This window comes from Myroides odoratimimus (genome assembly GCF_030326305.1).
Classification (GTDB): domain Bacteria; phylum Bacteroidota; class Bacteroidia; order Flavobacteriales; family Flavobacteriaceae; genus Flavobacterium; species Flavobacterium odoratimimum_A.
This window is the reverse complement of sequence record NZ_JACAKB010000014.1, coordinates 1-57,671: the sequence shown is the minus strand read 5'-3', so window position 1 is coordinate 57,671 and position 57,671 is coordinate 1. Positions and strand designations below refer to the sequence as shown.

Annotated in this window: 46 protein-coding genes and 1 other RNA gene (1 of these 47 running past the window's edge); 27 read left to right on the top strand and 20 right to left on the bottom strand. The window is 34.1% G+C overall.

Annotated features, from left to right (window positions below):
* The 3 genes in view from panB to HX049_RS11285 are tightly spaced (at most 53 nt apart) and all read right to left on the bottom strand, a layout consistent with a single transcriptional unit that may run on beyond the window.
* Positions 1-798: the 5' portion of a 3-methyl-2-oxobutanoate hydroxymethyltransferase gene (gene panB / locus HX049_RS11295; protein WP_016649692.1), read on the bottom strand. The gene continues 21 nt to the left of window position 1, outside the view; the window shows 798 of its 819 coding nt (coding positions 1-798); its start codon is at positions 796-798; its stop codon lies beyond the left edge, outside the window.
* A 53-nt stretch (positions 799-851) separates the two neighbouring features.
* Positions 852-2,030, bottom strand: coding sequence for an SH3 domain-containing protein (locus HX049_RS11290; RefSeq protein WP_286415879.1), 1,179 nt, complete (start codon positions 2,028-2,030; stop codon positions 852-854).
* 4 nt (positions 2,031-2,034) lie between these two features.
* Positions 2,035-3,459 (bottom strand): L-serine ammonia-lyase, encoded by a 1,425-nt coding sequence (locus HX049_RS11285; RefSeq protein WP_286415877.1) that lies wholly within the window; start codon positions 3,457-3,459, stop codon positions 2,035-2,037.
* A gap of 380 nt (positions 3,460-3,839) precedes the next feature.
* On the opposite strand from HX049_RS11285, the gene dnaK reads away from it, so the two are divergent.
* Entirely contained in the window at positions 3,840-5,735 is a 1,896-nt protein-coding gene (dnaK, locus tag HX049_RS11280) for a molecular chaperone DnaK (RefSeq protein ID WP_286415876.1), read from the top strand.
* A gap of 112 nt (positions 5,736-5,847) precedes the next feature.
* Here the strand turns inward: dnaK and HX049_RS11275 are convergent, their stop codons facing one another.
* Both HX049_RS11275 and HX049_RS11270 read right to left on the bottom strand, forming a co-directional pair.
* A complete protein-coding gene (locus HX049_RS11275) occupies positions 5,848-6,336 on the bottom strand; it encodes a GNAT family N-acetyltransferase (RefSeq protein WP_286415875.1) in 489 nt (162 codons plus the stop codon).
* A 2-nt stretch (positions 6,337-6,338) separates the two neighbouring features.
* A complete protein-coding gene (locus tag HX049_RS11270) occupies positions 6,339-6,713 on the bottom strand; it encodes a hypothetical protein (protein ID WP_286415874.1) in 375 nt (124 codons plus the stop codon).
* Between the two features lie 81 nt (positions 6,714-6,794).
* On the opposite strand from HX049_RS11270, the gene HX049_RS11265 reads away from it, so the two are divergent.
* The 3 genes from HX049_RS11265 (at position 6,795) to pdxY (ending at position 9,734) form a co-directional block, all read left to right on the top strand.
* A complete protein-coding gene (locus tag HX049_RS11265; protein ID WP_286415873.1) occupies positions 6,795-7,367 on the top strand; it encodes a Crp/Fnr family transcriptional regulator in 573 nt (190 codons plus the stop codon).
* A gap of 90 nt (positions 7,368-7,457) precedes the next feature.
* Complete coding sequence (locus tag HX049_RS11260; RefSeq protein WP_286415872.1) at positions 7,458-8,525, top strand: SDR family oxidoreductase; 1,068 nt, start codon at positions 7,458-7,460, stop codon at positions 8,523-8,525.
* A 351-nt stretch (positions 8,526-8,876) separates the two neighbouring features.
* Entirely contained in the window at positions 8,877-9,734 is an 858-nt protein-coding gene (gene pdxY, locus HX049_RS11255; RefSeq protein WP_286415870.1) for a pyridoxal kinase, read from the top strand.
* Positions 9,735-9,798: 64 nt separating this feature from the next.
* Here pdxY and HX049_RS11250 read toward each other — a convergent pair whose 3' ends face one another.
* Positions 9,799-10,722: a GNAT family N-acetyltransferase gene (locus tag HX049_RS11250; RefSeq protein WP_286415868.1), complete on the bottom strand. Its 924-nt coding sequence runs from the start codon at positions 10,720-10,722 to the stop codon at positions 9,799-9,801.
* A 121-nt stretch (positions 10,723-10,843) separates the two neighbouring features.
* Between HX049_RS11250 and HX049_RS11245 the strand changes: the two genes are divergently transcribed.
* From HX049_RS11245 to HX049_RS11230, 4 genes are all read left to right on the top strand, one after another.
* Entirely contained in the window at positions 10,844-11,665 is an 822-nt protein-coding gene (locus HX049_RS11245; RefSeq protein ID WP_286415867.1) for a helix-turn-helix domain-containing protein, read from the top strand.
* A 660-nt stretch (positions 11,666-12,325) separates the two neighbouring features.
* On the top strand, positions 12,326-12,823 hold the full coding sequence (locus tag HX049_RS11240) for a DNA-deoxyinosine glycosylase (protein ID WP_286415866.1): 498 nt from the start codon (positions 12,326-12,328) through the stop codon (positions 12,821-12,823).
* Positions 12,820-13,494, top strand: a complete 675-nt coding sequence (locus HX049_RS11235) for a DUF2461 domain-containing protein (protein WP_286415865.1) — start codon at positions 12,820-12,822, stop codon at positions 13,492-13,494. The genes HX049_RS11240 and HX049_RS11235 overlap by 4 nt, the downstream gene beginning before the upstream one ends.
* A 78-nt stretch (positions 13,495-13,572) precedes the next feature.
* Positions 13,573-14,562 carry a DUF6985 domain-containing protein gene (locus tag HX049_RS11230; protein ID WP_286415864.1) on the top strand — a complete coding sequence of 330 codons (990 nt, stop codon included), beginning with the start codon at positions 13,573-13,575 and terminating at the stop codon, positions 14,560-14,562.
* Positions 14,563-14,650: 88 nt separating this feature from the next.
* On the opposite strand, the gene HX049_RS11225 is transcribed toward HX049_RS11230, so the two are convergent.
* Positions 14,651-15,748, bottom strand: a complete 1,098-nt coding sequence (locus tag HX049_RS11225; protein ID WP_286415863.1) for a glutaminyl-peptide cyclotransferase — start codon at positions 15,746-15,748, stop codon at positions 14,651-14,653.
* An 88-nt stretch (positions 15,749-15,836) separates the two neighbouring features.
* On the opposite strand from HX049_RS11225, the gene ffs reads away from it, so the two are divergent.
* The 7 genes from ffs to HX049_RS11190 all read left to right on the top strand — a co-directional run bounded on the left by ffs (position 15,837) and on the right by HX049_RS11190 (position 30,538).
* An RNA gene (gene ffs, locus HX049_RS11220) (signal recognition particle sRNA small type) lies at positions 15,837-15,935 on the top strand.
* 122 nt (positions 15,936-16,057) lie between these two features.
* Entirely contained in the window at positions 16,058-21,121 is a 5,064-nt protein-coding gene (locus HX049_RS11215; RefSeq protein ID WP_286415862.1) for a translocation/assembly module TamB domain-containing protein, read from the top strand.
* Positions 21,102-23,411: a BamA/TamA family outer membrane protein gene (locus tag HX049_RS11210; RefSeq protein WP_286415861.1), complete on the top strand. Its 2,310-nt coding sequence runs from the start codon at positions 21,102-21,104 to the stop codon at positions 23,409-23,411. The genes HX049_RS11215 and HX049_RS11210 overlap by 20 nt, the downstream gene beginning before the upstream one ends.
* Positions 23,412-23,823: 412 nt before the next feature.
* A complete protein-coding gene (locus HX049_RS11205; protein ID WP_286415860.1) occupies positions 23,824-25,233 on the top strand; it encodes a sigma-54-dependent transcriptional regulator in 1,410 nt (469 codons plus the stop codon).
* A gap of 142 nt (positions 25,234-25,375) precedes the next feature.
* Entirely contained in the window at positions 25,376-25,708 is a 333-nt protein-coding gene (locus HX049_RS11200; protein ID WP_286415859.1) for a hypothetical protein, read from the top strand.
* Positions 25,709-25,889: 181 nt separating this feature from the next.
* Positions 25,890-27,545 (top strand): fatty acid--CoA ligase, encoded by a 1,656-nt coding sequence (locus HX049_RS11195; RefSeq protein ID WP_286415858.1) that lies wholly within the window; start codon positions 25,890-25,892, stop codon positions 27,543-27,545.
* A gap of 59 nt (positions 27,546-27,604) precedes the next feature.
* Positions 27,605-30,538, top strand: coding sequence for a S9 family peptidase (locus tag HX049_RS11190; RefSeq protein ID WP_286415857.1), 2,934 nt, complete (start codon positions 27,605-27,607; stop codon positions 30,536-30,538).
* A 158-nt stretch (positions 30,539-30,696) separates the two neighbouring features.
* Here HX049_RS11190 and HX049_RS11185 read toward each other — a convergent pair whose 3' ends face one another.
* Positions 30,697-32,106 (bottom strand): glycosyltransferase, encoded by a 1,410-nt coding sequence (locus tag HX049_RS11185; RefSeq protein ID WP_286415856.1) that lies wholly within the window; start codon positions 32,104-32,106, stop codon positions 30,697-30,699.
* A gap of 395 nt (positions 32,107-32,501) precedes the next feature.
* Here HX049_RS11185 and HX049_RS11180 point away from each other — a divergent pair, with 395 nt between their 5' ends.
* On the top strand, positions 32,502-34,706 hold the full coding sequence (locus HX049_RS11180) for a S9 family peptidase (RefSeq protein ID WP_286415855.1): 2,205 nt from the start codon (positions 32,502-32,504) through the stop codon (positions 34,704-34,706).
* A gap of 44 nt (positions 34,707-34,750) precedes the next feature.
* Here HX049_RS11180 and HX049_RS11175 read toward each other — a convergent pair whose 3' ends face one another.
* Positions 34,751-36,121, bottom strand: coding sequence for a Gfo/Idh/MocA family protein (locus tag HX049_RS11175; RefSeq protein ID WP_286415854.1), 1,371 nt, complete (start codon positions 36,119-36,121; stop codon positions 34,751-34,753).
* Between the two features lie 190 nt (positions 36,122-36,311).
* On the opposite strand from HX049_RS11175, the gene HX049_RS11170 reads away from it, so the two are divergent.
* A complete protein-coding gene (locus HX049_RS11170; protein WP_286415853.1) occupies positions 36,312-36,857 on the top strand; it encodes a GNAT family N-acetyltransferase in 546 nt (181 codons plus the stop codon).
* A 230-nt stretch (positions 36,858-37,087) separates the two neighbouring features.
* On the opposite strand, the gene HX049_RS11165 is transcribed toward HX049_RS11170, so the two are convergent.
* Both HX049_RS11165 and HX049_RS11160 read right to left on the bottom strand, forming a co-directional pair.
* The gene (locus HX049_RS11165) at positions 37,088-37,321 is read right to left on the bottom strand and encodes a hypothetical protein (protein WP_286415852.1); all 234 of its coding nucleotides are present in this window, start codon (positions 37,319-37,321) and stop codon (positions 37,088-37,090) included.
* Between the two features lie 3 nt (positions 37,322-37,324).
* The gene (locus HX049_RS11160) at positions 37,325-38,473 is read right to left on the bottom strand and encodes a THUMP domain-containing class I SAM-dependent RNA methyltransferase (RefSeq protein WP_286415919.1); all 1,149 of its coding nucleotides are present in this window, start codon (positions 38,471-38,473) and stop codon (positions 37,325-37,327) included.
* 225 nt (positions 38,474-38,698) lie between these two features.
* Here HX049_RS11160 and HX049_RS11155 point away from each other — a divergent pair, with 225 nt between their 5' ends.
* Positions 38,699-39,430 carry a class I SAM-dependent methyltransferase gene (locus HX049_RS11155; protein WP_286415851.1) on the top strand — a complete coding sequence of 244 codons (732 nt, stop codon included), beginning with the start codon at positions 38,699-38,701 and terminating at the stop codon, positions 39,428-39,430.
* A 4-nt stretch (positions 39,431-39,434) separates the two neighbouring features.
* Positions 39,435-40,163, top strand: a complete 729-nt coding sequence (locus HX049_RS11150) for a ZIP family metal transporter (RefSeq protein WP_286415850.1) — start codon at positions 39,435-39,437, stop codon at positions 40,161-40,163.
* Between the two features lie 80 nt (positions 40,164-40,243).
* On the opposite strand, the gene HX049_RS11145 is transcribed toward HX049_RS11150, so the two are convergent.
* From HX049_RS11145 to HX049_RS11125, 5 genes are all read right to left on the bottom strand, one after another.
* Positions 40,244-40,750 (bottom strand): GNAT family N-acetyltransferase, encoded by a 507-nt coding sequence (locus HX049_RS11145; protein ID WP_286415849.1) that lies wholly within the window; start codon positions 40,748-40,750, stop codon positions 40,244-40,246.
* A 1-nt stretch (position 40,751) separates the two neighbouring features.
* A complete protein-coding gene (locus HX049_RS11140; protein WP_286415848.1) occupies positions 40,752-41,045 on the bottom strand; it encodes a DUF1778 domain-containing protein in 294 nt (97 codons plus the stop codon).
* A gap of 216 nt (positions 41,046-41,261) precedes the next feature.
* Entirely contained in the window at positions 41,262-41,903 is a 642-nt protein-coding gene (locus HX049_RS11135) for a hypothetical protein (protein WP_286415847.1), read from the bottom strand.
* A 67-nt stretch (positions 41,904-41,970) separates the two neighbouring features.
* Positions 41,971-43,224 (bottom strand): hypothetical protein, encoded by a 1,254-nt coding sequence (locus tag HX049_RS11130; protein WP_286415846.1) that lies wholly within the window; start codon positions 43,222-43,224, stop codon positions 41,971-41,973.
* A gap of 77 nt (positions 43,225-43,301) precedes the next feature.
* Positions 43,302-44,033, bottom strand: coding sequence for a hypothetical protein (locus tag HX049_RS11125; RefSeq protein ID WP_286415845.1), 732 nt, complete (start codon positions 44,031-44,033; stop codon positions 43,302-43,304).
* A 347-nt stretch (positions 44,034-44,380) separates the two neighbouring features.
* On the opposite strand from HX049_RS11125, the gene HX049_RS11120 reads away from it, so the two are divergent.
* The 3 genes from HX049_RS11120 to HX049_RS11110 all read left to right on the top strand — a co-directional run bounded on the left by HX049_RS11120 (position 44,381) and on the right by HX049_RS11110 (position 45,997).
* Positions 44,381-44,974 carry a TetR/AcrR family transcriptional regulator gene (locus HX049_RS11120; RefSeq protein WP_286415844.1) on the top strand — a complete coding sequence of 198 codons (594 nt, stop codon included), beginning with the start codon at positions 44,381-44,383 and terminating at the stop codon, positions 44,972-44,974.
* The gene (locus tag HX049_RS11115; protein ID WP_286415843.1) at positions 44,975-45,484 is read left to right on the top strand and encodes an HPP family protein; all 510 of its coding nucleotides are present in this window, start codon (positions 44,975-44,977) and stop codon (positions 45,482-45,484) included.
* Positions 45,485-45,562: 78 nt separating this feature from the next.
* Entirely contained in the window at positions 45,563-45,997 is a 435-nt protein-coding gene (locus HX049_RS11110; protein ID WP_286415842.1) for a hypothetical protein, read from the top strand.
* Positions 45,998-46,074: 77 nt separating this feature from the next.
* Here HX049_RS11110 and HX049_RS11105 read toward each other — a convergent pair whose 3' ends face one another.
* Positions 46,075-46,797 (bottom strand): DUF6348 family protein, encoded by a 723-nt coding sequence (locus HX049_RS11105; RefSeq protein WP_286415841.1) that lies wholly within the window; start codon positions 46,795-46,797, stop codon positions 46,075-46,077.
* A 140-nt stretch (positions 46,798-46,937) separates the two neighbouring features.
* Between HX049_RS11105 and ggt the strand changes: the two genes are divergently transcribed.
* Positions 46,938-48,614: a gamma-glutamyltransferase gene (ggt, locus tag HX049_RS11100; protein WP_286415840.1), complete on the top strand. Its 1,677-nt coding sequence runs from the start codon at positions 46,938-46,940 to the stop codon at positions 48,612-48,614.
* 247 nt (positions 48,615-48,861) lie between these two features.
* Positions 48,862-50,391, top strand: coding sequence for a WG repeat-containing protein (locus HX049_RS11095; RefSeq protein ID WP_286415839.1), 1,530 nt, complete (start codon positions 48,862-48,864; stop codon positions 50,389-50,391).
* A 70-nt stretch (positions 50,392-50,461) separates the two neighbouring features.
* Here the strand turns inward: HX049_RS11095 and HX049_RS11090 are convergent, their stop codons facing one another.
* Positions 50,462-51,589: an FUSC family protein gene (locus HX049_RS11090; RefSeq protein WP_286415838.1), complete on the bottom strand. Its 1,128-nt coding sequence runs from the start codon at positions 51,587-51,589 to the stop codon at positions 50,462-50,464.
* 271 nt (positions 51,590-51,860) lie between these two features.
* Between HX049_RS11090 and HX049_RS11085 the strand changes: the two genes are divergently transcribed.
* Positions 51,861-51,995 carry a hypothetical protein gene (locus tag HX049_RS11085; RefSeq protein WP_286415837.1) on the top strand — a complete coding sequence of 45 codons (135 nt, stop codon included), beginning with the start codon at positions 51,861-51,863 and terminating at the stop codon, positions 51,993-51,995.
* Positions 51,996-52,009: 14 nt separating this feature from the next.
* Positions 52,010-52,225 (top strand): hypothetical protein, encoded by a 216-nt coding sequence (locus tag HX049_RS11080; RefSeq protein ID WP_286415836.1) that lies wholly within the window; start codon positions 52,010-52,012, stop codon positions 52,223-52,225.
* Positions 52,226-52,272: 47 nt separating this feature from the next.
* Here HX049_RS11080 and HX049_RS11075 read toward each other — a convergent pair whose 3' ends face one another.
* Both HX049_RS11075 and HX049_RS11070 read right to left on the bottom strand, forming a co-directional pair.
* The gene (locus HX049_RS11075) at positions 52,273-52,800 is read right to left on the bottom strand and encodes an NADPH-dependent FMN reductase (RefSeq protein ID WP_286415835.1); all 528 of its coding nucleotides are present in this window, start codon (positions 52,798-52,800) and stop codon (positions 52,273-52,275) included.
* A gap of 182 nt (positions 52,801-52,982) precedes the next feature.
* A complete protein-coding gene (locus HX049_RS11070; RefSeq protein WP_286415834.1) occupies positions 52,983-55,109 on the bottom strand; it encodes a M3 family metallopeptidase in 2,127 nt (708 codons plus the stop codon).
* 333 nt (positions 55,110-55,442) lie between these two features.
* Here HX049_RS11070 and HX049_RS11065 point away from each other — a divergent pair, with 333 nt between their 5' ends.
* Positions 55,443-57,434, top strand: coding sequence for a S8 family serine peptidase (locus tag HX049_RS11065; protein WP_286415833.1), 1,992 nt, complete (start codon positions 55,443-55,445; stop codon positions 57,432-57,434).
* Positions 57,435-57,671: the final 237 nt, after the last annotated feature.

Below are 57,671 nucleotides of genomic sequence, written 5' to 3'. Positions count from 1 at the left end.
AGGGAAATCAACAGACTTAACATCGTCAACGTATTGAGATACTGCATTTTTCATATCTTCAAAAATATTCATATAACGACGTAAGAATTTAGGACTAAACTCGTGAGTTAAACCTATCATATCATGTACTACTAATACTTGTCCATCCACACCATTACCAGCACCGATACCGATAACCGGGATAGAGATACTCTCAGCAACTTTCTTTGCTAAAGCAGCAGGTATTTTCTCTAGTACAAGAGCGAAACATCCTATTTCTTCTAGCATTTTAGCGTCTTTGATAAGTTGATTAGCTTCTTCTTCTTCTTTAGCTCTTACTGTATAAGTTCCGAATTTGTAGATAGACTGAGGAGTAAGACCTAAGTGTCCCATAACAGGGATACCTGCGTCTAAGATGCGTTTGATACCATCTTTAATCTCTTCTCCACCTTCCATTTTTACTGCATGAGCTCCGCTTTCTTTCATGATACGGATAGCTGAACGCAATGCTTCTTTTGGATCAGATTGGTAAGAACCAAAAGGTAAATCCACAACAATTAGCGCTCTGTCAGCTCCACGTACTACAGACTGTGCGTGATAGATCATCTGGTCTAATGTAATCGGTAGGGTAGTCTCATGACCAGCCATTACATTACTAGCAGAATCTCCTACAAGCATTACGTCAACTCCACCTGCTTCTAATACTTTAGCCATAGAGTAGTCATAACATGTTAACATTGATATTTTCTCTCCGTTGGCTTTCATATCTATTAGCGACTTAGTTGTCACTTTTTTATAGTCTTTTTTTGCTACAGACATTTTTCTTGTTTTTTTGGGTTATTGTAAATTTTATTAAAGAATAAAAAAAGGAATTAGCAGAAATAAATCAATTCCACTTTACTCAATTTACCTTCTTTAAATGTGAATCTATATGCAGAATCTCCAGCAGGGATCTGATAAGCTTTTTCGGTATTTAAAATGGTATTGATTAAGCCTTTTCCTGTTTTTAAAAACTCTGTTTCTGTTGTATTCTCGTTTAGAATGTTATTGTTGATTTTAAATCCAGCACCATTGCCCATCTCGACAATTCTCAGGGTATATGTTTTGTTTACATCATGTCCAATACACTCTGCTGTGTTGAATATAATATTACTCTCGTAATTGTCTAGAGCGCAATCTTCTAAATTGCTATAACTCTCTTTTACCTTTCCAAAGGTCTTTTCTAATGTGGCTAAACTAAAACCTTTTTTTGGTTCTATCACATTGTTTAGGGTAAAACCAATTAATTTATTTGTAACTAAATCTGATGTTTTGTCATAAATACCTTCATCAGGAATTGCTTTTAATACTTCTGCTTGTAGTCTCGCAATGGTAGCACGCTCTGGTTGACTGTTTTTATCTGCATAGTCAGCAAAGACTAATAATGCCTTAGCATTGTCATCGTCGTTACTATTCCAACCAAGCTCGATAATACGCTGTACAAAGCGCTTTTGCTCTTTAGGTTCAGTAGCCTTTTTATAACTAGCAATTAGGTTGTTTAGGTTTGGTCTCTTTCCTAAGTATTTAACAGGTATATACCCTTGTCCTTCATTAAAGTTTATCTTAATCCAAGCTTCTTTATCATAAGGGAAATAATCAATTCCTACAGGTGTTCCGTTGTATAGAACTCCTGTTGTTTCTGATTGATGATTAGGTGCTGTTCTTACTTTAAGCCCACCTACAACAGTAAATAGATGAGGACTTCCATAGTAATCATCAAAGTCAATAATAGGGGAAGGAGAAGCTTCAGTATTGTCTTCTGCAGACAATACTTCTTTTAGATGATCAGTATCTAATATATAGGTGGTTCCTAATAGTTCATTAGTTACTTTAAATACATCGTCACTTACTTTATCTACTTTATTTAGATATGCACCACGTGTATAGACACCTATCTGCGTAGTGCCATTAGCATCGCTGTAAGCTACAGTAGGAGTAGTTACATATAGTTGACTCTGTCCTAAAGCGTAGGCAGAGACTAGGAAACACAATATTCCAATCGTTTGTTTCATCTGTTTAACAGTCTGATAAGTTTACAGCTACAGCAAGACCACCTTCTGAAGTCTCTTTGTATTTATTATTCATGTCTTTTGCAGTTTCCCACATGGTATTAACTACCTTGTCTAAAGGAACTTTTGCATTTTTAGGATCTGTATCTAAGGCTAGCTCAGCAGCATTAATAGCTTTTATAGCTCCCATAGTATTTCTTTCTATACAAGGTACTTGTACTAACCCACCGATAGGATCACATGTCAGTCCTAAGTGATGTTCCATAGCTATCTCAGCAGCTACAGTTACTTGTTCTGGAGTACCACCCATTAGTTCACATAAGGCACCAGCAGCCATTGCACTCGATACACCTATCTCAGCTTGACACCCTCCCATAGCAGCAGATATAGTTGCTCCTTTTTTAAAGATACTTCCTATCTCACCAGCAACCATTAAGAACTGCTTGATTTCTTTTTCTCCTGCTTTGTGGTTTTCTATTACTAGATAATACATTAATACAGCAGGAATAACCCCTGCACTACCATTAGTTGGGGCTGTTACTACACGTCCTAGAGAAGCATTAACTTCATTAACAGCTAAAGCAAAACAACTTACCCATTTCAGTATCTGTCTAAAGTAAACTTTTGTTTTACGAATAGTTTGTAACCATTCTTGAGGTGTATTATAAGGTAGTTCTCCTTTTAATTTACTATGGGTATCATAAGCACGACGACGTACATTAAGACCTCCAGGTAGTATACCTTCAGTATGACATCCGATATACATACACTCTAGCATGGTATTCCATACGCGTAATAATTCATTATGTATTTCTTCTTCTGAGCGTATAGACTTTTCATTTTCATATACTAACTCAGAGATAGACATATTCTGCTCTTTACAGTAGGCTAATAATTCAGTAGCTTTTTCGATTGGATAAGGAAAAGCTGCTTTTATTTCTTCCTTTTCTTGGTTTTCAGGATTTTCCTCTTTTACAACAAAACCTCCACCTATAGAATAAAAAGTAGATTCATATACATTGTGTTCTCCATATTTTACTGTAAAAGTCATACCATTAGCATGAAACGGTAAGAAGTTTCTATTGAATACAATGTGTTCTTTAGGATTAAAAGCAATTAGTTTTTCTCCTCCTAAATGCAAAGATTGGGATGTGTTGATCTTGTCAATAATGCCACTAATATCTTCTACAGGTACATATTCAGGATCTGCTCCGCTCAACCCTAGCATAACGGCTAGGTCAGTAGCGTGACCTACTCCTGTCAAAGAAAGTGAACCAAATAGGTCAATTTTTAAATAAGAAACTTGATCAAAGATTTGGCGTTCGCGCAATTCTTTCAAAAAAAGCTCAGCGGCTCTCCATGGCCCTAAAGTATGTGAACTTGAGGGGCCTACGCCAATCTTAAGCATGTCAAATACAGAAATACATTCCATAAAATAGTAGTGATTTTAATAATACGAAGATAGCTAAATTCTAATCAGAGACAACTTTTAGAGGTTTATTTAACGCAAGAGATAGAACATTTATGGATAATTTGTCTTTAGTTAAATATTAATGAATGTACTTTATAGATAATGAGGAATAACGGAATGATTTATTCTTATTTTATGTCAGTAAATTACTGACGAAATTGGATTAATTTAGTCGATGAATACGTGAAATGGTGACAATATGACATTGTAAAATGGTTAAAACTGACTAAAAACAGACAAAAGTTTCCTTTTTTTCTGTTGGCACAAAGATTGTTTAAGAGTAACCGAGCTTGAAGCTCACAAAAATGAATTAAGTATAAAAATAAACTATAGAAAATATTATGAGTAAAATAATTGGTATTGACTTAGGAACTACGAACTCTTGTGTGTCTGTAATGGAAGGTAATGAGCCAGTAGTAATTTCAAACGCTGAAGGAAAAAGAACTACACCATCTATCGTAGCTTTCGTAGAAGGTGGAGAGATTAAAGTAGGTGACCCTGCAAAACGTCAGGCGGTAACTAACCCAACAAAAACAGTTGCTTCAATTAAGCGTTTTATGGGAGAGAAGTTCAGTACATCAGCTAAAGAAGTTGATGCTGTACCTTACCAAGTAGTAAAAGGAGATAATGATACTCCACGTGTAGATATCGACGGACGTTTATATACTCCACAAGAGATTTCTGCAATGACTCTTCAAAAAATGAAGAAAACAGCTGAGGATTTCTTAGGACAAGAAGTATCAGAAGCTGTAATTACTGTACCTGCTTACTTTAATGACGCACAACGTCAAGCGACTAAAGAGGCTGGAGAGATTGCAGGATTAAAAGTAAGACGTATTATTAACGAGCCTACAGCTGCTGCGTTAGCATACGGATTAGATAAAAAAGGAACTGACCAAAAAGTAGTAGTATATGACTTAGGAGGTGGTACATTCGATATCTCTATCCTTGAATTAGGAGACGGTGTATTCGAAGTATTATCTACTAATGGAGATACTCACTTAGGAGGAGATGACTTTGATAACGTAATCATCAACTGGTTAGCAGACGAGTTTAACGCTGCTGAAGGAGTAGATTTACGTAAAGATGCTATGGCATTACAACGTTTAAAAGAAGCTGCTGAGAAAGCAAAAGTTGAGTTGTCATCTGCTACACAGACAGAGATTAACTTACCTTATGTTACAGCTACGGCTTCAGGACCAAAACACTTGGTACAAACATTGACAAGAGCTAAATTTGAGCAATTATCAGATGATTTAGTACGTCGTTCTATGATCCCATGTGAGAAAGCGTTAAAAGATGCTGGTTTATCTAAATCAGATATCGATGAAGTAATCTTAGTAGGGGGATCTACACGTATCCCAAGAATCCAAGAAGAAGTAGAGAAATTCTTCGGTAAAAAACCACACAAAGGAGTTAACCCAGACGAGGTTGTAGCTATTGGTGCTGCTATCCAAGGTGGTGTATTAACAGGAGATGTAAAAGACGTATTATTATTAGACGTTACACCACTTTCATTAGGTATCGAGACTATGGGAGGTGTATTCACTAAGTTGATTGAGTCTAACACGACGATTCCTACTAAGAAATCTCAAGTGTTCTCTACTGCTGCAGATAACCAACCATCGGTTGAAATCCACGTATTACAAGGAGAAAGACCAATGGCTAACGATAACAAGACAATCGGTCGTTTCCACTTAGATGGTTTACCACCTGCACAAAGAGGGGTGCCTCAAATCGAAGTAACTTTCGATATAGATGCTAACGGTATTATCAAAGTATCTGCTACAGATAAAGGAACTGGTAAATCTCACGATATTCGTATCGAAGCTTCATCTGGATTAACTGAAGAAGAAATCCAAAGAATGAAAAAAGAAGCTGAAGCAAATGCTGATGCTGATAAAAAAGCAAAAGAAACTGTAGAGAAAATCAATGAAGCTGATGCTATGATTTTCCAAACAGAGAAACAATTAAAAGAATTCGGAGATAAATTATCTGAAGGAAATAAATCTAATATCGAAGGAGCTTTAGCTGAATTAAAAACAGCTTTCGAAACGAAGAATTTAGATACTATCCAACCAGCGTTAGACAAAATTAACGAGGCATGGAAAGCAGCATCTGAAGAAATGTACAAAGCACAAGCTGAAGGTGGTCAAGCAGGTCCTCAACAAGGACAGCCAAACCAAGGAGGTGATGCTGATGGTACACAAGATGTAGAATACGAAGAAGTGAAGTAAACCCACTTATATAGTTATAAAGAGAGAAACCGAGTCTGTAAAGGCTCGGTTTTTTTGTTTGTACTTGAAATATAGAAGTTGATTCTGAGTGTAATTAACTTTTTAGTGTTTACTATAGTGTTTTCTCATAACAATTAAACACCCCTTTTCTAAACTGAACTGTACCTACTAATTGATATCCTTTTTTAGTGTATACCGCATTAGCAGTAGTATTTAGTGTATATGCATCAAAGCGAATAGATGCATAGTTGTTGTCTTTGGCATATTGTTCTGCGAATAGAATCATCTTACTAGATATCCCTTTACCTTGTGTCTTAGGACTGACAAATAATCGGTGGATAACAATAAATGGAACAGGGCTGGTCCAATGTAAGTCGTTATATTCTACATCATATTCTTCGTTTAAGACCATATAGGCAAGTACTTCACCTTGTTCTACATAGGTATAAGCTTGTTTTTTCTCTATATCGGTTGCTATCGTATCGACATTAGGATAAGATTCATCCCATTGGTCAATACCTTGGCTGAGCATATATTGTTTTACTTCTTCTAATACTTGTAAAGTCTGGGGTAAGTCGGTACTATCAATTGGTTTTATCATCGTTATTTTGTTTGTAGTAAAATGTCTTTTATCTCCTTGTCGTAATAATTAGGAGTACTTATTAGAAATGCACTAGGTAAGTCAACATCATACAAATTATCAAAAACGAAGGAAAAGTCTATATAAGGAGGTGTGACTAAAACGACCACTTCATAGCTGATAACAGTATAATCCTCATTGATATTGGTTGTACCTTCTAAGATTGTAATTCCTCTATCATTAAAAGCATTTGTAATCGTCAAAACAATATCATCCCAGAGTTCCTCTAAGTAATCAAAACTGTTGTGTATATCTACGATAGCGTAGTCAAACTGTATAGAGAGTGCTACTTTTTGAGGATAAGGAATAAGTAAGTTTTGTTGAGATATAATCGGCATAATGTTATAATGAAGACCTAAAGGTAAACATTTCGCTTTTCAATTGCTTATTTTTGTAGATAGGATATTTTACAACTTATTATGTTTGACATACTCATTCAACACATTCAAGAGAAAGTACAGTTAACTGCAGATGAGACAGTGCGATTACAAGATTATTTTACTTCTAAAAAATTGCGCAAAAGACAGTATTTGCTACAAGAAGGAGAGGTGTGTAAGTATATGGCTTTTGTAGTGCAAGGAGTACTGAAGTCTTATGTGATAGATGAAAGAGGAATAGAAAATATCAACTTTATTGGTTGGGAAGGCTGGTGGATGGCGGATTCCTATAGTTTCTTTACAGGTGAAAAAGGTGTACTAAATATTGATGCGATCGAAGATGTAGAGCTTTTGTTAATTTCAAAAGAGCAATATGATCAGTTAATGATAGATATGCCAGTAATGAGTAACTACTTCAGAATACTGTATGAGCGTAGCTTAGCGAATAAAGATAGGCGTATATTGAGTAATATAGCCTATAATGCAGAGGAAAAATATGCTCAGATTATTACTTGTTATCCAGATTTAGTCAATCGTATTCCTCAACACCTCTTAGCTTCATATCTTGGACTGACTCCAGAAACGGTTAGCCGCATAAAGAAAAAAATGAAGTAAACTACTTGATTTAGATCAATAGAAAGCCTTATTTTAGGTCAATGCACAGCTTTTTTACTTGCTTTAGCTTTGTATTCAAAGAAATAAAATATGAAGAACATAGCATTAGTAGTTGGCGTTAGTGGTATCGCTGGTAGTAACTTGGCAAAGGAGCTTATCGCTCAAAATTGGACTGTATATGGATTAGCGCGAAATCCAAAAGGCGTAGTAGATGGAGTCATTCCCATTGCTGCGGACTTATTAGACACAGAAGGTTTAGCTATAGCCTTACAAGATATAGCTCCTACTCATGTTTACTTTACCACATGGATGCGTAAGGACACAGAGGCTGAGAATATCATGGTCAATGCTACTTTAGTTAGGAATTTACTTGATGTATTATCTCCTAAACAGAGTGTAAAGCACGTAGCCTTAGTGACTGGATTAAAACATTATTTAGGCCCTTTTGAATCTTATGTGAAGTCTGGTATATTGCCCATTACCCCTGTTAGAGAAGAACACCCTCGTTTAGATTTAGAGAATTTCTATTACGCTCAAGAAGATGAGGTGTATAAAGCATCTGAGCGCGACGGTTTTACTTGGAGTGTACATAGACCTCATACACTAATAGGTCATGTAGTAGGTAATCTGATGAATATGGGGATTACACTTGCTGTGTATGCGAGTATCTGTAAGGAAGAGGGACTTCCTATGGTTTGGCCAGGATCAGAAGCACAGTGGAATGGGGTGTCAGATGTAACAGATGTAAGTGTATTAGCAAAACAGTTGGTATGGGCATCCACTACTGATATAGCTAAGAATCAAGCCTTCAATGTTACCAATGGAGATGTGTTTAGATGGAAGTGGTTATGGGAAGAGATCGCTAATTATTTTGACATACCTTTTGAAGGGTATAAGGATACGATCAGACCATTAGAAGCAACCTTGTTACAGAAGAGTGAGGTATGGCAGACTATTATAGCGAAGCATAAACTGCAAGCTTTGGATTTAGATACCTTAGTTTCTCCTTGGCATACGGATGCTGATTTAGGTCGTCCAATAGAAGTAATTACTGATATGTCTAAAAGTAGAAAGTTAGGTTTTACTGCTTTTAAACCGACAAAAGACTCTTTCATAGAATTATTTGAACAGTTAATAGCAGAACGCTTTATACCATAAGATAGAATCAAGCAGACTATAGTCTGCTTTTTTATTGGTATTATTTTAACCCAGAATAAGCGTTAGCCAAATATTACAAAGCAATTCTACTTCATATCTCTTTCATTAGCTCTACAACCATACTATAGTATACTTGTATCACTAATTCAGAGCTATTTTGTATAATTACTTTTCGTTTATCTGTCTATCACGATTCTAGGTTTAATTAATTTTCTTTAAACTGGACTATCTCGCTTGCTGATTATAGTTGTATTTTTGTAAGAAATAATTTAAGAAGTACAGTTGTATATTCTCCTTGTCTTATAGAAGTAAATAAGTAAGAGTATAGAAGTGTTTTCTCATTTCATTATCATGACAAATAATACAATAGAACCTCATATTATATCCATACAGAGTACTGTATCTACAGGGTATGTGGGGAATAACTCAGCCAGTTTTGCTATACAGCTTCACGGAATTAATTGCGTAGCGATGCCTACCATTCTTTTATCAAGTCACACAGACAAGCCTGTTTATTATGGAGAAGCAGTGCCTAAAGAATTATTCGATAAACTGGCACGTGGAGTATTAGAAATTAACACCGCACAGCTTACACAGTATGTTGTAAGTGGATACTTAAAGAGCAAAGAGATAATAGATGCTACGGCACAGTTCATAAAGCAGCTAAAAGCCCAGCATAGTATTACTTATATCTATGATCCCGTATTTGGCGATACGCGTACAGATGGGCTGTATATCCCCAAAGAACAGGCAGATTATTCTAAAGAACGATTATTAACGTTAAGTGATATCTTGACACCTAATCACTTTGAATTAGAATACCTTTTAGGAAAGCGTATAACGAATGAGCAAGAATTGATGACAGCTGTACAGGCGGATGAGGTATTGTCTTCTAAAATCATTGTTTTGACTACAGCCGAAATGAAAGAGAATATAAATCACCAAGTAGAAGTCATCTTGATAAATCAAGGTAAGTTGACTCATTTCTATGCTGATAATATACCTGTAGAAGTGGTGGGAACAGGCGATTTGTTTACGGGAACACTTTCTGCACAGCTAACGAAGGGTCGTACGATAGAAGAAGCTATACAGACAAGTATGAACTTCTTATCAGAAGTATTGCGATATGTTCACCTTCATGGATTGAAAGAGATGAATGCGATGGCTATCTTACAAGCACAAGATGTTCTTGCAGTAAAGTATAAATAAAACAGAAAGGCAGTAAGATAAGTTTTCGTACTGCCTTTTTTATTGAACTCTGAATATTCAGCATTTATGTATGGGATAGTGAAGCTACCATAGTCTTCTGATCAGAGAATAAGTCTATTAGCTCTTTTGTCACCATGAGTGTAATATCGTCACCTTCTTTATATAAGCTATAAGTAGCTTGTTCTGCCTCAGGGCTAAATGCAAAATTGATAGTCTGCGTCTCTGCTGTACAGCATGCATCTATTATTGCATCGAGTTGTTTGACATGGTGATCTCTTTGATAAATAGAATAGATTGTCAGTTCACTTTCTTCTTGTTCATAGATGATGATGGTATCCAGTGCTTTGCTGTAATAAATAGCGTTTTTAAAACTGAAGTCGTAGTCTGCATAACAATAAAAGAAAGCTAAGCCTACATTTTTAGTAATCAATCTATTATAGGTATAACCACTTTTGACATATTCTTCAAATAAAGCAAGCGATGCAGGGGTGTCTAAATCTAATTTCTCTAAACTCGATAGAGGAGAATATTTGGTATTCACCTTTATTGTAGCTTGATACTCTTCTACAGGCACATAACCAAATTTTGGATAGAAGTCCAGTACTGTATTATTTGCAAACAAGAAGTAGCCTGTTACGATATCTCTATATGCTACTTCTATATATTCTAATAAGAACCTTGACAACCCTTTGTTTTGATAGGTAGAGTCTGTCATCACAGTGCCTAATTGTCCTGCCTTGTACGTTTTATTTTCTTTCGTTATTTCGAATAGGCTTAAAGTTGTATGTGCGACTATCTTATCTTCTTGGAATAAAGAAAATAGTATACACTCCTCTCCCCAGTATCCCGATTGGTAAAAGGCTTCAAAATCAAACTCCCATACTTCCTGACACATTCGATTGAACTCTTTTCGTTTTTGTTTATCATCTTGATAGTTGATATATAGGGTATAAGGAGTTCCTTTTATACTTACTGATTTGCTGATCATAGTTCTTATTTATTTGGAGCAAAGTTCTGAATAAGACCTTGTTTATCTATTGACAGTATTGTTTTATAAATGTGCAAGAAGTTGTTTTTATTGTTAACTTTGACTTATTAACTACAGCGTGATGAGTCAGCACTTTCCTATTCAGATTATCACATCGGATCGTATTATTCCTTCTTTATTCTCTACTACTACATATAGAGAGAAAGGAATACTGCTATCTTATTGTATGGAGGGAAGTAATGAGCTTAAAGTAGACAATCGAATAGAAGATTTCTCTGCAGGTTCTCTATTGACTGTGTTTCCCCAGCGTTTGTTCTCTATTCCTACTACAGAAAGCAAGGGGAAGTATCTATGTGTGCTATTTGATCTGGATAGTATAAAGGATCTTATTCTACCAACTAATTATCAGTTTTTAAACGAATTGGTGAGACACCCTATTATTCATCTGGATGCAGGTGATCAGTGCGTGTTCATCGATTACTATCAGTTGTTATTGACTAATTGCAATACAGATACATCTGTGTTTTATCCTGATGCGATGAAGTATTTATTGTATTCTTTAATTGCTCATATCAACCGATTCTATGAACAAGATGAGGTGAATCTGAAGCCAAGTTCTAAGAAAGAAACAACTGTTTTTAGGCTCTATAATTTGGTTCATCAGCATTATTTAGCTGAGCGCAAAGTACAGTTTTATGCTGATCAATTAAAGCTCACTCCTAAGTACTTAACGACTTTGGTACGCAGGCAGACGGGTAAGACGGTATCTGCGATTATTAATGAGCTTGTACTCACTCAAGCGCAGTCTTACCTTATAGCAACGGATAAACCTATCTACACCATAGCTGAAGAGCTTCATTTCTTAGATGCGACTAGCTTCTGTCGTTATTTTAAAAAATCTACAGGTCTATCTCCCTTAGCGTATAGACAAGCACATCTATAAGCACTCAGTTTAGAGGGAAATATATTCATTCTTTTAGGAGTAAACTTAAAAACACTCTTGGTACTACATAGTTTTTATGTGGATATTATTCTATTTCAGTTTAGATAGAATCTTCAATGTATTTTAAATTTTAATAAAAGGAGAATAGCAGGAGAGTAAAAGAACAATTCTTGGACAAACAACCTCTCTAGTCCACCATTCTCGGGTTATTGTCCATGTATTGTCGAAGGAAATCAAAACAAGGCTTGTATTCACTAGGGTTAAGAGCTGTTTTATGTTTTCATAGATTTTATATTGTTTTGGTTTAATATGTTGTTATATAATGTTTTAGTTGTTTTTTGGTGCTAAAAAAAATGCACCTCTTTTTTAAAATATTAATGTGATAGAAGCTGTTTTTAGGCTGTTTTTGTAAAAAAGTGAGTAAATAGAATATTTAAGAGCCATTTTTAGAACGCTTTTTTAGTGAAAAATAAAAAAAATGAGATGCTTTTTTTAGTGTGTTGTTGTAGAAGGAATACTGGGCTTATCAAAAATAGGGAGTGAGCTCTAAAACAATTTTTAAATAAAATGAAGCTTAGGGGATTGTTCTAAATTATAGCAAAATAAGCAGCAAAGAATTGATAGCTATTTCGTTGAGATAAAAATTAATATCTTTGGGATATGAGTGAAGTGGGTAGAATACATTCTTTTAAACCTGTGGTGTTTGATGAAGCTAAAGTATTGATATTGGGTACGATGCCGAGTATTAAATCGTTAGACTTTCAGGAGTATTACGGCAATAAGCAGAATGTGTTTTGGAAGATATTATTTAGTGTTTTTCGAGAAGAGTATAGCGATGTGTATATGGATAAGCTCGATTTGCTTCAGCGAAATAGAATTGCCTTATGGGATGTCTTGCAGTCTTGTGAGCGCAAGAGTAGCTTAGACAGTGATATTATCGCAGAAAAAGCTAATGATATCAAGGGATTACTGATGGAATATCCCCATATCGATACAATCGTATTCTCCAGTCAAAAGGCAAGGCAATATTTTGACAAATACATAGGGCAGATAGAGGGAGTATCTTTACTAACTTTACCTTCGCCGAGTGGGGCAAATGCACAGATGAGTTTTGAAGAAAAATTAGCTCATTGGCAAGAATTAAAACATAAAGTATGAAACAGTTAAAAAAAGAACATATAGATTTCTTAGTGACGTTAAGTCAGAATAATAATAAACCTTGGTTTGCAGATCATAAGCCAGAATTCGATAAGCTATTCGCTGAGGTGAAGGCTTTCTTTAAAGTAGTGCACGATGAGATGTTACAGCACGATAGTATAGACCTATTACACGTACACCGTATCTATAGAGATGTACGCTTCTCTAAGGACAAAACACCTTATAAGACTTATTTTGGACTGCACTTAGGACGTACTAAGCCGCTGCTTAGAGGAGGATATTATGTAAATATAGAACCAGGACGCAGTTTTGTAGGGGGTGGCTTTTGGGAGCCTAATAAGGAAGACTTACTGCGCATCCGCAAGGAGATCGCTATGGATGATAGTGAACTTCGTGAGATTATAGCAGAGGAGCAATTTCAGAAGTACTTCGGAGAACTACAAGGGGAGGAGCTAAAGACTGTTCCTAAGGGATTTGACAAGGAGCATCCTGCTATCGATTTATTGCGCAAGAAGCAGTATCTTGTGATGCGTTCTTTTACGGATAAAGAGGTATTAGCGCCTAACTTTAAAGAGGAGGTGATCAAGACATTTATAGCGATGAGACCATTATTTGACTATATGTCAGATGTACTGACTACTGATGTGAATGGGGTGAGTCTGTATGAGTAGAGGATTTTTGTGAAGGTGTTTTTTTGTGAGGATGTTTTTTTGTAAAACCGTTTAGTCTATCATATTAATCAATAGTATATGACGTTTTCTAAGTATTTGGGGAATTTAATTCCTATTCAGTTTGCAAGTTGGAAGTTTGAGAATAAACTACAAATAGCAGATAGCATTTTTAGTGATGTTATTTTGGACAGTTATTTCTTAAGTGAAAATAGTCAGTTGATTAATCAAGTAGACTCATTTGTTGAACAAGTTCTTTCTGTAAAATGGAAGGTTACTTTTGAAAGATTTACTACTTACTTATATCATCAATTAATACTAAAGAAGGGGTATGATTTTGATGAACAAAAATATATTTACACTACACCAGTAGAAGGTATATCTCCTCAGCAACTTTGGGATTGTTTAGATGTGGAAATTATCGTTTTATTGGATGAAGATGTAGAAGAATGGTCTATTAAATTTGATATTTCAGGCTTTGATACCCATTTATCAGTACTGTTTACTGTAGATGGAAATTGGGTTTCACGAGACTTAAATGATAGTAGAACTCCTATAAAAGCGGAGTATAAGTTACTCAATTCAAATTTGGAATTTTATTATAGTGAAGATGTGTACGAATGGGTAAGTATTAGTTTTGTATCTTCATCAATATGGGGAAGACATCATGGGTGTCGTATTTCCGTATCAGAAGAATTATTTGCAATAGAAGGGATAGAGGAAAGGTTAGTAAACTGCATAAAAGAATATGAGCAGAAGAATAAAAATGAGATTTATGTAGCTGTTATTAGCGCTTTGGGGGATTCTTTTGATGTAGCTTGGCAAGACTATGATGCAGAATATGAAAATGATTTAGTATTAGAAAAAGCTAATGAGAATAGAGAATTATTATGGCAATTAGTGGCTCCTCCTAATCATATAAGAATAGCATTAAATGCAGAAGAACAGCTTGTTTTTATTCACTATAACGATTGTTATTGGGAGGGTGAGCATGGCATTCACTTTGTATATAACGAACAATTAGATTTTCTTAAGATTGGTTTTGGTAGTGATTACTGGGAAGAAGAATAAAAAAATATATCATAAAAAATGCTGACTACGGTCAGCATTTTTTGTTATCAGTTTATAGTTCCCTGTTTTCTGTTTTCAGTTCCCTAAATTATTTAATAATCTGTACTTCGAACATTTTGTTCCAGTTTTTACCTGTTAGGAAGAATGTCTTAGTCTGTGGGTTATAAGCGATACCATTCATTACATCTCTGTCTTCGTGATATGTAGTTAGGTTTAGTAATTCGCTGAAGTCTATAACAGCTTCTATTGCTCCTGTTTGAGGATTGATTACTGCTACTGCATTCTGTCCATAGAAGTTAGCATATATCTTACCATCTACCCATTCCATTTCATTAGCGTATGGAATAACATTCTTATCTGTATATACACTTACTCTGTCTATTTCTTTAAATGTTTCTGGATCTAGTTTATAGATAAACTCAGAACCTGATGTCATATACAGATGTTTACCGTCATTCGTAAGTCCCCAACCTTCCATCTTCTGAAAATATGGAAGTGTTTTCTCCTCTGTTAATGTTTCTGCATTGAATACATGAGCTTCATTGTTTTGATAAGTTAGTTGGTATAGTTTGCCATTTAGGATAGTACACCCCTCACCGAAGATTTCTGCTGGTTGTTTGTGAATCTTGATGACTTTACCTGTTTTATAATCTACTTGACGTACACTAGAGATTCCTTTTTTACCTGTTCCTCTTCCAGTGTTCGTTGTTCCTCCGCCTTCACCATTACCTGTACTTTCGTATAAAATACCATTGTAGAATTCTAGACCTTGTGTATAGGCTTCTTGGTCATGAGGATAAGTGTTTACTAATTTATAGCTGTAAAAAGCAGGAGCTTTAGGAGCTGTTATTTCTATATTTGTAGTGAATTCTTTATTCGAGTTTTCAGCATACGCGATAGCTTTAATAGTTGTTTTACCTAACTTTTGTTCACCTAAGTTTAGATTTAACACCTCATTTTTGATAGAAGCACCTACTTTTTTGTCGTTGAAGTAATAAATTACAGAGTCTACTTGCGCATTTTCGGTAGTTTTTAGACTCAGTTTTATGTCTTCATTTCCCTTATATAGCTGTTTTAGATGAGTAGTATCAATAGATAAAACATTTTTTTCTAAATTTTTTTTGTTCGAACAGCTCATAAAAGCTACTCCTAATACTAACGGAACTAGAATGTTATATTTTTTCATTGTCATTTTTTAATTTGATACAATATACAAATCTAATGCTAATAGTTGAAAAAGCTTGGAAAAATAAAAAACCGTTGTATATTTGCAGTGGCAAGTCCTACACGACCAGCTCCCTCTTAATCCTCCAGGGTGGGAACGCAGCAAAGGTCTGAGGTTGTAGCGGTGCGATGTAGGTAGCTTGCCATTTTTTTCTTATTAGTAGATCTCCGTGTTGGAGATTTTTTTTTTGCTCTAAAGTTTTTTCCTTTTACTTTGAATATCGTTGTTGGGTAGGTACGATTTTTGTTATTTTTGTATAAAAAATTTGTTTTGAAGAAGATAACAATTAAAATAGGTAAGATACTAGGCTGGTTCTTACTTAGTTTATTTCTAATATTACTACTTCTTATCGTTGCGATACAGATACCTGCTGTCCAAAATAAGGTGAAGGATTTTGCAATCACCTTTGTACAGGATAAGATAGGTACCCCTGTGTCCTTAGATAGGATAGAGATTGCCTTTCCTAAAAAAATAGTGGTTAAGAATCTTTATGTTGAGTCTCAGCAGAAGGATACTTTGTTATATACTAATTATCTAGGTGTAGATATTAGCTTATTCGCTCTACTGAAGAGCTCTGTCAATGTCAATAGTGTTCAGTTAGATGGACTAAAGACAGATATTAAACGCGATAGTCTAGGACGCTTTAACTTTGATTATATCATCGAAGCCTTCGCTTCAGAGGAAGAAGAGGATAAAGAGGACAGTAGTTCTATGGCTATAGATGTAGGCGAGATAAGCCTTAGCGATATCCAGGTGAAGTACAATGATGATTATGATGGTCATCACGTCTCATTTGGTTTAAAGAGATTTATTACACGTTTTAAACAATTTGATTTAGAGGAGATGAAATTTGCTATTCCTAAGATTGCGATTGCGGGAATAGATTTAAATTATAAAAAAGAATTGCCTTCTCAGGCTTCTATTGAGGCAGCACAGTTAGTTGTAGAGCCGATAGAGGAAGAGTCGAATACTTCTGTGATGCCTATAGTAGATTTAGGAACTATAGAGTGGACAGATAGTAATATCGTTTTTGAGGATAAGGAGAGTAGGTTATATGCTAATCTTGCGTTAGGAGCTTTTAAAACTACATTTGAGCAAATTGATTTAAAGAATCAACAGATAGATTTAAAAGAGATCCGCTTAGATGATACTAAGGCTGTAGTTCATTTACTTCCTATAACTATTAAGGCTAGTGAATCTGTAAAAGAAGAGGAAAGTGCTCCTGTCGTGGATGAGTCTGCTCCATGGAAACTAGGCATAAAAGAATTTGCTCTAAACTCTATTGATGTCAAGTTTGACAACGATAATTTTAAGGCATTATCTTTTGGGTTAGACCCTAATCATATCGCTTTTACAGATATTAATTTTGATTTAAAAGATTTTCAGTTTTCTCCTAATGTGATAAGAGGAAATCTAGAGGGGTTTTCTTTTAAAGAAAAGAGCGGGTTGCAAGTAGATAAGTTCAAAACTTATTTTCTATATGGCGATCAAACTACTTTTATCAAAGACTTCATTTTAGAAACTCCTAACTCTAAGTTTGACGCTAATGTAACGTTGAATTATAGAGATGTAAATAAGCTGTCAGAGCATTTAGAGGATACCTCTGTGGACGTACTGATAAAAGAGTCTTATCTAGGACTAAGAGATGTATACCTAGCCATGCCTACTGTTTTTGAAGAAGCTGGATTAACAAGTTTAACCAATAAAAATTTAGCTGTAGACATCAAAGCAAAAGGTATAGTAGGGGATTTGTCTATCGAACAGTTTTTATTGACTGGATTACAGTCTACAACTATCAATGTGGTTGGAAATATAAAAGGAGCTACTACTCCTGAAAAAGCGATAGTAGATTTAAAACTGAATAAATTTCAGACTTCTGCTAAGGATATCTTTAGCATCGCACCAAAAGGTGTGTTGCCAGCGAATATAGCGATTCCTTCGCACTTATCGCTATCAGGTAATGTAAAGGGAGGAATGAAGGCTATACAGTCTCAATTAGCCCTTAAAACGACTTCTGGTAATGCAGATGTAAAAGTGTTCTTCGATCAACACAAAAAGGGAAGTGAGAAATATAGTGTAGAAGCAAACCTTCAAAATTTAGAATTAGGGCATATTTTAAAGAATGATTCTATCGGAGCTTTAACGATGTCTTTTAAGGCTAATGGTGTTGGTTTTGATCCAGATAAAGCTGTAGCAAAAGGTGGTGTAAAAGTAGTTAGTGCTACTTATAATGATTATACTTATAACAATATACAATTAGATGCTGTCTTAGAGAAGGGAAGTTATCAAGTCACTTCAGTTAATGACGATCCTAATTTAAACTTTGCTATTGATGCAAATGGAAAATGGACAGATTATAATATCAGTTTAGACTTATTAGCAGACTTTAAGCATATTGATTTATATCGACTAAAACTAGTGGATGCTCCTGCAGTGTTTAAAGCTAAAATACAGACAGAGCTAAGTAATATCGTTCCAGATGATTTAGACGGAACAATAGTAGTTAGCGATTTGTCTTATGGTACAAAAGAACAGGTAATCACACTAAAACCGATCGAAGTTAAGGCTGTAACAAATGGAGTAAAAAAATCTTTACACTTAAACTCTGAATTAGTAGAGTTTGGTATGCAAGGAGAGTATAAGATGACTCTATTGGCAGATTTATTTACTAATTCATTGAAGAGCTATTTCAATAATGAGGTAGAAGAAAAACAGCAAAAAGAGCTAATAGAGGATGCTTCTAAGCCTTTGCCAAACCATTTCTTTGCTTATACGCTGAAGGTTAAGGATAATGGTATTATCCATTCTGTATTGCCTGATTTAAAAGAATTACAACCTATACAGTTTAGTGGACGATATGAGTCTGATTCTAATTATATCAGTTTGCAAGGTACTATTCCTTTAATCGAATATGGAGAGAATGAGATAAATAATATTTCTGTTGATGTTAAGCCAGTCGATGGCGCCCTTACCTACGCTTTAGACATAGAGCGCATTGCTAATGCTAGTATAGCATTAAAACGTCTGGCTCTAGAGGGGGATATTAAAAATAATACTTTAAGTTATAACTTAAATTTAAAAGATAAGACAGGAGCTCCTTGTTATTTAATAGCTGGAGAAGTCAGTACAAAAGAGGGAGATCTGATTCATCATTTGCGACCTGATGGTTTTGTGTTAGATTATCAAAAGTGGACTGTTGACCCTAATAATAGATTTATACTTAAACCCGATGGTTTCTATGCAAAAGACTTTAAACTAGCGTATAATAATAGTCTTTTAGCAATAGAATCTAAAGATGAAGTAGCCAATAGTCCAATGAAGTTGTCATTCAATGATTTTAGCATTGAGAGTTTGACTAAAATGATTAAAAAAGATGTGCTTTTAGCTAGTGGATTTATTGATGGTGAGGTGTATCTAAAAGATTTGGTAACAGACTTTAGATTTATCTCAGATATTGATATTTCTAAACTACACGTGATGGAAATAGGGCTAGGAGACTTACATGTTGGCGTTAAGAATGAGAGTGCGAGTAAGTTTATAACTGATATTACTTTACAAGGAGGAGAGAATAAGATATCTATCGACGGATGGGCTGATGCTGATACTCAGGAGATGAATATGAATGTGAACTTAGCTAAGTTCCAAATGGCAGCGATAGAGTATTTTGCTAAAGAACAGTTATCAGAAGCAGAAGGATTCTTCTCAGGTAATCTAAAAATAGGAGGGAAGTTTACAGATCCTAAAATATTAGGAGCTATGAACTTTAATGATATAGGTTTTCATGTAAATGGATTAAACGCTGACTTTAGAAAAATTAACGAAAAGATTTCTTTTACAAATAGAGGGATAGAATTAGATAAGTTTAGTATCACAGATACAGATGGAAATCTACTAGTGGTAGATGGGCAGGTACTTACTAAATCATATCAAGATTTTGCTTTTAACCTAAGTATTAAGGCAGTTGATTTTAAAGCAGTGAACTCTACGTCTAAAGATAATGAGATGTATTATGGTAAATTGGTTTTTGACAGTGATATTAAGATAAAAGGAGATTTAAATAAACCTATTGTTACTGGAGGAATAGAAGTCGGTAAGAAGACAGATTTCTCATTTGTATTACCACAGGAAGATCCTAGTATAGCAGATAGAGAAGGTATTGTAGAGTTCGTAGATCAGCATAGCTTACAATTAGCTGAAATGAGAAAGTATGAAGAAGATTTTAATAATTCAGCATTAAAAGGGTTAGATGTATCTGTTTCGATTAAAGTAGATAAAGAAGCTAGTTTTACTATGATAATGGATAAATCAAGTGGAGATAAGATCATATTAAAAGGAGAGGCGGACTTAGTAGGAGGAATTGATCCATCAGGTAAAGTAACTTTGGCTGGAAGATATGAGTTCTCTCAAGGTTCTTATGATTTGTCTTTCAATATGATGAAGAGAAAATTTGAGATTGAAAAAGGAAGTTATATTATCTGGGCAGGAGATCCTACAGATGCTAATCTACACTTAACTGCTATCTATGAGACAAAGACTGCTCCGATAGATCTATTAGGAAATCAGCTAAGCAGTCTATCTCCTACACAGCAAAATATGTATAAGCAGAAGATACCATTCCAAGCTTTATTAAAGATGGAAGGAGAATTACTGAAACCCGAGATATCTTTCGATGTGCAACTAAAAGAAGGAATTACAAGTGTATCAGGAGATGTGCTAAGCAATACGAAGACGAAGTTAGAACAGTTAAGACAGAATGAGTCTGAACTAAATAAACAAGTATTTGCGTTATTGTTATTAAACAGATTTATAGGTGAGAATCCTTTTGAGAGTAGTGCTGGAGGAATGAGTGCAGGGTCTATGGCTAGACAGAGTGTGAGTAGATTATTATCAGATCAGTTGAATAACTTGGCAGGTAACTTAATTGCAGGTGTAGAACTTAACTTTAATTTAGAATCTTCAGAGGATTACTCTTCAGGAAGTAAAGAGAATAGGACAGATTTAAATGTTGCAGTGTCAAAACGCTTATTCTCTGATCGATTAAAAGTGACAGTAGGAAGTAGTTTCGAAGTAGAGGGGAATGCTCGTGAGAACGAGCAAGCAGCTAATATAGCAGGTGATATTGAATTAGAATATGCATTGTCAAAAGACGGTAGATATTTAATGAAAGTGTATAGAAAAAACCGTTATGAGGTAGCTCTTCAAGGTCAAATTGTAGAGACAGGTGTCGGATTTATAATAACAATGAGTTATGAGAGATTCCGCGAATTATTTGAACGTAGTAAAGATAAAAGACAATTAAAAAAGCAATTAAGAGATGAAGCTAAAGCAGAGTAAAATATATAATGGATTAGCAGGATGTCTTGGATTATTATTTATATTTTCATGTAATACAACTCGTCATCTGGCAGAAGATGAGTATCTGTACTCAGGAGGGAAAGTAGTAATTAATAGTGACTCATTATCCAAGTCTCAAAAGTCTGAGATGAATGATGAACTTCATGGTTTACTACGTCCTATTCCTAATGCCACGTTGTTAGGTATGCATCCTAAATTGTTTTTTTATAATCTAGCAGGAGATCCTGAAAAGAGTAATAAACTACGTCGTTGGATGCGAAATAAACTAGGTGAACCCCCTGTATTATTTGACCAAGTAGATATGGAGAACAATAAAGCTATTCTATCTAATCGATTAGAGAATAAAGGATATTTTAATGTAGATGTGACTTATGATACCGTTAGACCTAGTGATAAGAAGAAAGGGGTGGAATACACTGTAACTCCAGGTGAACAATATAAAATACGCGAGTTTACCTTTGCAAAAGACTCTACAGGTATCAAGCAAGTATTGTCTCAAGCTATGCCTTATACAAGATTAAGAGAGGGAAGAGCGTATGATTTAGATGTTATTAAAGATGAGCGTACTAGATTTGATAATTACTTAAAGAATAAGGGATATTATTACTTCAGTGCTGATAACTTATTAGTACAGGTAGATAGTAGTGTGGGGCATCATCAGGTAGACTTAGCTTTAAAAATCAAAGAGAATACACCTAAATTAGCACTAGAGCCTTATACCATCGATAATATTTATATATTTTCAGACTATGTTTTGTCTGATACGAATTATATGCAGGCTCTTGACTCTGCACAAGTATATAAAGATTTTAAAATAGTAGATCCTAAAGGAAAGTTTAAACCATCTATCTATGATAGAGCAATTCATTTAAAACATGGAGATACGTATAATAGAAATGACCATAATTTATCTCTAAACAGATTGGTAAGTTTAGGTGTTTTTAAATTTGTGAAGAATCAGTTTGAGATATCAGATAGTTTAAATCATAAATTAAATGCTTATTATTTTTTAACTCCTGATAATCCTAAGGCTATTAGACTTGAGTTGTTAGGTAAGATGAATTCCGCTAGTTACAATGGAGCAGAATTAAATCTGAACTGGAGTAATAAGAACTTTATGAGAGGAGCTGAGGTGTTTTCTGTGTCTGCTTATGGTGGAGCAGACTTTCAGATGTCATCAGCTAATAATGGATACAATGTATACAAGGTAGGTCTTGAGACTAGTCTGACTTGGCCTAAGATAATTTCTCCATTTAATCTACAATCTACTAGTGCTTACATTCCTAAAACTCGTGCTATTCTTGGAGGAGAATATCTAGAACGTAGTCAATTATATTCATTACAGTCATTTAAAGCCTCTTGGGGATACTTATGGAAGGAAAGCGCTTTTAGAGAACATGATTTGAAAATATTTGATATTAATTATGTAAAACCTGGGCATGTCACTGATTATTATAAAGAGTATGCAGAGGGTAACCCATCACTAGAAAGGGTATTAGATAAGCAATTGACTTTTGGACCTACTTATACCTATACTTATACAAATACTAGCAAGAAGTTTAAAAAAGGGACAATATATTATCGTGGTGGATTAGATTTATCTGCTAATATCACAGGTTTATTAATGGGGGCGAATGTGGATAAGGATAGGGAAAAAAGTTTGATAGGTGTACCTTTTAGCCAGTATGTGAAAACAGAACATGACTTTAGATATTATTTAAAACTAAGTAGAACTTCTCAGTTAGTAAGTAGAGTACATGCAGGTATAGGTGTAGCTTATGGTAATTCTAAGCAGATGCCTTATACGAAGCAGTTCTATGTAGGAGGGTCTAATAGTATTAGAGCTTTTAGAGCACGTACTTTAGGACCAGGTTCATTTAATCCAGAGATTAACAATGCTAAGTTTATACCAGATCAATCAGGAGATATGTTGTTAGAAATGAACTTAGAATATCGAAAAAAATTATTTAGTATTGTTCATGGAGCACTGTTTGTTGATGCAGGAAACATTTGGAACTTAAACGAAGTATCAGATCGCCCAGGAGGTAAGTTTAGTGGTGATTTTTTAAATGAATTAGCAATAGGAGCAGGAGCAGGTCTTCGATTTGATGTAACATTCCTAGTTCTTCGTTTTGATTTTGCTTTTCCATTGCGCGTGCCCTATCATGCATCTGGCGAACGTTGGGTAATTGATGATATCAATTTTGGAAGTAGTAGATGGCGAAAAGACAATCTGATGTTTAACTTCGCTATTGGGTATCCTTTCTAATATGTGTGGAAACAATACACAAAAAACTCCCCATCTTTTCCTATTGTGGAAAGTTGGGGAGTTTTTTTTAAAATATCATAATGGATTGAATATAAAATAGATATGTGGTTTGTTATTATGTCTATAGGGTTTGGCATGGTTTTGTATATATACTATTACAGTAAGGTGTTATAAAAAAGTAAAGAAGTTGTAAAACTTCCTGCTTTTGAAAAAGAAAATTTAAGTGTTTATTTAAAAGTTATGTTATCGAGAGATAACAAGTTAGATCGTTAGTAAGGTGAAGAAGAGAAATCTTCAGGTGAATAGGGAGCTTAGGCTCCCTTTTGCTGTTTATAATGGTTAATTTATGGTCTACATTGGGAATGAATGATAAAAAGTTTAAATTTGCATTTAGCACATAAAAAATAAAAATATGAGTCACAAGATTCTGGTTATAGATGATGATGTTCCTTTCTGCGAAATGCTAAAAACTTTTTTATCTAAAAAAGGGTATATAGTATCTAATGCATTTAGTAGTACAGAAGCAGAACAGTGTATTAATGAAGAGTGCTATGATATTGTTCTTACAGATGTTAGACTACCTGATAGTAATGGTCTAGAGTTACTTAAATATATAAAATCAAAATGTAGAACTTCACAAGTTATTTTAATGACGGGATATACCGAAATTAAAACAGCTGTGAATGCAATGAAGTTAGGAGCATTCGATTATGTAGCTAAGCCAATTAACCCAGATGAAATACTTTTGACAATTAAACAAGCGCTCGAAAGAAAAGCTAGTGTGGAAAGTGGCGAACCTTTAAAATCGAAAGCTAAGACTACGGTGGTAAAAGATGTAGAAGATACAGATGAGAATAGTATAGAGCTAGATTATGTAAGAGGAGAAAGTAATGTGTCTAAACAGTTACACGAGTACATTGATTTAGTAGCACCTACTAATATGTCTGTTTTGATTATTGGAGATAGTGGTACAGGTAAAGAAAATATAGCACATTCTATTCACTTAAAAAGTAAGCGTAAGGATAAACCTTATATTGCAGTAGATTGTGGTGCTATTCCTAAAGATTTAGCTTCTAGTGAGTTCTTTGGGCATATTAAGGGATCTTTTACAGGAGCAGTTACGGATAAGGTAGGACACTTTGAAGCGGCTAATGGAGGAACCATATTCTTAGATGAGGTAGGTAATTTATCTTACGAAGTACAAGTGCAATTACTAAGAGCACTTCAAGAACGAAAAGTAAAGCCTGTAGGGAGTAGTAATGAAATAGATGTAGACATTAGAGTTATTGCTGCAACGAATGAGGATCTGCCAAAGGCAGTAAGAGAGGGTGAGTTTAGAGAGGATTTATATCATCGATTAAATGAGTTTGGTATTGTTGCTCCTAGATTAGCGGATAGAGGGGCAGATATATTAATGTTCGCAATGCATTTCTTAAACGAATCTAATATCGAACTTGAGAAAAAAGTAAAAAAATTCTCTTCTGAGGTAGAGTGTATCTTTTTAACTTATGATTGGCCTGGGAACTTAAGAGAAATGAAGAATATTATTAAAAGATCAGTTCTTTTGACTCGTGGAGAGGTAATAGAAAAAGATGTACTGCCACAAGAGATTCTCGTGCCAAAATCAGAAGTGATTAAAGCTAATGTAAGTAACGAAGCAGTAGAGGATGATCTCAAGTTGTTCTCTTCTAGAAATGAAGAACAAGCTATTCGTACTGTATTAGAAAAAGTTAAGTTTAATAAAACTAAGGCTGCACAGGTATTAGGAATAGATAGAAAGACATTGTATAATAAAATGAAATTGTATAATATCGAATTATAAAATTTAAAAGTGTTGAAGATGATTCAACACTTTTTTTTTGTACTCAATTTTAGGTTTAGTGTAAAGTATAGTTCATATTAAAAGTATAAGTATATCTCTACTTTTATTTTTACCTTTGCTTAAAATAAGAGAAGTAGAGGATATGGATATAAAAACGCTAATACATCATAATTTAGATGAGTTATTTTATTTAGCTGATAAAAAGGAAATTCTAGATACAGATTTAGTTGTGAAGATTGGGGCTTATGTTGGTGCTGCTGTATTAAGAGGAAGATACGCAGATCAGAAAGAAGTTACTATAGACGAAGTAAACGGAGTGTTTGGTATTATAGGAGACTTCTGTAGAGAGAGTTTTGGAGGAAGAAGTTTTTCTAAAACACATTTTAAAAAGATGACAAGCTTATCTCTTGAACTAATTCAAGAAACAACGTTTGATGCAGATGTGGAAGAGTTTATAGCATCATTGAGAAGCTAATGAAATCGCGATATATTTTTAAAAAAGCCTGTGAAAGATTTATATTCACAGGCTTTTTTTATGCTCAGTTATCATGTTAGTGTAGAGTGCTTTTATTACCATATAGTATTGGTAATTAGTTGATAGGTTGAGTTTTGAAACATTTTTACTATATTGTAGTACACCAACAAAAAACAATCAAATGAAAATAAAAACAATAGAATCTAACAGTCATGCACATGCTTATCAACTGTTGATAAAAGATTTATTAGAGAACTCGCTTCGTGTTAATCCAAAACATGAAATAGTTTATAAGAACCAAGAGCGGTTCGATTATTATGAATTGTATAGTAGAGTGAAACAGCTGTGTAATGTATATAAAGAATTAGGATTAGATGGAGGTAGTGTTGTAGGAGTTATAGATTATGACAGTCATCGCTATTTAATGAATTATTTTGCAGTTCCTATTTCGGGAAATGTGTTGCATACTATTAATTGGCGTCTAGCTCCAGAGCAAATGCTTTATACTATTAATCATGCAGAAGATGTGGTATTAATTGTGCATGAGGATTTTGTCCCAATAATAGAATCGATTAAGGATAAAATGACTACTGTAAAGCAGATTATCATTATTCGCGACCACACTAATGAAGTCAAGACAATTTTATATATAAAGGGTTACTTTGACAACTTAGTTACTTCTTCTTCGAAAGAGTATAGTTTTCCTGATTTTTCTGAAGAAGCAGTAGCAACTTTATTTTATACAACAGGAACAACAGGAGATCCGAAAGCGGTATATTTCACTCATAGACAATTAGTGCTACATACGATGGTAGAGATGAGTGTGTTATCTCTGATGAATGAAGGGTTTAAAATTACATCAAAAGATGTGTATTTACCTTTAACACCAATGTTCCATGTCCATGCTTGGGGCCTTCCTTATGTAGCGACAGCATTAAGTTTAAAACAAGTGTATGTTGGTAGATTTGAACCACAGAGTTTCTTAGAAATCTTTAGAAAAGAGAAACCAACGATATCACATTGTGTACCTACGATATTAAATATGTTATTGACTAGTCCTGCCGCTAGTGATATTGATTTTTCAAATTGGAGTGTATTAATAGGAGGGTCTGCTTTGAGCAAACCATTAGCAAGGAGGGCTATGGAAAGAGGTATATCAGTAGTGACAGGATATGGTATGTCTGAAACTTGTCCATTATTAACGACTTCATATCTATCTTTAGAGACTATTAAAAATGATTTAGAGTCTCAATTAGATATTAGAACAAGGACAGGTAGAGCTGCATTACTAGTGGATTTAAAAGTAGTAGATGAGGAAGGTGTAGAAGTACCTAAAGATGGTAAAACACTAGGAGAAATAGTAGTAAGAGCACCTTATCTTACCATGGGATATTATAAAGATACTAAGAAGAGTGAGGAGCTATGGGCAGGAGGCTATTTGCATACAGGAGATATTGCATGGATTAATGAGAATAATGATGTAAAAATAGTAGATCGTTCTAAGGATGTGATTAAAACAGGAGGCGAATGGATGTCTTCACTTGCCTTAGAAGAGATGATAAGTAGTTATCTAGGTGTTATAGATGTTGCTGTAATTGGAATTCCTGATGATAAGTGGGGAGAGCGCCCTTTTGCCTTAGTAGTAAAAAAAGTAGAAGTAGATATTACCGAAAGAGACCTAATAAATTATATGCAAAAGTATGTTGATAAGCAAGTTATAAATAAATGGGCTATACCTGATCGTTTTGTATTTGTAGACGATATTCCTAAAACAAGTGTTGGTAAAATCAGTAAGAAACGTATACGAGAGTTGTATGAGCTAAATCAATTAAAATAGTTGTTTGGTCAAGTACTAAATTTGCGGTAACTTCCAAGCCGTAAATTAACTAACGTAATATGAAATTAACATCAACAACAAAACCATCAAGAAGATCTAATCCTAGTTATTTTTGGAAACAGTTAGGAATAGGTCTTTTTGTTTTGGGAAGTTTGACTACCCAAGCACAAAAAAAGCCTTTAGACCATTCTGTATATGATGGATGGCAATCTATAGGGACAAAAACTTTTTCTAATAATGGAGACTGGATCTTATATCAAGTTAATCCGCAAGAAGGAGATAAGACTCTTTATATAGAGACGGTAAAAAAAACTAAAAAACTTGTAGTTCCAAGAGGGGAGAAACCTGTATTTACAGGGACGTCTAACTTTTCTGTTTTCTCTATTCGTCCTACTTATGCTGATTTGAAAGCAGTAAGAACAAAAAAGAAAAAAGAAGATGAAATTGCTAAAGATTCTTTAGGAATATACAATTTAAAAACAGGAACTTTAGTAAAGAAATCAGATATTAAGTCTTTTAAAGTTCCAGAGAAAAAAGGAGATTACTTAGCATATTTATTAGAGCCAGCTAAAGATACTGCAAAGTCAAAAGACAAAAAGGAGGTAAAGAAACCTGCTAAAAAATCAGACAAAGATGCTCCTTTAGAATTGGTATTTGAGAACTTAGTAACAGGAGAGAAAATCTCTTATGAGAATGTAACAGACTATTATTTTGATGATTTAGGACAGTACTTGGTTTTTGTTACAAAAGATCCTAATGCAAAGAAAAAGGATGATAAAAAAGAAGAAAATAAAACTGAGGAAACTAAGGAAGTAGCAGATACAAAAGAAGAAACTGCTAAAGGGCCTTTCGGAGTATTTGTAGTTGATTTGAAAACAAAAGCAGTTAAAACAATCTTAGAAGGTACAGGTAAGTATTCTCAGTTCTCTTTTGATGACAATGGTAAGCAATTAGTATTTATTGGAACGAATGATGAGGAGAAGGTATTAGTAAAGAAATATGACTTGTACTATACTAATCTTGTGACAGGTGCTACAGTATTAGCTTCTAATACTACAAAGGGAATGCCTAAAGATTGGGTTGTTTCAGAAAATAACAAACCTCGTTTTAGTAAGAATGGAGGAAGATTGTATTTAGGTATTGCACCACAGCCTATTGCTAAAGACACTACACTTATAGCAGAAGATCATGCTGTAGTAGATATTTGGCATTATAATGAAGACTATATTCAGCCTCAACAGTTAGTGAATCTAGATAAGGACTTAAAGAAAAGCTTTTTAGCTACTATTAACCTTAAAGATAGAAGTAAACTTATTGCTTTAGCTGATGAGAAAATCAATGGAAGCCAATTAGTAGACGAAGGAAATGCTAATATTGTGTTTAATTCTTCAGACTTTGGACGAAGAGTAGAAAGACAGTGGAATATCTCAGGAGTTTCTTCTTATTATATTGTAGATGTAAATACAGGTAAAGAAGTAGAGGTAGTTGCCGACTTACCAGGCTCAGCTCGTATATCACCAAAAGGAACAGCAGTGGTGTACTATAATAGTGAAGAAGGTAATTGGTATGCTTATGATATTAAAACAAAGATTACAAAACACTTAAATAAAGGTTTGTCAGTATCTTTTGCTGATGAGACTTTTGATATGCCTGACAATGCCTCTTCTTATGGAATCCAAGCATGGACAGATAACGACGAGTCAGTTTTAATTAGAGATCGCTTTGATATTTGGGAATTTTATTTGAATAGTAATAAAGCTCCTAGAATGGTTACTAATGGATATGGACGTAAGAATAATATTGCTTTTGATGTATTAAAGTTAGATGATGAAAAGCGTTCATTCAACAGAACAGAACAAATAATCTTAGCTGCATTCAATGAAAAAACAAAAGATGCAGGATTCTTTACTACAGAAATAAAGAGTACAAAAGCCCCTAAAGAGGTATTAATGCAACCATATAGTGGTTATAGTTCTTTGTTTAAAGCGAAGGATGCTAATGTATATGGTTATTTAAAAGGTTCTTTTACAGAGTCAATGAATCTATATGTTACCAATGATTTAGTATCAGCAACTCAATTAAGTGATATTAATCCACAACAAAAAGAGTACAATTGGGGAACTGCAGAGCTAGTGCATTGGACTACACCTAAAGGATATGAGTCAACAGGAGTATTATTTAAACCTGAAGATTTTGATGCAAATAAAAAGTATCCGATGATTGTATACTTCTATGAGAAGTTATCAGATAATTTACATCGATATGAAGCTCCAGCACCAACACCATCTCGTTTAAATATTCCATATTTTGTGAGTAATGGTTATTTAGTATTTACTCCAGATGTTAGTTATGTAGATGGATATCCAGGTAAATCAGCAGAAGAATATATCAACTCAGGAGTAGAATACTTAAAGCAAAATAAATGGGTTAATGCTGATAAAATTGCTATTCAAGGACAAAGTTGGGGAGGATACCAAGTAGCTCATTTAATTACAGTAACAGATATGTATACAGCTGCATGGTCAGGAGCTCCAGTAGCGAATATGACGTCAGCTTATGGAGGTATCCGTTGGCAAAGTGGAATGAGCCGTCAATTCCAATATGAAAAAACACAAAGTAGAATAGGAAAAACACTTTGGGAAGGACATGACTTATATATTGAAAACTCACCATTATTTAGAATGCCAGATGTAAAAACACCAGTGGTTATTATGCATAATGATAACGATGGGGCAGTACCATGGTATCAAGGTATTGAAATGTTTATGGCATTAAGACGTTTAGGAAAACCAGTTTGGATGTTAAACTATAATGGAGATGAGCACAACTTGATGAAACGTCAAAATAGAAAAGATATTCAAATACGTCAACAACAATTCTTCGATTATTACCTAAAAGACGGTAAAGCACCAGTTTGGATGGTAAAAGGAGTACCTGCAACAATGAAAGGAAAAGATTGGGGATTTGATCTAACAGAAGATCAGGTGAAATAATCTAAGTAGATAAGAACAAAAGAATGGCTATTCTGTACAGAATAGCCATTCTTTATTTATAGTAACTTTCTAAAATGAAATAATGAATAGAGTAAAACGAAAAAAGACAGCGAAGTGCATGCTGTCTTTTTTACTTAAAATCAATATATTCAACTACTCTATTTCTGTGCAGGTAATGTTCTTGTCAGCCAACCTCTCTTATTAGCTGTAGCGATAGCATAAGGAGTAATCCAAAATAGTGTAAACGTATAGAAAATACTATATGGATATGCCCAGAAAGATTCTGCTATGCTATATCTTTTCGAGTAGAAAAATACTTGAATACTCGAGAAAATAAAAATACTTACTAATGCAGAAGTGATAAACACTAGAGGTTTTGTAGCTACGAAGAATATCATTAAAATTAATAGGGGATAAGCCATTAATACTCTTAACCATTGGTTTAATAGTAAAATTCTTGGCCCTATTGTCGATCCTTCTCTAAACTTCTTAAAAGCAAATTTACTCATAGCAATGTTCTCTCTAACATTACTTCTTTCCCAACGAATAAACATCTTGTATAATGTTTTGTACTCTTCAGGAGTATTGGTTAATACATAAGCATTACGTTGGAATAGTACATGATATCCTTGTTTTAAAATCATATTTGTCATGGCTCTATCCTCACCTATATCAGAAGGTTGTCCCATGAAAGTTTGGTTGATCCAATCTTCTAAACAATGCATTACAGCCTCTCTTCTATATGCTGCTAATGCTCCTGGAGTACATAGTACTGATCCTAAAGCACTCTGAGCAGAACGAATAAATTCGAAACTAAATACAAAACTTACATTTAGCATTTTAGGTATAATTCCATCTTCTGTATTTAGTACCCTCACATTTCCTCCTACAGCTCCACACTTCTCATTGTGTACGAATGGACTAACTAAGTTTCTAAGGGTATCTTTTTTTACAATAGAATCACTGTCTACTGTAACATAAACTTCACCTGTTCCAATATTAAAACCTCTATATAGAGCGTGTCTTTTTCCTTGGTTTTTAGGTTGTTGTAATATAGATACTCTATCTCCTAGTTCAGCTTTAGCTTTCAGCATCCAGTTCCATGTATTATCTTTACTACCATCATCTATAGAAATAATCTCTAATTTCTCTATTGGATAATCACCATTGGCTAAACTAAGTAGTGTGTCATATACTAGACGACCTTCATTATAAGCAGGAACTATAACAGTACATGTTGGTAATTCTTCGTCACTTAATGAAGCAACAGGTTTATATCTAAAATAAAGATATACTATATAAAGTAAGAAGCTCATTTGTAAAACAAATAGAACAAGTCCAAAGTTAATTACAGTAGAACCCCAAAATGATTTTAATTGTTCGAAACGTATTCTCTCGAAGTATGGTTGTAATTTGTAAATTAAAAATAATCCTACCCCCATTAGTAAAAAGGTACCTCCTAAAACGATATAATCAGTTGTAGATAATGATTTTGTCTTTAAAGGTTTTCCTTCTTGTTTGTCTAAAGGAGTTGATTGTGGCGTATTAATCGTTTTGTCGTTTTGCATAACCTTATCTTTTAATATTGTTATACTATTTGTGTGTTTGTTTTATAATTTATTTTTTAGTGTTTGTATTTGAGAATATATCTCATTATAAAAGTTTTATGAACCAAATAGTTATTTAAATACCTTCAATAGTTGTGCCATCACTGTTTTAGGCTGTTTGAGCCTTTTTTTAACAAAACGAATGACACATAGTGTAGATTATTGTGGAATGAAGTGAGGTCATAATACTCTTTTTTGTTGTGGAATAGTATTTATTAGCATGATTATAGAGTCATATTCACTCTTTTAGTCTATATAGTTAATTTATAAACTAGGTTAGAAAGAATATTTAAAACAGTATTTTTGTAAAGCTCTCAACTAGAAAGGGAGTGCAAATAGAAAAGAAAAATAGGATTATGAAAGAAATTATAGGAGATTATAAAGCTGTCTTAGACTTAGGAGAAATGAAACTAGACCTAGTACTGCATATTAAAAAAATAGATGATGTGACTTTAGATCTTCCGAGTCAAGGAGCGATGGGAATCGCAGCTACCAATATAGTTTATAAAGAATCTGATTTAAGTTTCTCTGTATCAGCTATTGGAATGAGCTTTGTGGGTCATTATATAGAAGATAGAATAGAAGGAAAGATGAGTCAAATGGAAGAAGAATTACCTATCGTTTTTGAAAAAACAGTGATTACTCTACCAGGAAATCCTTCATTAGTATCTACGGAAGATGAATTAATGGTCTTAGCTAATAAAGAACAAGGAGAGTATAAGTATAAAGTAGAAGATTACTTTCAACGTCCTACATCATCTGGATTTCAACTCTCACCTAATGGGAAGTATTTGTCCTATAGAGAGAAAGACGAGAAGAATAAACGCCATGTCTATGTAAAAGAGATTGAGACAGGTAATATCATCCGTGTAATAGAAGAAGGAGAACAGTTAGTAAGAGGGTATGGATGGATTAATGATGATCGTTTAGCGTATGTAATGGATAATGGAGGAGATGAGAACTACCATATCTATGCTGTGAATGTCGATGGTACTAATAATATGGATTTAACCCCATTCGAAAAGGTTCAAGCAGGCATTCTGAATATGCTTAAAGAACAAAAAGATTATATTATCATAACAATGAATTTAGAAAATGCTCAAATATTTGAGCCTTATAAGATTAATATCAATACAGGTGAATATGTCAAGTTGTTTACAAATGATGATCCATCTAATCCTGTATCAGATTATGATTTTGATAAAGATGGTAATCTTAGAGGGTATTCTAAGATGTATAATGGAATACAAACACAGTATTTTTACAAAGCAGAAGGAGAAACAACTTACCAATTATTTCATACTATAAATTGGTCAGATACATTCTCGCTTATGGCGTTTAATTATGCGTCTACAGATAAAGATGAAGCTTATGTTTTGACTAATTTAGATTCTGATAAACAACGCATTGTACTTTATAATTTTAGAACAAAGTCGGTAGTTAAAGAAGTATATGCCAATGCAGAATATGATGCGTCTATTATTGGATTATCTCGTAATAGAAATTGGGAGATTGACTATCTTGGGTACGAAGGCGAGAAAGTTGTGATAGAGCCAGTAAGTGAGACTTTTAAAAAGATTAGTGCTGATTTAGACAGACATTTTGGAGAATATGAGTACTCTATAGCCGCTAAGACAGAAAAAGAAGACCGTTATTTGATTATAGTACAGAGTGATAAGCTTTATGGTAAGTATTATAACTATGATAAAGCTACAGGTGATATTACTCTGCTTTACGATTTAATGCCTCAATTAAAAGAAGAGGATATGGCAGAGATGTTACCTATTTCGTTTATGAGTCGTGATGGGATTAAACTACACGGATATATTACATTACCTAAATCTGCTAAAGAAGGAAGTAAAGTCCCTTTAATAGTGAACCCGCATGGAGGACCACAAGGTATTAGAGACAGTTGGGGCTTTAATCCAGAGACACAATTATTTGCAAGTAGAGGATATGCTACGCTACAGGTTAACTTCCGTATATCAGGAGGTTATGGGAAAGAATTCTTTACATCTGGTTTTAAACAAATCGGACGAAAAGTAATGGATGATGTAGAAGATGGTGTACAATACGTTATTGAACAAGGATGGGTAGATGCTTCTAAGATTGCTATTTATGGTGCTAGTCATGGGGGATATGCTACACTGATGGGATTAGTGAAAACTCCTGAGCTTTACACTTGTGGAGTAGATTATGTTGGTGTATCTAGTATTTTCACATTCTTTGAGTCATTCCCAGAATATTGGAAGCCTTATAAAGATATGGTTAAAGAGATATGGTATGATTTAGATAATGAACAAGAAAGAGAGATTGCTCGTGAAGTATCTCCTGTCTATCAATTACATAAAATCAACAAGCCTCTTTTTGTTGTTCAAGGAGCAAATGACCCTAGGGTAAAAATAGCAGAGTCTGATCAAATTGTAGAAGCACTAAGAGCGCGTGGTTTTGAAGTACCTTATATGGTAAAATATGATGAAGGGCATGGCTTTGCAAAAGAAGAGAACAGTATTGCTTTTTATAAATGTATGATGGGCTTTATCTCAGAGCACTTAAAATAAAGGAAAAAAATCCCTGTTATACATAACAGGGATTTTTTTATCAATTAGTATTCACTATTAGAACCAAATACTGTCTCTCTATTTACATACTTGCCTCTAGTAAAGTCAGGCATCTCTTGTACTTGACCATGTGTTGCAATAGACTTTTCGCTTAGAGGAGTCACAGCATACCAAGTAGCCAAATCATAAATATCAAAAGGGAATTCTATATTTCTTTTGATACTTTCCACAAAAGCATTAATCATAAAGTAATCCATACCACCATGACCTGCTCCTACAGCTTTAGTCTCATTATTTTTCCACAGTGGATGATCATATTGTTCTAAGTAATCCTTAGAATTAGCCCATTGATGAGAATGATTCATCTCTTTTTCGAAGTAGATAAATCCTTTGTCTAATCCACCAGAACTTATCTCTTGCCAGATACCATCAGTACCCTGTACTTTAAAACCTAAATTATAGGGACGTTGTAGCGAAGTATCATGAGTAAGTACCATTGTCTCTCCATTCTCACATTTAAGCGTTGTAGTGACGATATCTCCTTGTTTGAAGTTTACTTTTGCATTTGGGTGATCTTGACCACCATTCTCTACGATGTATTGATGTAGCCCTCTCGCTTTAGATGCCATAGAAGTAAGATGAGTGATTCTATTTCCTCTATTGACATTAAACATAGCAGCTAAAGGGCCTACACCATGCGTAGGGTATAACTCTCCATTTCTATTGACATAGTGATCTGTTCTCCATTTCGCTTCACTAAATCCTTTTTCACCAAATTCTACACCTCCACCATAAGGTTGTACTCCATCGTTAAATAAGACATTTCTAAGGTCGTGCTGATAACCTCCAGTACCGTGGATTAATTCCCCAAACTTACCTTTCTTCACCATATTGAAGACAGCCATAATATCACGACGATAACATACATTCTCTAGCATCATCAGAGGTACTTTTGTTTCTTCATACACATTCACATAATTCCAACACTCCTCTAGAGTCATCGCTCCGCATACTTCCATACCCACTATTTTGCCTGCACGCATAGCTTCTGTACCTTGTCTTTCATGCCATTCCCAAGGAGAAGAAATGATCACAGCATCTATATCATTGCGTTTTAGAAGATTTTGATAGTCATAATCTCCTTTGTCATATACGATAGGTTGTTTCTTATTGTGTTTATCTACGATTTTTTGAGCGCGTTTAATCATTCTGTCATCAGGATCAGCCATTGCGATCACTTCTACATCCTCTCTTTTTAGTAATTCATCTAAATGCACTTGCCCTCTCAGCCCAACAGCAATCATCCCGATACGTACTTTTTTAGTGTTGTTGGAAAAGCTAAATAAAGAAGTAGGTACGATTAATGCACCTATACCAGCCATACTGGTATTTTGAAGAAATGCTCTTCTATTCATAATAGTTATAGTTAATAGGTTAGAACTCAAAAATAGAGCATAAGTAGTTGAATAAAAAGTAAAACAGTTAATTATTTCTCAAAATGAACCTTAGAAGTGTTGTAAATAAGATAGCTTATATCAATGGTGTTTGTATAAAGTAACTATGATAGTCTAAATTAAATTGTAGTAATTTGTAAAAAGTAAAAAGATGAAAATAATAAAAGAAACTCCAATCATAAAAAGTGATAGACTTGTGTTAAGAGAATTAAGAGTAGGTGATGCTCCTCAGGTATTTCATTATTTCTCTAAAGATGAAGTAACACAGTACTACGATTTAGCAACGTTTACAACTGTAGAACAAGCGGAAGAATTAATCAAAATATGGAATACTAGAACGACAAATGGACAAGGTCTTCGATGGGCTATAACTTTAAAGGGGAATGATGAACTAATAGGAACATGTGGATTTCATAGTTTATCGCCAGAGAACAGTAGAGCAGAGATTGGATATGAGGTAACTCCTGCTTACTGGGGAAAAGGAATAGCTAGTGAAGCAGTAGCTTTAATGATAGAGTTTGGCTTCGATACATTAGATTTACATCGCATAGAAGCTTTTATTGATCCTGCGCACAATGCTTCTCGTCGTGTTTTACAGAAGAATGGGATGAAAACAGAAGGTGTTCTTAGAGATTACTTTTTTGAGAAGGGTAGATATGTGGATGCAGAGTTATTATCTATATTAACTGATAAATAGTGAGTTATATTTTTAGATAAAGAAAAAAAGCCAATTGTTCATTTAATTATGAGCAATTGGCTTTTAGTATTTAAATTTTTAAAGGGATATGTGACAAATGTAGGGCATTTATAACTAGTATAAAAGCCAAAAAATGTCTTTTTTGTAAGATAAAACTCTTTTGTCAATAATAGAGTAAATCTGTGTAATTAAAAGGTAAAATAGAGCTTATTTGTCTTTTTGCTCTTTTATTAGTTTAAAATTTTCACACCTTTTAAGAATATCCAACGCATACAGATTTTGTCTCCTTTATCAGTTTTGAATACTTTAAATTGAGGAGCTAAGATTGTAGCGGTTACAGCACTTGTCAGTGGCAACCAAAAACCACTTAATGCTGTAAAAGTAGAGAATGCTAAACGACATAAAATGAATAGTACAGCAAAACTCACAAACTGTAAGAGGATGGTTTTAGTAGATACACTCATGGTTTAATCATTTTTATTAATATATTTTCCTTTTTTACTTCCTTCGTATAATTCGTATTTTACTAATCGAGCTTCCAGTTTTCCATTGTATAATTTAATTTTTCTAGAAGGTCTTAAGCCTACGAATTTTAAAGCTTCTACATTACCTGTGATAAACCAAGCTTCTGTACCAGGATACCCTTGTTTTAATGTATCACCTACTTCTCTGTAAAAACGTTCTAGATTTATGTCTAAACGTTCTCCATAAGGAGGATTGAATACCATATGTAGTGGGCCTTCTGTCTCTTTTTGAGTATCGAAGAAGTTCGCAGTTTTTATCTCGATATATTCGTCTAAGTTAGCATTTCTTACGTTATCTATCGCTTTTAATACTGCAGAAGGTGCCTTATCGTATCCTTTTATTGTATAATGGAACTCGCGTATTCTTTTTAGTAGAGACTCTTGTACCTTGTCAAAAAGATCTGCATCCCAATCATTCCATCTTTCAAAAGCAAATTCTTTTCTATTAATATTTGCAGGAATATTACATGCAATCATAGCAGCTTCAGTTAAAATTGTACCAGAACCACACATTGGATCCATAAAATCGCTTCTACCATCCCATCCAGACATTAATAACATTCCTGCTGCTAATACTTCATTGATAGGAGCTATATTAGTAGCTGTTCTATATCCACGGTGGTGTAGAGAAGTTCCCGACGAATCTAGTGATATTGTACAAAGATCTTGTTGTAAGTGAACATTAATTCTTAAGTCTGGATAATCTTTATCTATACTTGGGCGTACTCCACTTTTATTTCTAAACTGATCTACGATAGCGTCCTTTGCTTTCAACGCAACGAATTGAGAGTTGTTAAAATTATCAGAGAATACTGTAGCATCTATTACGAAGGACTGATTAGCTGTTAGATACTCACTCCAGTCAATACTTTGAACTCCTTTATATAAGTTTGCTTCATTATATACTGCAAAAGTAGCAATAGGTTTTAAGATTTTTAAAGCTGTACGCAGAGATAGATTGGCTTTATACATAAAACCTTTATCTCCTTTAAAACTTACCATTCTAGTACCCTGTTGTACATTTAATGCACCTAATAATTGTAATTCTCTTGCTAATACTTCTTCAAAACCGAAGAAGGTCTTAGCTACCATTTTAAAATTTTCCATCTTTCTTCTTATATAAGGAATAATTGACTATTCTGCTTTAAACCAATATACTACATTTGATAAAAACGCTATAATTTACTGCATTATATCATTATTTCAAGACTATTTTAACTAGTTATAAAATCCTGATATGTCTGTGATATATCCTAGGTTTAATCCGCAAAAATAAAGTAAATTTGCAGGCTAATTAAAAAGTTTTAAAATAAAAGTATGTCAAAAGAGAACAAAGATTGGTATAAGTCGTGGTTTGACACCCCTTATTACCATACTTTATACAAAGATAGGGATTACGAAGAAGCACAAGTGTTAATTGATAATTTAACTCATTATTTAAATTTAGAAGAAGGGGCAAAAGTGTTAGATTTAGCTTGTGGCAAAGGAAGACATTCTATATATTTAAATTCTTTAGGTTATGATGTCACTGGAGTAGATCTGTCGCCTAATAGTATAGAAGAAGCTAGCAAGTATGCTACAGATACACTTCATTTTGAAGTGCGTGATATGAGAGAGCCTTCTACAGAGAAGTATGATGCAATCTTTAATTTATTTACTAGTTTCGGATATTTTCCTGATCCAGCTGATAATATGCGTACATTAGATGCTATACATAAGAGTGTAAACGAATACGGATTAGCTGTAATTGACTTTATGAATGTTGATAAAGTAATTGCTAATTTAGTGCCTTCTGAGGTTAAAACAGTAGACGGTATTGACTTCCATATTACTAGAAAATATGAAGATGGGTTTATAATCAAAGAGATAGTCTTTGATGCAGATGGAGAACATCACGAATATGTAGAACGTGTTAAAGCGTTAAGGTTAGAAGATTTTGAAGCTATGATGAATGAGAAAGAAATTTATCTTCTAGATGTTTTTGGTGATTATAAGTTACGCAAGTTTTATAAAAAAGAATCAGATCGATTAATTATGATTTTCAAATAAGCCAATGGTTTATATTATACCTTTATTATCAGTTATTGCAGGGTATCTAATAGCAGTGTTATTACAGCCCAAAAACAAAAAGAATTTAAAGTTGCTAATGGCCTTTAGTGGATCATTCCTATTAGCATTGACAGTTACCCATTTGTTACCTGATGTGTATGCAGCTAGTGAAGCAGCATCTTTAGCAGAGCATGCGGGACACAGTCATGATCACGGACATGACCACAGTTCTGGTAATATTGGTTTCTTTATTATGATCGGAATTGTCTTCCAGATTATATTAGAGTTTTTCTCTAAAGGGGCAGAGCATGGTCATGTACATACCCATGATAAATTAGACAAGGTACCTTGGCTTTTATTTATCAGTTTGTGTATCCATGCCTTATTTGAGGGAATGCCAGTTAGCCAGCATGAAGAGTTAGCTTGGGGTATAGCGATACATCACTTGCCAATAGCAGTGATATTGACCGCCTTTTTTATAAATGCAAATATGAATAAGAAGGTAGTGTTCTTCTTTATGGTTGTCTTCTCTCTGATGACACCATTAGGAACATTAGTTTCTAGTAATGTGGAGTTCTTAACTCAGTATTACGCAGAGATATCTGCTATAGTAGTAGGTATTTTATTCCATATCTCATCGACTATTATCTTTGAGAGTAACGAAGGACATTCATTTAATATCAATAAGCTTATTGCTATAATATTAGGAGTAGTAGCTGCTTATTTTATATAAAAAGGATTATAATAATATGGGGAAGACGATTCTTTCGAATCGTCTTTTTTGTTATAGCTAGTTAAGTGTAAAATCTAAGATTAACTTTCTTTAAATAGAATGTCAAGAGTTTTCATAGAGATAAACATTTTACCACTATCTGGGAGTTTAATGAAGTTGTAGTGTGAATAAAAACACTCTGCATCTTTATCAATAGGATCTACTACTACTACTCCAAATGAACCTATAATATTTGATTGGTTATAACATCTTTTTAAAGCATCTATTAGCAAAATTTTACCTATACCTTGTCCTTGATATTGTTGGTTTATTGCAAATCTACCCATAAGTGTAGTAGGAATATTTTTATAAGAGAGAGGTAGTTTATCTTTTAAATTATTAGGTAATGTTTCTAAAGGAATACTGGTATTGGATAAAGTATAATAACCTTTGATTAGAATATTATCGTCATTGAGTAATACAAAACAACTTGCTAAATTGCGTATTTGATCTTGTCTAGCTTGATTCTTAAGATAGTTATTCAGTAACTCTTTACCACAGTCAAAGTTTATTCTATTATGCTTTTTTTGTAGTAGTTCTGTTAGCATATTACTTCTTATTAGTCAGCACCGAATTATAATCAGTGAATGCTTTTTTTAAAGAAGTAGAAGGTTCCTGAACTGTATTAATTGCATTAATAAATATTTCTGCATCTCGTTCAGAAGCAATAATTACCTCATTATCTTTAATAATTTCTTCTGCTTTTTGTTGTAGAATATTAAGTATAAAATCAGTTAAATTTTTATATCCGCCCAATACAGAGGCTCTCTCAAATAGAAGCTTTTGTTCTTTTGAAAGTAAATTATTAAGTTCTATTGTATTTTTGGATACTGTGTTCATCATAAAATGATTTAATGCAAATGTATGAAAAAAAGTATATAGTATATGTGTTTTTAATGTTATATCTATTTTAAAATTAAATGGTTATAGATTTATAGGTACTATTATAGTAAGCATAGTTGTGTATTTTCTCTAAGTAGAATAAAATAATATAATAGAAGTGATTTAGATGAGTCGTCTTTTTTATGTTTATTTCTAAAATAGGCTAAACCTAATCATTTATTTAATAAGTTTTCTAACTAAATGCAGTCCACCTATACTATATGCTACATCTATTGGTATAATAGCATTATCTAATAAAAACTCACCTTTATTGTATTGAACTATTCTTTCATCGAGGAGCAACAGGTGGTCATTGCTCTCAGTGAGTATATCTAAGTTGTGTTCGTTTAGGTGGATGTGTTCTATATAATCTATATTTCCGTAGGTAGATAGTTGGGGTATAGAGATTCGTTGTTCATTGAGATAGGTAGTATATTTCGTAGCGCCTCCTGGAAAACCAGACCAAGGAAGTGCTTTTCCAATCTCAAATTCTATATTAGTCAAGTCTCCTTTAAATAAGAAATACTTCTCTTCTAGATCTAAAAACGGGAGAGGTAGTGATTTCTTTTCAAATACTTCTTCTGCTTCCCAAAAGTGAACTACCCTATGAGCCCAGTCTACATTATCATAGTCTTCGGCTGATAAATCCTCCTCCCAATAGTGCATATACAGCTGTCCTGTTCTTAAAGGAAGTATAGACTGTTTCAGTGCGTTTTTTTGTTCCTCTGATAGGTCAATATACACACTAGGTACTGTCGATGTATTAGCAGAGATGGGGGTGTTTTCTCTTTTCCCAAATAGTCTTGATATAAATCCCATAGTAAGAGGAGTTAGTTTCTTCTAAACTAAGAAATTTTAATGAAATAATGGTGTCTAATCTGTAAAATCAACAATTATAATCTTCATAAAAGTTAATTTGTAAATCTAAGAATTGTTCTAAATCTTCTAAGTCATGCTTAATCGTATCGTGTGCTCCTTCAAAGACAGTGACAGCATTACCCTCTTTTAAATTTACAGATAATATGCAGAATCCTCCACCTTTAGCAGGTAAGGTATTCCAGAGTGTAAGAGAATCTATTTCTTCTCTATTAAACGTAATAGCAAAGACTTTATCCCCAAACCCTATAATATTATTCGGCTTATCTATCCATATAACAGGATTGTTTTTACTTTGTAATTTTACAATATCAGGAGTACTTTTGATTCTTTCATTTCTTAGATAATTACTAGGAGCACTAAGAGAGTAGTTAAAAACATAAGTAGCTGATAATACAAGTTTAGGTGTATATATGCCATCTGATAATAGGTCGGGATAATCATATTTAGTATTGATATTTAGTGAAGTGAAGCTATAAGCCACAGTTCTAAACTCAGGATCATCTATAGTATAGTTTAGTTCAAATGTGATATGGTCAGATTCTGCATAGAAGAACAAGTGGTGTTCATCATAAAACGTATAGTTAGCAGTAGCACCTAGATCGTGTTCTAGAGTCTCTTTTAGTTGGTATAAGCTAGTGTCAGATCCATCTGTAGCATAGCATTTAGCATAGTAACTCGTAGGAGCTACATCAGCACGTACATCATCTATATAGGTACCTAAGTTATCTATAATCATATTGCCAATGCGTACAGGAGAAGTTGTTTCTGCATAGAATCCATCCGAATAAATATACTCCTGTGCTAATAATTCTTCTTTAGTCGTGTTCCAAGGTATAAATATTGGGGTAGGGGCTAGAATTTCATAGCCCTCGAGATAATCATTATGAGATGTATTCGTTAGTTTATAATTCTGTTTGTATGTAGTTCTGTATAGCTTATGTATATTATTTGTTTTATCGTTGAGGTGTTGAATCACTAAGTTGATATCGAAATGAAACTGTTCGGCTAAGTATAGCCATAGTTTTTCTGTACCTACATAATCACCAGGGATGTAGTACTGTCTATCTTGATAGATAAACATACTTGGCTCACTATAGTCAGAGGTCTCTAGGTAAATGTATTCTATTTTAGGGATAAGGATTATTTCATCTTCACTTTCATAAGACCTATTGGTGATAATAATTTTGTTATCTGTTATTTTTACGATTCCTCTATCCTTATTCTCTTTTGGAAATTTACTTTTATTCGAAAACCATCCCATACACTTACAGTTAAAAAGATAAAGGTAGAGAATATCAGTGATTCTCTACCTTTATCTACTAGGTTTTTCATTGTGTTTTAAAGGCCATTATCTAGATAGAGAATACTACTAGGATGGAATTCCCGATTATTAATCATAATGTATTGACCAGTTAAAGTTTGTTTTAGATACCAGAGCTGTCCTACGACAAGGGTAATACTGCTCTCTAACGTATTCTGTATGATCCACTCTTTAGCAGAGAGGATTTCTCCTTTTTTGACAGTGAAGGAAATGCTTTCTGTTTTGTGGATTTCTTGATAGTTAAGTTGATGATGCTGTATAAATAACTCTACTTTGATCTCAGACGTATTATGCTCAAAGTTAAAATAGTCATTGATAGTAGAGGTATCTATACTAATACGTGTTTTAAGACTGTCTAGCTTCTGAAAAGCGATAGGTAAGGTACAATACACTACAAAAGGAGTATTCGTATTAAAATCAAAACCTACCATCCCGCTTAGATTTGTATTAAAGTAAGTGCGTTGCCCTAAAGGGAATACATCATTATTACGCAGCTGTGCTAATGCAAGCGTGTTCAGTCTAAGGTGCATTTTTTTACAATGATTGTTATTCATAGCCAGTTGGATAAGGTGTCTGAGCTGTCTATTGCATTTCTGTACAGTGCCAAAATCTGTAGCCGCTTGCTTTGTATTTTGGGTCTGTTTTTGTTTAGAGGGTTTACCTTGCATGATTACTTTACCATCTACTACTCTGAATACAGAGTTTAAGTACTTTCCTTGAGGTCTCCCATGCACATCTATTTTTGCCATAATTTTTATAATTTATTGGTTATACTTTACTTTCATATTAGTCTTCTTTGACTGTTGATTTGGTTGATTTATTATTATGTGAGTACTACGTGAGATACGTCTCCGTTTTTTTGCTTGATTTAACGGAGGTACTACGCAGTTATAGCGGACTTACTACGGACTCAACTCAAGTGAAACCCTACTAGAATACAAGCAGAAGTCAAATGCAAAAGCAGCTTCTATTCTGTTATTATTTTTGCTTGTTCTCTTTACAAAGTTTTGAATTATGAATTTGTTTTTTTTGGAGAAGGGAAAAAATGGACATAAATGGCCTAAAATGGTCACAAATGACTTCTCTCAACCAAAATATGATCAATCAGAAAGGTAAAACAGACAGACTTGTCTGTTTTTATTTGTATATTTGCTTCATGAAGAATAAATCACCTAAAGAGAGAGTATTAGAGGCTGCTACTTTACTCTTTCACCAATATGGATACAATAGCACAGGGATCAATGCTGTGATAGAAGAAGCGAAGGTGGCCAAATCTAGCTTTTATGACCATTATAAAACGAAAGATGATCTAGCTGTAGCCTATCTAAAAGCTAGACATGACTATTGGTTTATGGGATTGACAGCAGCTGTAGAAAAGATGCGTACAGTTAAGGAACGTATCATAGCAGCGTTTACCTATATTATAGAGATGAATGAGAAGGAGGGGTATAGAGGATGTGCATTTCTTAATATGCTGTCAGAGCTACCTGAGCATAAAGGGAAAATTTATGAAGTCATCCATCTGCATAAGACAGAATTACAAGCGTATTTTAAGGCATTGGTGACAGATCAGAACAGAGCCTTTATGTTATACATGCTGTTTGAGGCAGGGCTGACAGAGAGTCAAGTCTATCAGAACTCAGCCTGCGTTAAGAAAACAATAGAATTACTAAAACAAGATTTAATCTAAATGAAACGATATATAGCAAAGTTTAAAACAACAGAGACTAGTCCACAATCAGCTACTTCTAAGCATTCTATATACTCTGGGATAGGAGGTATGTTAGCGATAGGTGTGATAGCCTTTATGACTAAAGAATTAGAAATGCCTTTAATCATGGCTCCCTTTGGAGCGACTTGTGTATTGGCATTTGGAGTACCTGATAGTCCTTTAGCTCAACCTCGTAATATCATAGGAGGTCATCTGTTAGCGAGTATAGTAGGACTACTGTGTCTTACTTTTTTAGGGACAGAGTGGTATTCTCTAGCGATAGGGGTAGGTGCAGCGATAGGCTTAATGCTGGTGACTAAGACTACACATCCACCAGCAGGTGCAGATCTTCTAGTCATTATACTAGGAGGAGCGAGTTGGTCTTTTATTGTTAATCCTGTTTTGGCAGGATCTGTTATTATCACAGTAATAGCCTTGTTATTTAACAATATTAGCAAACTGAGAAAGTACCCTAGGTATTGGTGGTAATAATCAGATTAATTGCGGTACTATTTATATATCCATAGGGATAGTGTTTATGCGTTTCATATTTTTGCGCAAAAAAATATGAAAAAATCGTATAACCATCTGATAGGTATTATATTAGGTGAGCTAGTGTGGTTTGGAGGTATTGGTGTTATTGTTAGTATGGTATTAGCCCTTACTAATAAAGTACCTGATACAGTAGAGTGGTTTTTATTAGTCGTATTGCCCTTCTTTATTATTGGTGCGATATACTATGTGTTTAAGTATTGTAATAGTATTGACTTTGAAGGAGATCATCTTATTATCACAACTGTCAAAGGTGATAAGATGCTATATTCTGTAAGAGATATTCAAGATATAGGAGTGTTAGAACATAGAAATTCGGGGGTATTGATTGGGTATAGTTTAGTACTGACTTTGGGTGGACAGCGCAATAAGGTATGGAATTTAGCAGGGTATAGTGAGAAGACGCTGAAAGAGATTATAGGTCATTTACCTGATGAAGTAGCTGTATAAGTGATGATGACATAAATAATAAATAAGCCCATAATCTAGTAAGAGTATGGGCTTATTTGTGATATTTAATTTTTGTATTAATCATACTTATCACATCGTCTAAACACTGCGAATTGTTTGATGCCTATAAATGTGCTTTCTACAGGGAATGTACTGATATAGTCAGCTAATATATCTAATCCTTCATCCCAAGGCTCGTTATCTAAGAGGCAGTCACCTATTATTTCTCCTGACTGTTGTTTTGATATATACATTTTTAGCCAATGAAACTTCTGATCTTTAGATAACATAGACTCAAGTTTAGAAGCTAATAGTAAATATAATTCATCACCACTTAGCTCTCTGTTAAAAGAACCTTGAATACGTAAGTCACTTAATGCAGGATGCCATAACACGTCGTCACTAGTAAAATCATATTCTGGAGAATGAGTATCTGTAAGGCTCTCTGCTATGGGTTTAAAGGTAGAGGTGATATAGTTCTCTATTACAGACGCTATTCTATCTTGTACCGTTTCGCCTATCCCAGCGATGCTTTCCATAATACCGTCAGGAAAATGAGTAGGGTGAGCAGTATTAATCATGAGGTGCATTAGTTCTTTTGCATAATCAGGATTTCTGATGATTCTGAACTCTATTAATAATTGATCATTAACGATGATAATCTGAGTAGCTTCATCTACTAATACAGCATAGTCTAACGTAGTGATCTGATTAATTAACTCATCCATTAAAAGCATCTCCTCAGTAGGAAGGTGATCTTGTTTTTCTTTTTTATTGTTTTGGAAGTTAAATAGTTTCATAGCTGTGATTTATTGTAAAGATAAGAGTTAATAGTGTATTTATTTGATGTTGATATATTTTTAAATTTTTGTCTATAACTGAACACTTATTTTAATAATAAATTCAAAATATTTATCTTGCGGTAACAAAAGAACAAAATATGAAAAAAGTAATATTATCAGCCTTTATCCTATGTGGTAGCTTATTACAAGTGGTGGCACAAAATCCTCAAGCGTATAAGAATGGAGTGATTGTATCAGCACACCCAGAGGCAAGTAGAGTAGGAGTAGATATCCTAAAGAAAGGAGGTAATGCTATAGATGCTGCTGTGGCAGTAGAGCTAGCATTAGCTGTTGTATATCCAAATGCTGGTAATATCGGTGGAGGAGGGTTCATCGTGTACCGCAGTCACGATGGAAAGATAGATGCGCTAGATTATAGAGAAAAAGCGCCTATACAAGCAAGAGAGAATATGTACTGGGGAGGCGATGGAAAAGCGATAACAGAGTTAAGTATGAAAGGGGGCTTAGCATCAGGTGTACCTGGTACAATCGATGGAATGGTAAAAGCACATGCTAAGTATGGGACACTAAAGTGGGAAGAGTTAGTACAACCTGCTATAGAGCTTGCTGAGAAAGGATTTAACATTACTGAGAAACAAGCTAATGAGTTTAAAGAACAGTATAGTAATTTTGTAAAATATAGTACAGAACAAAGTGCTTTAACAGCTAAAGAGAATTGGACTAAAGGAGAATTGTTTGTTCAAAAAGATTTGGCTGAAACGCTGAAGCGTGTTCAAAAAGAAGGACGTAAAGGATTCTATGAGGGTAAGACAGCTGAGCTAATTGTGGCTGAGATGAAGAGAGGGAATGGAATGATAACTCTAGAAGACTTAAAACGTTATGAGGCAAAGTGGAGAACTCCTATAGTAGGAGAATATAAGGGAATGAAGGTGATCTCTATGCCACCTCCTAGTAGTGGAGGAATAGCGCTAATCTCTTTATTTCAATCTATAGAGAAATACCCTTTGGCAAAATGGGGGTTCCAGTCAGAAAAAGCGGTGCAAGTAATGGTAGAGGCAGAACGACGTGTATATGCGGATAGAGCTGAGCACTTAGGAGACCCTGACTTCTATAAAGTACCTGTAAATCAATTAGTCAATAAAGAGTATAATGTAGGGCGTATGGAATCTATGTCTTTTGATAAAGCAACGAGGAGTGCTGATATTAAAGCAGGAGAGATAGGTGGGTACGAGAGTGATGAAACAACGCATTACTGTATAGTAGATAAATGGGGAAATGCTGTATCAGCAACAACTACATTAAATGATTCTTATGGTTCTAAAACGATAGTAGGAGGAGCAGGATTCTTGTTGAACAATGAGATGGATGATTTCTCTGTAAAACCTGGTACACCTAATATGTACGGATTAGTAGGAGGAAAAGCGAATGCGATAGAACCAGAAAAGCGAATGTTAAGTTCAATGTCTCCAACAATTTTAGAGAAAAATGGCAAGTTATATATGGTAGTAGGTACACCAGGTGGATCGACTATTATTACCTCTGTATTTCAGACGATTCTGAATGTAACTGAGTTTGGAATGAATATGCAGGAGGCGGTATCAGCACCTCGTTTTCACCATCAATGGCTTCCTGATCATATCGATTATGAACCAACAGCGATTACGGCTGGTGTTCGCAAAGCACTTACAGATAAAGGATATATCCTAAAAGAGCGCAAACCTTATGGACGCGTAGAGGGTATTTTAGTAAATAAAAATGGTACTTACCAAGCAGGAGCGGATACACGTGGAGATGATATCGCTATAGGATACTAATTTAATTATGAATTATATATTAAGAGTATTCTGTCTTATTAGACAAAGTATATTATATAAAGACAAAAGGTTATCTTTCATTAGATAACCTTTTTGTATTTTATATATGTGCTTAATTAGTGGATGTAGTAGGAAAAGAAATAATAGAGTGTTAAAATAGTTGCTTTTTAGCTAATTAAGTTTTTGTTTTTAAAGAAGAAGTTTAAAAAAATCACTATATTTAAAAGACTTTTTAAACTTCAGGCTTATGAACACCACATTAACTAATAAGACCGTTGCTATATACCCTTTTGTAGATGAGAAAGGAATGTATGGATATTGTAATGAAGATAAACAAGTTGTTATCAGTCAGCAGTATGCTAGTGGAGGATTATTCACTAAGTCGGGTTATGCTGTTGTGCGAGATAAGCAAGGAAGGTATGGTGTAATAGACCTAGAGAATAAAGAGGTGTTGAAGTGCAGATATGATCGAATAGAGCTGTATGAGGTAGGACGTTTTACAGTAGCTAATATTGTGTTGTCATATACTGTTCACAGCCGCTTTTGGCAATGGAAGTTCTTGCCTAACTTTAATATCATGAGTACTAGTTCTTCCTTTAAACCCTTGTGGGGAACAGAGGTCATAAGAGAGAAAGTAACGGTATTAGTATTAGATACAAAACAGGTATTAGATACAAAGACAATTACGAAAGATAAGCTCTATAGAAGTGGTACTTCTATTAGAATCAAACAGATAGGTAGTAAGTTAGTGCAGGTAGAAGATGATCTGTATTTTGCTAAAAAAGATCGGTTAAAGCGCATAGTCAAAAAAGTAGTGAGTACGTATGACAATGGGTTGCGCTGGGTACGAAAAGTAAATGATGATGAGGTAAGAGTGTATAATCTGAAAGGTAAAAAGATTAAATCTTATGAAGTAATTCCTCAACCTATTTTTCCTATTACTTATAAAGGAAAGGAATATAAGGTATATATGCAGACAGCTAAGTCTCACTTAATGTCAAAACCTACTATCTGTAGAGATACGATAGGAAATGGGAGGTATTATGTCAACTATGAGTTTGATATGTATATTCCTGTTCATCTAAAAGTAATAGATATAAAAAGCGAACGCAGTATACAGGATATATGGAAGAATGTGTTGAATATATATCCCGTAGTCTCTAAGCATTTTTTTATAGTAGAAGTAGTACCTGCTAACGTTGAAAGTAGAGTAAATGAGTTTTATATCTTGACAAAGCATGGAGTACTTAAAGATTGTTTAGAGAAGCCAAGCGATTACTCCATTACCTCTTATTATAATGAGGTACTATGGCCTGCTAAAGAATTATTAATAGATGAAAAAGATATTCCAGAGGGATTCTTACTAGAGAAGATAAGAACAATAAGTAGTATAAAAGAACCTCTTTATTTTGTGTCAATAAAAAAAGATCAGATAAGTAGAGTAGGAGTGTGGAATGTAGATCTTCGCGAGTGGCTATTATCGCCTGATTTTTATTCTTTGCGTTTGATGGATAATATCAAATTTTGTGTATTCCAATTAGAAGAAAATGGTTTGTATGGAATAGTAGATATTACTACTAGAGTCGTGGTGTATGATCCTGTATTCACTAATGTGAAAAATGGAACAGAATACTTGGCTGAAGTAGAGTTAGAAAGAGAGAAGGATGAGCTGAAGAATGTGTATAATTGCTTTTATATTAACTTATTAAATGGAGAAGAGTTTCACCCTGGAAAAGATATTTTAGTTTACAAGGGAAACAGAGTGAGTAAAGAATAGAGGTAACACTAATTCTTAAAAAGACAAAGGCCTATACAGTAAACGAGTTATCTGTATAGGCTTTTTTGGTCTATAGGTGCTGTTGAAACATTTTTAGTCTTTTCTTCTTGAGTAATTGTAATCGTGTAGTGCGTAGACTATCTCGTGTTTGTTTTCTCAGATACTCATGATGTAAGAACCAACCACCGATACCTCCTATAATACTTCCAATCACGATATCGATAAAGCGGGCTTGGATTAATACATTAGGTGTTGTGATAATAGGATTACCTGCCTCGGCGAGGAGTACAGTAAGAGCTGTAATAAAAATGACTGCTACGGCATAATTACGCGAAATAAACATTTCTATAATAAACTGAAGCACCATGATACAAATACATAAATATAGAGGTGCTGTTGAGATAGAGATAAGTGCCCAACAAAGCCCTAACCCGATAAAAGTACCTGCGATACGCTGAAGTGCACGTTGCCAAACGTGGTATAGTGAAATCCCTTGCATAATGGCAGCGCAAGAAATGGGAATCCAATAGGGGTTGTCAAATTTCAATAGATGACCTACGAGTAAAGAAATACACATAAAGGTACCTACTATAACAGATTTGACAAGGTAATCGAATTGGTCTTTTACAGGGACGGGACGTACTAGGCGTACTGTTGTTTTACTATTGTATTTCTTACCTACTAGTACACTATAGATTAGCGCTAGAGTACAAGCAAACATGGTTCCCATTACTACATATCCTAAGCGTGTAGGGATAGTCTCTAGATTAAAAGGCATATTGCTAGACATAGAAGCTACCATAATAAAAAAGAAACTACCAGGAGGGCGAGTGTTAAAATATAGATTTACCCAGTGTATTGCAGTAACAAATATACCGAAGGCTATAGCAGAGGCAATAAAGTTAAAACTAAACGATATTCCTACAGCAAAAGATAACATAAAACCAAATGAACAGACCAACATGGTGATCATGCGCTGAGGTGTTGGAATATTAGAAGGAAGGTATAGGATGACTAATCCAGCTAGGCAGGCTAACAGGCCGGCTTGAAGATTGTCACAATACCATCCTGTTAATAGGGGAAGTCCTGTAGCAAGCATAGCCATTAAAGGGATATGCCAAAGTCGTTCGCTGTGTTTTAATTTAAATAGTGTTTTGCTCTCTTGTTGTAACAAGTTGACAAAAAAGTTATTCTTCATTTCGTTGATTCTAAAAATTATCTCAATTGAGATTAGTGCTGTGGAAATGCTTTTACTTATCAGGTAAGTATAAGAGATAAGTAATTCTTTAGTATTGATAAGCATTTGAACAACACAAAGGTAAGGAAATAGAATGAAAGAAGTAAAATGACAGAGATTAATTAGATAAGTATCGTGATTATTACATCTTATTATAGTCTTATTTACTCAATTTTTTATTGAAGTAAAAAATATAAGTATAAATGTATATTTTTAAAATAAAAAAGTGAATATGGGAGAAGTTAACTATGTAATCGAGGATCTAAAGAAAGTAGAAAACAGTGTAGCTAAAGTTACTTTTGAAAGGTTTGCAAGTAGGAGTAAATTCAGTATTGCTTATAAGGGGGGGATGGGCAGTTCGCATTGACCTATTCTCAATTCATGTTTAGTTTTAATAGAGCAGGAGGTGCTGTCGAATACAGGGTACTACCGTTAAAACAAGTAATCTCTTATTCTATTACAGATATTGACACTATTCATTCAAGATTAAAATTATGGATAAGAACTGGAGAAGTCATCACTTTGAGTTTTATAAGTGAAGACTTAAAGGAAGTGATTAAATGGTTATCGGCAATCTATAACAACCAGAGTATTTAGAATAAAAAATCCCTACAAATTCTTGTAGGGATTTTTACTTTAAAGACTTAAGAAAGTTGTTGTTTAAAACTATTAATTTTCTCTGTTAATTGAGAAGCTAATTCAGGTTTATTAATTGTTCCATTACTAAAATTATCTTGAAAACTTGGTAATGAAAACTGACATTTGATATTCCCTCCAAAATAAGGAAATATACTTGAAGCACTATCCATGACAGATTGTCCTCCACGCGGACCAGGTGATGTAGATAATAACATCATTGGTTTGTTTTGAAAGAAATTTTTCTCCACTCTAGATCCCCAATCAAATATGTTTTTAAAAGCAGTACTAAAGGTACCGTTGTGTTCTGCTAATCCTATGATAATAGCATCAGCATTTTTAATAGCATTATTAAAGTCTAGTGCTTGCTGAGGTACACCTTGGTTATTTCTGTCTTGAGAATAAATAGGCATTTCATAATCGTTAATGTCTAGTATACTAATGTTGTGTCCTTCCAATTGATTGACAACACTTTTAATTAATTCTAAGTTTATCGAAGTACTGCTATTAGTAGCAGCAAAAGCTAGTATATTCATCTTGTAATCTTAATGTTTTGATATGACAAAGATAGATGATGTTGATTCTTCAAAAACTTAATGTAGAATAAGAAAAATAATGATTTTAGATATAATGTGCTATTTTATTAATACTTAAGAATGAAATAAAAGGACTAACTGTTTAATAATTTGCTGTTAGTCCTTTTGTTACATGACTCTGATTACTTCTTCGTAAAACCAGAGTACTTTAATAAAGCATCTATTGTAGGGTTTTTACCTCTAAAGTCTTTATATAATTGATCTAATGGAACAGAGTTTCCTTTAGATAAAATCTTATCTCTAAAGATTTGACCATTTTCACGAGTCATACCACCGTTTTGAACTAACCAATCATAAGCGTCGAAGTCTAACATTTCTGACCACTTGTATGAATAGTATCCTGCAGCATATCCACCTCCGAAGATATGACTGAAGTATGTACTGCGGTATCTAGGAGGAACAGTTGGTAAGTCTAAACCATACTTAGCTAAGGCTTCTTTTTCAAAAGCAAGTACATCAGTGATATTCTTATCAGTAGACACAGTATGCCATTCCATATCTAATAGAGATGCACCTAATAGCTCTGTCATGCTGTATCCTTTATTGAATGTTCCTGCATTCTTCATTTTTTGAACTAAAGCATCAGGGATTACTTCTCCTGTTTTATAATGTTTAGCATAGTTCTTTAATACAGAAGGCTCGAATGCGAAGTGCTCGTGGAATTGTGAAGGGAACTCTACGAAATCACGTGATACACTAGTACCTGATAGAGTAGGGTAAGTTTGATTAGCAAAGAACCCGTGTAACGCATGCCCAAACTCGTGGAACATTGTGATTACATTATCTTGTGATAATAGTGTAGGTTGACCTTTCGCTGGTTTTGGGAAGTTACCTACATTGTAGATTACTGGAAGTCTGTTTAATAATTTAGACTGACCTACGATATTACTCATCCATGCACCACCGCGTTTAGAATCTCTTTGGTAGTAATCTGTGTAGAATAACCCTATTTGACTACCATCTTCATTGAAGATTTCGTATACTTTTACATCTTCTTGCCATACTGGGATATCTTTGCGTTCTTTAAAGCTAAGGCCATATAATTGCGTAGCCATATAGAACACGCCGTTCTCTAATACACTATTCATCTCAAAATAAGGCTTAAGTTCATTTTGATTTAAAGCATATTTTTCTTCTCTGATTTTCTCAGCATAGTAGTTCCAGTCAGCAGCTGTTAGAGTGAATGGATCTGCCTCTTTGTTAATTAATGCTTGGATATCAGCTGCTTCTTCTTTAGCTGCTCCTACTGCATAAGGGCTTAGGTCTTTTAGTATTTTAGTAGCATTAGTGGCATTCTGTGCCATAGAACCTTGTAGACTCCATTCTGCATAGTTATCGAATCCCATTAATTTAGCTTTCTCAGCACGTTTTTTTACTAGAGCTAAGATAGATGCTTTTGTATCATTATCATCTCCCTTTTCAGCTCTTATCCATGCTTGATCAAATAGTTTTTTTCTAGTTTCTTTATTTGTCAGTTTATCTAGATCTGGCTGTTGAGTAGTATTGTTTAATGCGATTACATAACTACCATCTTCTTGTTTGATGGCATTAAGCTCATCATCAGATAATCCTGCTAATTCCTCTTTAGTAAACTTAACGCCACCTTGTTTCGTAGCTGCCAATAATTTATCCCCAAACTGATTGTTCAAAGTCGCAATGTCTTGGTTCAGTTGCTTTAATTTCTCTTTATCTTCAGGAGATAGATTAGCACCTGATTTTTCGAAGTCTTCATAGTATACATTTAACAGTCTATTCTGTTCTTCATTTAGATTAAGTGAAGCTTGATTGTCATGAAGTTTTTTAATTCGTTGAAATAGGCCATCATTTAAGTAAATAGCATCGCGATGTCCTGCAAATTTAGGAGCCAACTCTGCATTAATTGCTTTTAGTTCATCATTAGTATGAGCTCCTGTCAATAGACCAAATACAGAGCTCACTCTATCTAGTAATTCACTAGAGCGCTCTAGGGCTTCTAAAGTGTTTTCAAAAGTAGGTTCCTCTGTATTCGCTACTATTTTGTCGATAGCTTCCATCTGACGACGCATTCCTTCTAATAAAGCAGGTTTGAAATCTTTGTCTTTAATCTTGTCAAAGTCTGCTGTATAGTATGGCAATGTGCTTTCATTAAAGAAAGCATTACTTTCATTCCAATCTCCTGATGAAGCAGTTTCGTTCTTTACTTTATCACAAGAGATAGACAAAATCGATGCCCCTGTAACTACACCAAGTACGGTTTTTTTGATTTTCATAAATATTAAGGTTACTGTTAGATTTGTTCAAATATAAAGATTTATGTCTGATCCCACGACATCTGTTTTATACATTATACCGCATTGTAGTTAGGGTAGGTGAAGAGTGTGGATGTCGATTCAGCTATATAACCTTGTTTCTAAATGGGGTGATATGTATCTGAAGTAGCTTAGAAAGATATGTTTTATTGAGTATTTAAGGTATATTTATACTTCTTTTTTAGATAGATTATTTATTTTGGTTGTATTTTTATATTCAAAATAATAGTTTTTTTAGAACACAATTATATATTTGGACTTCTAAAGAATATAATTCTAACCACATTGATATTGATGAAGGATGTAAGAAGTATAGTATATGCTTTATTATTTAGTAGTTCACTGTTTGCCCAAAGCCCTCAATTGCGAAGTGAGATTAGTAATCAACAGAATGAGCAGAAGAACAGAGAGCTTATTCAGCAGTTTAGCAGAGAGGTAATGTCAGATAAAGAAGCTGTATTGCGATTTCAGCAACAAAATAATGTTTCTACTAAAGGAGTTTATAAGGATGGACGTATTTATCAATTGAGAAGTATTGATAGTGGAAATATTCCCATTTATTATGTTACTCAGAATGCGCTGTCACGTAGTCTTACAGGTGTAAATAGTATTGCGAAAGGGGGGAGGCAGAGTGTTAATCTCCAAGGTAGAAATATGATTATAGGGGTATGGGATGGCAAACCTGCTTTTGATCAACATCAGGAGTTTAAGAATATGGCTGCAAGTCGTGTGATTTTAAAAGACCAAGATAGTAATATTGCCAAACTTAATAATGATGAGTTAGATCGCGTTGAGCTGGGAAAGAATCATGCGACTCATGTAACAGGAACTTTGATAGCAAGTGGAGTTTATGCTCCAGCTAAGGGGATAGCTCCTGAGGCTAGTGTATGGAGTTATGATTGGAATAATGATATAGTAGAGATGGCCTCAGCAGCACAATCAGGTTTGTTAGTATCTAACCATTCTTATGGGATATCTGCATTAGATGATGACGATATACCACTTGTTCCTGCAACATATTTTGGATATTATAATAAAGATGCTTATCAGTTGGATAAACTTACTTATACTTACCCTTATTATCAACCTGTAATATCAGCAGGGAATGATAGGGAAGATTTTGCTGTAATAAATCCTACTATGAATGGCAATGATCTATTATTAGGGAATACTAACGCAAAGAATGCAGTGGTAGTAGCTGCAGTAGGATTAGATAGCTCTGATAAATTAAGTATTGCGAAGTTTAGTAGTTATGGTCCTACTGGAGATTTTAGAATTAAGCCCGATATTGCTGCTCCAGGAGTAAAGATTATATCTTCAGGATATGAGTTGCCTAGATATCATCATGCTAATCCTACAGTAGGTATATATAAAGAGATGAGTGGTACATCTATGGCTTCACCTGTCGTATCTGGTATTTTGACTCTTTGGCAACAAGGATATATAGAAGTATATAATTTTCCGATGCGCTCTGCTACGTTAAGAGGACTGATGACGCATACAGCAGAGTATCTGGAAGAAAAATACCCAACGAATAAAATAGGTTGGGGAATGATTAATGCAGAGAGGGGAATACAATTCATTAAGAATGTAAAAGATGAAAGGGCTGTTCTAGAAGAAAGTGTTTTGCTTAATAAAAAAGATTTTAAGTACAAGTTTAAATTGAATAATCCTTCAGATAGATTATTAGTTACATTAAGCTGGACAGATATCGAAGCGCTAGTTGATTCAAGAGAATTAAGTGGAAGTATTAAGAATAATAAACTTATCAATGATTTAGATATTAGATTGTATAAAGATGGAGAAGAGTATTTTCCATGGTATTTAAATAAAAATAGTGATAATCTAACTGCTTTAAAAGGAGACAATGATGTCGATAATCTGGAAAGAATAGAGGTTATAGACCCTGATGCAGGAGAATATGAAGTAGTGGTGAGCCATAAAGGTGAATTGTCTTATGGTAGACAGGACTTTAGTCTATTAATCAGTAATGATGATTTAGAAGGAATAGAAAAAGTAGCTAGTACTACAGGAGTAGATCCTCAAGATATAGTGATTTGGCCAAATCCTGTTGAAGATATCGCAAATGTAGAAGTGACCAAGGATAAAGTATTTACTGTTTCTGAGGTAGAAGTTTTTGATTTAAGTAATCGATTAGTAAAACGATTTAATTTTACAGCGACTAATCGTGCAGTGATTGATATGAGAGAATTGAAAAGAGGAATATATTTATTGAATATAAATGTAGGAGGAGAACGGATTAGAGCAAAAGTATTAAAGAAGTAAGAAATAATATTAGATAATTTTACAGCCCTGGCTTATACAGTCTAGGGCTTTTTTGTTGCTGTACTTTAATTAGTCTTGTTCAAGAGTGCTACAATATCTGTTCAATATTGCTTCAATAAACAGGTGCTCAGGTAGAGTAATCTTGTAGAAATGTTGAAGGGGTGTTGAAGAAAAGGGTGTGAACAGAGATTATCTAAGGGGTAGGGAAGAGTTGGTTATTTAGGTAGGAAATAGTAG

What these genes read in the sequence shown, in the direction of transcription:
- HX049_RS11240 (WP_286415866.1), top strand. Translation starts at nt 12,326, where the DNA reads ATGAGTGAAGTGGGTAGAATACATTCTTTTAAACCTGTGGTGTTTGAT.
- HX049_RS11270 (WP_286415874.1), bottom strand. Translation starts at nt 6,713, where the DNA reads ATGCCGATTATATCTCAACAAAACTTACTTATTCCTTATCCTCAAAAA.
- HX049_RS11205 (WP_286415860.1), top strand. Translation starts at nt 23,824, where the DNA reads ATGAGTCACAAGATTCTGGTTATAGATGATGATGTTCCTTTCTGCGAA.
- HX049_RS11145 (WP_286415849.1), bottom strand. Translation starts at nt 40,750, where the DNA reads ATGCTAACAGAACTACTACAAAAAAAGCATAATAGAATAAACTTTGAC.
- pdxY (WP_286415870.1), top strand. Translation starts at nt 8,877, where the DNA reads ATGACAAATAATACAATAGAACCTCATATTATATCCATACAGAGTACT.
- HX049_RS11195 (WP_286415858.1), top strand. Translation starts at nt 25,890, where the DNA reads ATGAAAATAAAAACAATAGAATCTAACAGTCATGCACATGCTTATCAA.
- dnaK (WP_286415876.1), top strand. Translation starts at nt 3,840, where the DNA reads ATGAGTAAAATAATTGGTATTGACTTAGGAACTACGAACTCTTGTGTG.
- HX049_RS11095 (WP_286415839.1), top strand. Translation starts at nt 48,862, where the DNA reads ATGAACACCACATTAACTAATAAGACCGTTGCTATATACCCTTTTGTA.
- HX049_RS11115 (WP_286415843.1), top strand. Translation starts at nt 44,975, where the DNA reads ATGAAACGATATATAGCAAAGTTTAAAACAACAGAGACTAGTCCACAA.
- HX049_RS11165 (WP_286415852.1), bottom strand. Translation starts at nt 37,321, where the DNA reads ATGAGTGTATCTACTAAAACCATCCTCTTACAGTTTGTGAGTTTTGCT.
- HX049_RS11180 (WP_286415855.1), top strand. Translation starts at nt 32,502, where the DNA reads ATGAAAGAAATTATAGGAGATTATAAAGCTGTCTTAGACTTAGGAGAA.
- HX049_RS11170 (WP_286415853.1), top strand. Translation starts at nt 36,312, where the DNA reads ATGAAAATAATAAAAGAAACTCCAATCATAAAAAGTGATAGACTTGTG.
- HX049_RS11245 (WP_286415867.1), top strand. Translation starts at nt 10,844, where the DNA reads ATGAGTCAGCACTTTCCTATTCAGATTATCACATCGGATCGTATTATT.
- HX049_RS11085 (WP_286415837.1), top strand. Translation starts at nt 51,861, where the DNA reads ATGGGAGAAGTTAACTATGTAATCGAGGATCTAAAGAAAGTAGAAAAC.
- HX049_RS11155 (WP_286415851.1), top strand. Translation starts at nt 38,699, where the DNA reads ATGTCAAAAGAGAACAAAGATTGGTATAAGTCGTGGTTTGACACCCCT.
- HX049_RS11130 (WP_286415846.1), bottom strand. Translation starts at nt 43,224, where the DNA reads ATGGGATGGTTTTCGAATAAAAGTAAATTTCCAAAAGAGAATAAGGAT.
- HX049_RS11175 (WP_286415854.1), bottom strand. Translation starts at nt 36,121, where the DNA reads ATGAATAGAAGAGCATTTCTTCAAAATACCAGTATGGCTGGTATAGGT.
- HX049_RS11265 (WP_286415873.1), top strand. Translation starts at nt 6,795, where the DNA reads ATGTTTGACATACTCATTCAACACATTCAAGAGAAAGTACAGTTAACT.
- HX049_RS11120 (WP_286415844.1), top strand. Translation starts at nt 44,381, where the DNA reads ATGATCAATCAGAAAGGTAAAACAGACAGACTTGTCTGTTTTTATTTG.
- HX049_RS11275 (WP_286415875.1), bottom strand. Translation starts at nt 6,336, where the DNA reads ATGATAAAACCAATTGATAGTACCGACTTACCCCAGACTTTACAAGTA.
- HX049_RS11125 (WP_286415845.1), bottom strand. Translation starts at nt 44,033, where the DNA reads ATGGCAAAAATAGATGTGCATGGGAGACCTCAAGGAAAGTACTTAAAC.
- HX049_RS11260 (WP_286415872.1), top strand. Translation starts at nt 7,458, where the DNA reads ATGAAGAACATAGCATTAGTAGTTGGCGTTAGTGGTATCGCTGGTAGT.
- HX049_RS11230 (WP_286415864.1), top strand. Translation starts at nt 13,573, where the DNA reads ATGACGTTTTCTAAGTATTTGGGGAATTTAATTCCTATTCAGTTTGCA.
- HX049_RS11135 (WP_286415847.1), bottom strand. Translation starts at nt 41,903, where the DNA reads ATGGGATTTATATCAAGACTATTTGGGAAAAGAGAAAACACCCCCATC.
- HX049_RS11235 (WP_286415865.1), top strand. Translation starts at nt 12,820, where the DNA reads ATGAAACAGTTAAAAAAAGAACATATAGATTTCTTAGTGACGTTAAGT.
- HX049_RS11225 (WP_286415863.1), bottom strand. Translation starts at nt 15,748, where the DNA reads ATGAAAAAATATAACATTCTAGTTCCGTTAGTATTAGGAGTAGCTTTT.
- HX049_RS11250 (WP_286415868.1), bottom strand. Translation starts at nt 10,722, where the DNA reads ATGATCAGCAAATCAGTAAGTATAAAAGGAACTCCTTATACCCTATAT.
- HX049_RS11285 (WP_286415877.1), bottom strand. Translation starts at nt 3,459, where the DNA reads ATGGAATGTATTTCTGTATTTGACATGCTTAAGATTGGCGTAGGCCCC.
- HX049_RS11160 (WP_286415919.1), bottom strand. Translation starts at nt 38,473, where the DNA reads ATGGTAGCTAAGACCTTCTTCGGTTTTGAAGAAGTATTAGCAAGAGAA.
- HX049_RS11150 (WP_286415850.1), top strand. Translation starts at nt 39,435, where the DNA reads ATGGTTTATATTATACCTTTATTATCAGTTATTGCAGGGTATCTAATA.
- HX049_RS11070 (WP_286415834.1), bottom strand. Translation starts at nt 55,109, where the DNA reads ATGAAAATCAAAAAAACCGTACTTGGTGTAGTTACAGGGGCATCGATT.
- HX049_RS11105 (WP_286415841.1), bottom strand. Translation starts at nt 46,797, where the DNA reads ATGAAACTATTTAACTTCCAAAACAATAAAAAAGAAAAACAAGATCAC.
- HX049_RS11190 (WP_286415857.1), top strand. Translation starts at nt 27,605, where the DNA reads ATGAAATTAACATCAACAACAAAACCATCAAGAAGATCTAATCCTAGT.
- HX049_RS11080 (WP_286415836.1), top strand. Translation starts at nt 52,010, where the DNA reads ATGTTTAGTTTTAATAGAGCAGGAGGTGCTGTCGAATACAGGGTACTA.
- HX049_RS11210 (WP_286415861.1), top strand. Translation starts at nt 21,102, where the DNA reads ATGAAGCTAAAGCAGAGTAAAATATATAATGGATTAGCAGGATGTCTT.
- HX049_RS11075 (WP_286415835.1), bottom strand. Translation starts at nt 52,800, where the DNA reads ATGAATATACTAGCTTTTGCTGCTACTAATAGCAGTACTTCGATAAAC.
- HX049_RS11200 (WP_286415859.1), top strand. Translation starts at nt 25,376, where the DNA reads ATGGATATAAAAACGCTAATACATCATAATTTAGATGAGTTATTTTAT.
- HX049_RS11065 (WP_286415833.1), top strand. Translation starts at nt 55,443, where the DNA reads ATGAAGGATGTAAGAAGTATAGTATATGCTTTATTATTTAGTAGTTCA.
- HX049_RS11290 (WP_286415879.1), bottom strand. Translation starts at nt 2,030, where the DNA reads ATGAAACAAACGATTGGAATATTGTGTTTCCTAGTCTCTGCCTACGCT.
- HX049_RS11110 (WP_286415842.1), top strand. Translation starts at nt 45,563, where the DNA reads ATGAAAAAATCGTATAACCATCTGATAGGTATTATATTAGGTGAGCTA.
- ggt (WP_286415840.1), top strand. Translation starts at nt 46,938, where the DNA reads ATGAAAAAAGTAATATTATCAGCCTTTATCCTATGTGGTAGCTTATTA.
- HX049_RS11090 (WP_286415838.1), bottom strand. Translation starts at nt 51,589, where the DNA reads ATGAAGAATAACTTTTTTGTCAACTTGTTACAACAAGAGAGCAAAACA.
- HX049_RS11140 (WP_286415848.1), bottom strand. Translation starts at nt 41,045, where the DNA reads ATGATGAACACAGTATCCAAAAATACAATAGAACTTAATAATTTACTT.
- HX049_RS11185 (WP_286415856.1), bottom strand. Translation starts at nt 32,106, where the DNA reads ATGCAAAACGACAAAACGATTAATACGCCACAATCAACTCCTTTAGAC.